Origin of the sequence: Micromonospora sp. NPDC047527 (assembly GCF_040643015.1) — a bacterium.
Classification (GTDB): domain Bacteria; phylum Actinomycetota; class Actinomycetes; order Mycobacteriales; family Micromonosporaceae; genus Micromonospora.
Genome location: NZ_JBEYTK010000004.1, coordinates 457,136 through 514,806, shown reverse-complemented (window position 1 = coordinate 514,806; position 57,671 = coordinate 457,136). Strand labels below are relative to the sequence as shown.

Annotated in this window: 41 protein-coding genes and 1 pseudogene (2 of these 42 running past the window's edge); 18 read left to right on the top strand and 24 right to left on the bottom strand. The window is 71.6% G+C overall.

Features of this window, described 5'->3' with window-relative positions; all coding sequences use genetic code 11:
• The 4 genes from ABZ808_RS19030 to ABZ808_RS19015 all read left to right on the top strand — a co-directional run.
• A protein-coding gene (locus ABZ808_RS19030; protein WP_357007906.1) for a sugar ABC transporter permease crosses the window boundary here: on the top strand, nucleotides 1-541 show its 3' portion. The gene continues 506 nt to the left of window position 1, outside the view; only the last 541 of its 1,047 coding nucleotides appear in the window; the start codon falls outside the window, past its left edge; the stop codon is at nucleotides 539-541.
• Between the two features lies 1 nt (nucleotide 542).
• Nucleotides 543-1,508, top strand: coding sequence for a carbohydrate ABC transporter permease (locus tag ABZ808_RS19025; protein WP_357007903.1), 966 nt, complete (start codon nucleotides 543-545; stop codon nucleotides 1,506-1,508).
• Nucleotides 1,509-1,574: 66 nt separating this feature from the next.
• The gene (locus tag ABZ808_RS19020) at nucleotides 1,575-2,621 is read left to right on the top strand and encodes a LacI family DNA-binding transcriptional regulator (protein ID WP_357007899.1); all 1,047 of its coding nucleotides are present in this window, start codon (nucleotides 1,575-1,577) and stop codon (nucleotides 2,619-2,621) included.
• A 97-nt stretch (nucleotides 2,622-2,718) separates the two neighbouring features.
• A complete protein-coding gene (locus tag ABZ808_RS19015) occupies nucleotides 2,719-4,392 on the top strand; it encodes a glycoside hydrolase family 13 protein (RefSeq protein WP_357008237.1) in 1,674 nt (557 codons plus the stop codon).
• 331 nt (nucleotides 4,393-4,723) lie between these two features.
• On the opposite strand, the gene ABZ808_RS19010 is transcribed toward ABZ808_RS19015, so the two are convergent.
• The 3 genes from ABZ808_RS19010 to xylA all read right to left on the bottom strand — a co-directional run bounded on the left by ABZ808_RS19010 (nucleotide 4,724) and on the right by xylA (nucleotide 8,877).
• Nucleotides 4,724-6,178, bottom strand: coding sequence for an MFS transporter (locus tag ABZ808_RS19010; RefSeq protein WP_357007896.1), 1,455 nt, complete (start codon nucleotides 6,176-6,178; stop codon nucleotides 4,724-4,726).
• A 74-nt stretch (nucleotides 6,179-6,252) separates the two neighbouring features.
• Nucleotides 6,253-7,680 carry a xylulokinase gene (xylB, locus tag ABZ808_RS19005; RefSeq protein ID WP_357007893.1) on the bottom strand — a complete coding sequence of 476 codons (1,428 nt, stop codon included), beginning with the start codon at nucleotides 7,678-7,680 and terminating at the stop codon, nucleotides 6,253-6,255.
• A 9-nt stretch (nucleotides 7,681-7,689) separates the two neighbouring features.
• Nucleotides 7,690-8,877: a xylose isomerase gene (gene xylA / locus ABZ808_RS19000; RefSeq protein WP_357007890.1), complete on the bottom strand. Its 1,188-nt coding sequence runs from the start codon at nucleotides 8,875-8,877 to the stop codon at nucleotides 7,690-7,692.
• An 87-nt stretch (nucleotides 8,878-8,964) separates the two neighbouring features.
• Here xylA and ABZ808_RS18995 point away from each other — a divergent pair, with 87 nt between their 5' ends.
• Nucleotides 8,965-10,203: an ROK family transcriptional regulator gene (locus ABZ808_RS18995; protein ID WP_357007887.1), complete on the top strand. Its 1,239-nt coding sequence runs from the start codon at nucleotides 8,965-8,967 to the stop codon at nucleotides 10,201-10,203.
• A 128-nt stretch (nucleotides 10,204-10,331) separates the two neighbouring features.
• Nucleotides 10,332-12,005: a PP2C family protein-serine/threonine phosphatase gene (locus ABZ808_RS18990; protein WP_357007884.1), complete on the top strand. Its 1,674-nt coding sequence runs from the start codon at nucleotides 10,332-10,334 to the stop codon at nucleotides 12,003-12,005.
• Nucleotides 12,006-12,060: 55 nt separating this feature from the next.
• On the opposite strand, the gene ABZ808_RS18985 is transcribed toward ABZ808_RS18990, so the two are convergent.
• Nucleotides 12,061-12,792 carry a MarR family winged helix-turn-helix transcriptional regulator gene (locus ABZ808_RS18985; protein ID WP_357007881.1) on the bottom strand — a complete coding sequence of 244 codons (732 nt, stop codon included), beginning with the start codon at nucleotides 12,790-12,792 and terminating at the stop codon, nucleotides 12,061-12,063.
• 56 nt (nucleotides 12,793-12,848) lie between these two features.
• On the opposite strand from ABZ808_RS18985, the gene ABZ808_RS18980 reads away from it, so the two are divergent.
• The gene (locus tag ABZ808_RS18980; protein WP_357007878.1) at nucleotides 12,849-13,979 is read left to right on the top strand and encodes a PP2C family protein-serine/threonine phosphatase; all 1,131 of its coding nucleotides are present in this window, start codon (nucleotides 12,849-12,851) and stop codon (nucleotides 13,977-13,979) included.
• A gap of 10 nt (nucleotides 13,980-13,989) precedes the next feature.
• Here the strand turns inward: ABZ808_RS18980 and ABZ808_RS18975 are convergent, their stop codons facing one another.
• From ABZ808_RS18975 to ABZ808_RS18940, 8 genes are all read right to left on the bottom strand, one after another.
• Nucleotides 13,990-15,456 (bottom strand): sugar transferase, encoded by a 1,467-nt coding sequence (locus tag ABZ808_RS18975; RefSeq protein WP_357008234.1) that lies wholly within the window; start codon nucleotides 15,454-15,456, stop codon nucleotides 13,990-13,992.
• A gap of 257 nt (nucleotides 15,457-15,713) precedes the next feature.
• A complete protein-coding gene (locus ABZ808_RS18970; RefSeq protein ID WP_357007875.1) occupies nucleotides 15,714-17,468 on the bottom strand; it encodes a substrate-binding domain-containing protein in 1,755 nt (584 codons plus the stop codon).
• A 165-nt stretch (nucleotides 17,469-17,633) separates the two neighbouring features.
• Nucleotides 17,634-18,671 carry a lactonase family protein gene (locus ABZ808_RS18965; protein WP_357007872.1) on the bottom strand — a complete coding sequence of 346 codons (1,038 nt, stop codon included), beginning with the start codon at nucleotides 18,669-18,671 and terminating at the stop codon, nucleotides 17,634-17,636.
• Nucleotides 18,672-18,813: 142 nt separating this feature from the next.
• Entirely contained in the window at nucleotides 18,814-19,416 is a 603-nt protein-coding gene (locus ABZ808_RS18960; protein ID WP_357007870.1) for an ATP/GTP-binding protein, read from the bottom strand.
• Nucleotides 19,397-19,783: a DUF742 domain-containing protein gene (locus ABZ808_RS18955; RefSeq protein WP_357007867.1), complete on the bottom strand. Its 387-nt coding sequence runs from the start codon at nucleotides 19,781-19,783 to the stop codon at nucleotides 19,397-19,399. The genes ABZ808_RS18960 and ABZ808_RS18955 overlap by 20 nt, the downstream gene beginning before the upstream one ends.
• On the bottom strand, nucleotides 19,773-20,195 hold the full coding sequence (locus ABZ808_RS18950) for a roadblock/LC7 domain-containing protein (RefSeq protein WP_357007864.1): 423 nt from the start codon (nucleotides 20,193-20,195) through the stop codon (nucleotides 19,773-19,775). The genes ABZ808_RS18955 and ABZ808_RS18950 overlap by 11 nt, the downstream gene beginning before the upstream one ends.
• Entirely contained in the window at nucleotides 20,195-22,723 is a 2,529-nt protein-coding gene (locus tag ABZ808_RS18945; protein WP_357007861.1) for a nitrate- and nitrite sensing domain-containing protein, read from the bottom strand. Before ABZ808_RS18945 ends, ABZ808_RS18950 begins: the two co-directional genes overlap by 1 nt.
• A 244-nt stretch (nucleotides 22,724-22,967) precedes the next feature.
• Nucleotides 22,968-24,449 carry a catalase gene (locus ABZ808_RS18940; RefSeq protein WP_357007858.1) on the bottom strand — a complete coding sequence of 494 codons (1,482 nt, stop codon included), beginning with the start codon at nucleotides 24,447-24,449 and terminating at the stop codon, nucleotides 22,968-22,970.
• A 237-nt stretch (nucleotides 24,450-24,686) separates the two neighbouring features.
• On the opposite strand from ABZ808_RS18940, the gene ABZ808_RS18935 reads away from it, so the two are divergent.
• From ABZ808_RS18935 to ABZ808_RS18925, 3 genes are all read left to right on the top strand, one after another.
• Nucleotides 24,687-25,283, top strand: a complete 597-nt coding sequence (locus ABZ808_RS18935) for a hypothetical protein (protein ID WP_357007855.1) — start codon at nucleotides 24,687-24,689, stop codon at nucleotides 25,281-25,283.
• Nucleotides 25,284-25,294: 11 nt separating this feature from the next.
• Nucleotides 25,295-26,353: a hypothetical protein gene (locus ABZ808_RS18930; protein ID WP_357007852.1), complete on the top strand. Its 1,059-nt coding sequence runs from the start codon at nucleotides 25,295-25,297 to the stop codon at nucleotides 26,351-26,353.
• Between the two features lie 241 nt (nucleotides 26,354-26,594).
• Nucleotides 26,595-26,981, top strand: a complete 387-nt coding sequence (locus ABZ808_RS18925; protein ID WP_357007849.1) for a hypothetical protein — start codon at nucleotides 26,595-26,597, stop codon at nucleotides 26,979-26,981.
• Nucleotides 26,982-27,106: 125 nt separating this feature from the next.
• Here the strand turns inward: ABZ808_RS18925 and ABZ808_RS18920 are convergent, their stop codons facing one another.
• Nucleotides 27,107-28,888, bottom strand: a complete 1,782-nt coding sequence (locus ABZ808_RS18920) for a glycoside hydrolase family 6 protein (protein WP_357007847.1) — start codon at nucleotides 28,886-28,888, stop codon at nucleotides 27,107-27,109.
• Between the two features lie 599 nt (nucleotides 28,889-29,487).
• Between ABZ808_RS18920 and ABZ808_RS18915 the strand changes: the two genes are divergently transcribed.
• Nucleotides 29,488-30,648: a hypothetical protein gene (locus ABZ808_RS18915; protein WP_357007844.1), complete on the top strand. Its 1,161-nt coding sequence runs from the start codon at nucleotides 29,488-29,490 to the stop codon at nucleotides 30,646-30,648.
• A gap of 1 nt (nucleotide 30,649) precedes the next feature.
• Complete coding sequence (locus ABZ808_RS18910; protein WP_357007841.1) at nucleotides 30,650-31,357, top strand: class F sortase; 708 nt, start codon at nucleotides 30,650-30,652, stop codon at nucleotides 31,355-31,357.
• 70 nt (nucleotides 31,358-31,427) lie between these two features.
• Here ABZ808_RS18910 and ABZ808_RS18905 read toward each other — a convergent pair whose 3' ends face one another.
• Complete coding sequence (locus ABZ808_RS18905) at nucleotides 31,428-36,506, bottom strand: NAD-glutamate dehydrogenase (protein WP_357007838.1); 5,079 nt, start codon at nucleotides 36,504-36,506, stop codon at nucleotides 31,428-31,430.
• Between the two features lie 287 nt (nucleotides 36,507-36,793).
• Here ABZ808_RS18905 and ABZ808_RS18900 point away from each other — a divergent pair, with 287 nt between their 5' ends.
• A complete protein-coding gene (locus ABZ808_RS18900; RefSeq protein ID WP_357007836.1) occupies nucleotides 36,794-38,761 on the top strand; it encodes a penicillin-binding transpeptidase domain-containing protein in 1,968 nt (655 codons plus the stop codon).
• Nucleotides 38,762-39,453: 692 nt separating this feature from the next.
• Here ABZ808_RS18900 and ABZ808_RS18895 read toward each other — a convergent pair.
• From ABZ808_RS18895 to ABZ808_RS18870, 6 genes and pseudogenes are all read right to left on the bottom strand, one after another.
• Nucleotides 39,454-40,422 (bottom strand): annotated as a pseudogene (locus ABZ808_RS18895) (arginase family protein); the annotation flags it as partial.
• A gap of 87 nt (nucleotides 40,423-40,509) precedes the next feature.
• Nucleotides 40,510-41,433: a tetratricopeptide repeat protein gene (locus tag ABZ808_RS18890; protein ID WP_357007833.1), complete on the bottom strand. Its 924-nt coding sequence runs from the start codon at nucleotides 41,431-41,433 to the stop codon at nucleotides 40,510-40,512.
• A 172-nt stretch (nucleotides 41,434-41,605) separates the two neighbouring features.
• Entirely contained in the window at nucleotides 41,606-43,294 is a 1,689-nt protein-coding gene (locus ABZ808_RS18885) for a methylmalonyl-CoA mutase family protein (protein WP_357007831.1), read from the bottom strand.
• 95 nt (nucleotides 43,295-43,389) lie between these two features.
• Nucleotides 43,390-43,803 (bottom strand): Asp23/Gls24 family envelope stress response protein, encoded by a 414-nt coding sequence (locus ABZ808_RS18880; protein ID WP_357007828.1) that lies wholly within the window; start codon nucleotides 43,801-43,803, stop codon nucleotides 43,390-43,392.
• 115 nt (nucleotides 43,804-43,918) lie between these two features.
• Complete coding sequence (gene meaB / locus ABZ808_RS18875) at nucleotides 43,919-44,923, bottom strand: methylmalonyl Co-A mutase-associated GTPase MeaB (protein WP_357007825.1); 1,005 nt, start codon at nucleotides 44,921-44,923, stop codon at nucleotides 43,919-43,921.
• Between the two features lie 55 nt (nucleotides 44,924-44,978).
• Nucleotides 44,979-46,178 carry an acetyl-CoA C-acetyltransferase gene (locus ABZ808_RS18870; protein ID WP_357007822.1) on the bottom strand — a complete coding sequence of 400 codons (1,200 nt, stop codon included), beginning with the start codon at nucleotides 46,176-46,178 and terminating at the stop codon, nucleotides 44,979-44,981.
• A 62-nt stretch (nucleotides 46,179-46,240) separates the two neighbouring features.
• Here ABZ808_RS18870 and mce point away from each other — a divergent pair, with 62 nt between their 5' ends.
• The 5 genes from mce (at nucleotide 46,241) to ABZ808_RS18845 (ending at nucleotide 53,949) form a co-directional block, all read left to right on the top strand.
• Complete coding sequence (gene mce, locus ABZ808_RS18865; protein ID WP_357007819.1) at nucleotides 46,241-46,714, top strand: methylmalonyl-CoA epimerase; 474 nt, start codon at nucleotides 46,241-46,243, stop codon at nucleotides 46,712-46,714.
• A gap of 403 nt (nucleotides 46,715-47,117) precedes the next feature.
• The gene (gene ccrA, locus ABZ808_RS18860) at nucleotides 47,118-48,473 is read left to right on the top strand and encodes a crotonyl-CoA carboxylase/reductase (protein ID WP_357007816.1); all 1,356 of its coding nucleotides are present in this window, start codon (nucleotides 47,118-47,120) and stop codon (nucleotides 48,471-48,473) included.
• A 299-nt stretch (nucleotides 48,474-48,772) separates the two neighbouring features.
• Nucleotides 48,773-50,035 (top strand): cell division protein DivIVA, encoded by a 1,263-nt coding sequence (locus tag ABZ808_RS18855; RefSeq protein ID WP_357007813.1) that lies wholly within the window; start codon nucleotides 48,773-48,775, stop codon nucleotides 50,033-50,035.
• A 177-nt stretch (nucleotides 50,036-50,212) separates the two neighbouring features.
• On the top strand, nucleotides 50,213-52,267 hold the full coding sequence (locus ABZ808_RS18850; RefSeq protein WP_357007811.1) for a hypothetical protein: 2,055 nt from the start codon (nucleotides 50,213-50,215) through the stop codon (nucleotides 52,265-52,267).
• Between the two features lie 587 nt (nucleotides 52,268-52,854).
• Complete coding sequence (locus tag ABZ808_RS18845) at nucleotides 52,855-53,949, top strand: AI-2E family transporter (protein WP_357007808.1); 1,095 nt, start codon at nucleotides 52,855-52,857, stop codon at nucleotides 53,947-53,949.
• 10 nt (nucleotides 53,950-53,959) lie between these two features.
• On the opposite strand, the gene ABZ808_RS18840 is transcribed toward ABZ808_RS18845, so the two are convergent.
• From ABZ808_RS18840 to ABZ808_RS18825, 4 genes are all read right to left on the bottom strand, one after another.
• The gene (locus ABZ808_RS18840; protein ID WP_355593790.1) at nucleotides 53,960-54,769 is read right to left on the bottom strand and encodes an alpha/beta hydrolase; all 810 of its coding nucleotides are present in this window, start codon (nucleotides 54,767-54,769) and stop codon (nucleotides 53,960-53,962) included.
• Nucleotides 54,770-54,848: 79 nt separating this feature from the next.
• Entirely contained in the window at nucleotides 54,849-55,172 is a 324-nt protein-coding gene (locus ABZ808_RS18835; RefSeq protein ID WP_357008231.1) for a hypothetical protein, read from the bottom strand.
• A 55-nt stretch (nucleotides 55,173-55,227) separates the two neighbouring features.
• The gene (locus ABZ808_RS18830; RefSeq protein ID WP_357007806.1) at nucleotides 55,228-57,018 is read right to left on the bottom strand and encodes a 3-hydroxybutyryl-CoA dehydrogenase; all 1,791 of its coding nucleotides are present in this window, start codon (nucleotides 57,016-57,018) and stop codon (nucleotides 55,228-55,230) included.
• Nucleotides 57,019-57,152: 134 nt separating this feature from the next.
• On the bottom strand, nucleotides 57,153-57,671 hold the end of the coding sequence (locus ABZ808_RS18825) for an alpha/beta hydrolase (protein ID WP_357007804.1). It continues 543 nt past the right edge of the window; the window shows 519 of its 1,062 coding nt (coding positions 544-1,062); its start codon lies beyond the right edge, outside the window — the gene reads right to left on this strand; it ends in the stop codon at nucleotides 57,153-57,155.

Genomic DNA, 57,671 nt, shown 5'->3' with positions numbered 1-57,671 from the left:
GTTCGTCGGCGCCAGCATCATCTGGAAGTTCGTCTACGCCTACCGCGGCGAGGGCGACCAGATCGGTCTGCTCAACCAGATCGTGGTCAGCCTCGGCGGCGAGCCGAGGCAGTGGCTGCTCGAATCACCACTGAACACGCTGCTGCTGATCGTCATCATGGTCTGGATCCAGGCCGGTTTCGCCATGGTGGTGCTCTCCGCCGCGATCAAGGCGATCCCCGGTGACATCGTGGAGGCCGCCCGACTCGACGGCGTCAGCCCATGGCAGATGTTCTGGCAGATCACCATGCCGGGCATCCGGCCGGCGCTGATCGTCGTGGCGGTGACCCTCACGATCGCCACGCTCAAGGTCTTCGACATCGTCCGGACCGCGACCAACGGCAACTACGACACCAGCGTGATCGCCAGCGAGATGTACAACCAGGCGTTCCGGTACGGCCAGAACGGGCAGGGCTCCGCGCTCGCGGTCTTCCTCTTCATCCTGGTCATCCCGGTCGTGATCTACCAGATCCGCAACCTCCGTCAGCAGCGGGAGGGCTGAGATGACCACCGCAACGCCGACCGTCGCCGCCGGCACACAGAAGACCGACACGCCGAAGACCGCCGCCGGGCGGGTCCGTCGACGACTCAACAGCCGTACGGCGACCCTGGTCTCCATTGTCATCGCGGTGGTCTGGACCATCCCGACCTTCGGCCTGTTCATCTCATCCCTCCGGCCGGAGGACGAGATCAAGACCACCGGTTGGTGGACGGCCTTCACCAACCCGCAGTTCACGCTGGAGAACTACCAGCAGGTCCTGTTCGGGCGGTCGTCGTCATCCGGGCAGCTCGCCAGCTACTTCATCAACTCGCTGGCGATCACCATCCCGTCGGTGCTCTTCCCGCTCGCCTTCGCGGCCCTGGCCGCGTACGCGCTAGCCTGGATGAACTTCAGGGGCCGGGACTGGCTCTACATCGCGATCTTCGCGTTGCAGATCGTCCCGCTGCAGATGGCCCTGGTGCCGCTGCTGAGGTTCTTCTCCACCGGCGTCTCCCTCGGCGGTGTCACCCTGATGCCGGCCTGGGACCTGGTCGACGAGCAGAAGTTCGCCCAGGTGTGGTTCGCGCACACCTGCTTCGCGCTTCCGTTCGCCGTCTTCCTGCTGCACAACTTCATCTCGCAACTGCCGGGCGACCTGATGGAGGCGGCCCGGGTCGACGGGGCCACCCACCCGAAGATCTTCCGCACCATCGTGCTGCCGCTGATCACCCCGGCGCTGGCCGCGTTCGGCATCTTCCAGTTCCTCTGGGTCTGGAACGACCTGCTGGTCGCGCTGATCTTCGCCGGTGGCGGCAACGAGACCGCCCCGCTCACGGTGAGGCTGGCCGAGATGGCTGGCACCCGCGGCAACGAGTGGCAACGGCTGACCGCCGGCGCGTTCGTATCGATCATCGTTCCGCTCGTCGTGTTCCTGTCCCTGCAGCGCTTCTTCGTGCGAGGTCTGCTCGCCGGCAGCGTCAAGGGCTGACCCGCTTGCCCGCCGCCGCCTGGCCCCTCGGGCGGCGGCGGGCGCCGGGTACGAAGCGAGGGAACCGTGACGAAGATTGATGATGTCGCCCGGTTGGCCGGGGTCTCCACGGCCACCGTCTCACGGGCCCTACGCGGGCTGCCGACAGTCTCCGCCGCCACCCGACGCCGCGTGCTCGCCGCCGCCGAGCAGCTCGACTACGCGGTCTCGCCGAGCGCGTCCCGGCTGGCCGGAGGCCGCACCGGCACCGTCGCGGTCGTCGTCCCCCGGATCACCCGCTGGTTCTTCAGCACCGTCGTCGAGGCGGTCGAGGAACACCTCCACCAGTCCGGCTACGACCTGCTGCTCTACAACCTCGGCGGCCGGAAGCAGATCCGCCAGCGGGTGCTGCGTACCGCGAACCTGCACAAGCGGGTCGACGCCATGATGCTTGTCGCCACCCCGCTGCGGCCGGCCGACCTGACCGCGCTGGCCGCCCTGGACCTGCCGGGGGTGACCATCAGCTCCGGCAGCAGGGTGCCCAACTGGCCGTGCGTACGCATCGATGATGTGGCCGCCGCGCGGACGGCGACCCGCCACCTGCTCGACCTGGGCCACCACCGGATCGCCCACATCTCCGGTGACCCCGAGGACGAGTTGGCGTTCACCACCCACCTCGACCGGCGCCGGGGCTACCAGGCCGAGTTGCGGGCCGCCGGCCTGCGACCCGACCCGAGCCTGGACGTCGAGTCGTCGTTCACCATCGACGGCGGCAACCGGGCCGCCGCCGAACTGCTGGCCCGCGGTGAACCTCCGACCGCTATCGTCGCGGCCTGCGACGAGATGGCGATGGGCGCGATGACCGCGCTGCGCGACGCCGGGCTGCGCGTACCCCAGGACGTCAGCGTGATCGGCATCGACGACCACGACCTCGCCGGTCTGCTGGGGCTCAGCACCATCGCCCAGCCCGCTGCGGAGCAGGGCCGGCTCGCCGCCCGCATGCTGCTGGACCCGCTCGGGGCTGGCAATCTTGACCCGATCGCCGGCCAACGGGGTACCGGCCCCGACACGTCGGTGATCCTGCCCACTCGGCTGGTGGTCCGGGAGTCAACCGCACCACCACGGGCACACTGAAACCTCAACCACCCGCCACCGGTCGGCGGCTGGCGGCGACGCGGCCGGCAACAGCACCGCCCGGCAGTCCACCCACAGCTCGACACGGGAGACCACCCTGAACACCGACCCGACGCAACAGACCTCCTCCGCCGGCCCGATCACCGGCTGGTGGACCGAGGCCGCCATCTACCAGATCTACCCCCGCTCGTTCGCCGACTCCGACGGCGACGGGATCGGCGACCTGCCGGGCATCACCGCCCGCCTCGACCACCTGGTCGAGCTGGGCGTGGACGCGGTGTGGCTCTCCCCGTTCTACCCGTCGCCACAGGCCGACGCGGGCTACGACGTGGCCGACTACCGGGACGTCGACCCGCTGTTCGGCACCCTCGCCGACGCGGACAAGCTGATCTCCGAGGCCCGCTCCCGCAGCCTGCGGGTGATCGTCGACCTGGTGCCGAACCACACCTCCTCGGCGCACCGCTGGTTCCAGGCCGCGCTGACCGCCGCGCCGGGCAGCCCGGAGCGGGCCCGATACATCTTCCGGGACGGTCTCGGCCCGGCCGGCGACCAGCCGCCGAACGACTGGCAGAGCGTCTTCGGCGGCCCCGCCTGGACGCGGACCACCGACCCGGACGGCCAGCCCGGCCAGTGGTACCTGCACCTGTTCGACACCGGCCAGCCGGACCTCAACTGGGACAACCCGGAGGTGCACGCGGAATTCCTGGACGTGCTGCGGTTCTGGCTGGACCGCGGGGTGGACGGCTTCCGCGTCGACGTGGCACACGGCCTGGTCAAGCAGGCAGACCTGGCCGACTGGCAGGACCCGCAGGAGATCCTCTCCGGCCAGGAGGTGGACAAGCCCCGTCCGCCGATGTGGGACCAGGAGGGCGTACACGAGATCTACCGGCAGTGGCGGCAGGTCCTGGACGGCTACCCCGGCGAGCGCGTGCTGGTCGCCGAGGCGTGGGTGGAGCCGGCCGAGCGGCTGGCCCGCTACGTCCGCCCGGACGAGATGCACCAGGCGTTCAACTTCGAGTACCTGCTCGCCGCCTGGTCCGCGCCGGCCCAGTACGCGGTGATCACCCGCTCTCTGGAGGCGACCGATTCGGTCGGCGCGCCGACCACCTGGGTGCTGTCCAACCACGACGTGGTGCGGCACGCGTCCCGGCTCGGTTTGCCAATCGGCGGCGGCCGGCCCAACGGCATCGGAGCCGACGACCCACAGCCGGACGCCGCGCTCGGCCTGCGCCGGGCCCGGGCGGCCACCCTGCTGATGCTCGCCCTGCCCGGCTCTGCGTACCTCTACCAGGGCGAGGAACTGGGCCTGCCCGAGCACACCACGATGCCCGACGAGGCCCGGCAGGACCCGACCTGGGCGCGCAGCGGGCACACCCAGCGGGGCCGGGACGGCTGCCGGGTGCCGATCCCGTGGGAGGCCGACGCACCGTCGTACGGCTTCGGGCCGACCGACGCCAGTTGGCTGCCGCAACCCGCGTCCTGGGCGGAGTACGCGCTGGACCGGCAGCGTGACGTGCCCGGTTCGACGTACGAGCTGTACCGCACGGCGCTGCGGCTGCGCCGCGACCACGGGCTCGGTCGCGGCACCCTGGAGTGGTTGTCCTCGAACGACGAGGTGCTGGCCTTCCGCAACGCTGGGCTGACCGTGCTGACCAACTTCGGTGACGCCCCGGTGCCGGTGCCGGCCGGTGCCAAGGTGATCGCGGCCAGCGCACCGCTGGACGACGACGGCACTGTCCCGACCGACGTGACGGTCTGGCTGCGCGCCTGACCTCACCCGATCGGCCCGTTCCCGCCGGCCCATCCCCGCCGACTCATGCTCCTGACCGGGGCGGCGGGGGTGGCCGGCTCGCTATGGAGCTGATGCCGCAAACGAATCAGCCCCGCCTCGCCGCGCCCCGGAAGCCCTCCCAGGGAGTTCCCCGCCATGCAGACCGACCAAGATCACGCCACATCAAGGATGTAGTGGCCTCACCTCGGTGAGAGGCCACTATTTCCTTGATGCAGTGGCCTCAACCCGGCGGGGACGGCGCGCGGCGGGGACGCGCGGCGGCGGGCGGGGCGGGGCGCGGGCGGCGGGGCGCGGGGCGGGGCGCGGTGGGTCAGAGGCGGTCGGCGCGGGCGTGCAGGAGGTCGTGCACGTTGTCGATGTCCGCCGGCGAGGTCCGTGAGGCGAGCCAGTACATGATGCCGGTGGGGATGAAGAAGAGCTGGAACGCGGCCAGCCCGACTGCGAAGTTCAACGGTGGCGGGAACGCGGCGCGCAGTCCCTGGAACGCCACGCCGACCAGCCCGTTGCCGGCCGCCCGACCGACACCGTTGACCAGGTTGCCGAGGCTGTAGACGGTGCCCCGGTGCTCCGGCGGGTTGACGTCGGCGATCAACGCGAACCAGTTCGGCGAGTTGGCCGAGGTCAACGCGAGCGCCACCACCGCGGTGAGCAGGCTCAGCCCGACCGACGGTTCGGTGAACACACTGGACAGCACCGCGCCGATCACCGCGCCGCCGCTGGCGCCGTCCGGCACGTCGATGGTCACCGGCACGAAGAACAGCACCAGGTAGAACGGCACCGCAGCGAGGATGCCGACCGCCGCGACCAGGGCCCGACCCCTCGGGGTACGCCGTTGCAGCGCGTCGCCGATCAGCCCGCCGACGATGGAGAGCACCCCGCCGAGCTGGAACAGCGTGGCGAAGACGCTGCCCACCACCACCGCCGTCGACGCCGAGTAGCCCTGGGCTTCGGCCCGTTCGGCGAAGAGCACCGGCAGCCAGACCAGTGAGCCGAAGGCGGCCTGCGCGGTGAGCCCCTGCAGGATCAGCCACCGGTTGGTCCGTCGGGCCAGGATCCGTGGCAGGTCCGCCCGGCTGATCCGATAGTCGTAGTCGGCGCCAGCGTCCAGCCTGTCGGCCAGCTCCGGCTCGCTCTGGCCGCGCCGGATGTCGTAGGTGAACAGGTAGGCCATCGTGGCGACCAGGCCCACACCGGTCAGCACCCAGAACGGCCGCCGCCAGTCGGTCGCCCCGAGCAGCCCGCCGACCAGCGTCCCGGCCAGCGTGCCGATCCCCTGGGACAGCCCCCAGAAGCTCATCACCAGCCCGCGTCGCGTCGGCGAGATCAGGTCGGTGACGACGGAGAAGCCCACCGAACCGACCGCGCCGAGACCGATCGCCGCGACCAGTTGGGCGGCCAGGAACGTCAGGTAACCGCCGGCGAGGGCAGTGCCGCCGGTGCCCGCCGCCCAGAGCAGCGTGCCCACCATCAGCAGCGGCTTGCGGTTGGTCCGGTCGCCGACGTACGCCCAACCGACCGCCGCCACCGCGCTGACCAGGAAGCTGGCCGCCGTGACCAGGCCCAGTAGTCGCCCCGACACGTCGAACGTGTCGGCGATCGGGCCGTACAGCGGCGGGACCAGCCCGATCGCCACGTTGTCCAGCGAGGCGAGCAGCACGAACACCACGACGCTGTACAACCGGTGCGCCCGGCCACCGCCCCGGCCGTGCGGGCGCTGGCCGAGCTGCCCCCGGCCCGGGTCCGGCCCGCCACTGGTCACGGTCATGACCGGCAGCCAACCAGACTCCGCTGAGGGCGTCGTCACGTGGGTGGCAGTCGTCGGTCACCCACACCGGTTGGTCAGCGGCGGTCCAGGACCAGCCCTCGGGCGGCGGCGTACTGGTCACGGACTGCCGGGACGGGCTCGGCGGCGTACTCCTCGGTGCCCTCGACCGCCCAGGTGGGCGGCGTCGGACCGCCCAGGGCGACCCAGGCGGCCTGGCGGGCGGCGCCGTCGGCGACGTACTCGCCGGGTGGCGGGACGACGACCGGGCAGCCGAAGACCTGCGGCGCGATTCGACGGACCGCCGCCGACCGCGCTCCGCCGCCGACCAGGATGACGCGGCGGGCCGTGGCGCCCTGCGCGGTCAGCGCGTCGAGGCCGTCGGCGAGCGCGCAGAGCATGCCCTCCACGGCGGCGCGGGCCAGGTGCGCCGGGGTCGAGGTGCGCAGGGTCAACCCGTGCACCGCACCGGTGGCCAGCGGCCGGTTCGGCGTGCGCTCACCCTCCAGGTAGGGCACCATGACCAGCCCGTCCGCGCCGGCCGGCGCGGAGAGCGCCAACTCGGCCAACTGGTCCAGGTTGACGCCGAGCAGCGCGGCGGCGGCGTCCAGCACCCGGGCGGCGTTGAGCGTGGCGACCAGCGGCAGGAAACGACCGGACGCGTCGGCGAAGCCCGCCACCGCACCGCTCTCGTCGGCGGCCGGCACGTCGGCGACACTGAACACGGTGCCGGAGGTGCCGATCGAGACGACCACGTCACCCGGGCCGGCACCGACGCCGAGAGCGGCGGCGGCGTTGTCCCCGGTGCCCGCGCCGAGCAGCGCGCCGCCCGGCCCACCCAGTTCGTCTGCCAGCTTTCCCGCCGACTCCGCCGGACCGATCACCTCGGGCAGCACCAACTGCCGGCCGAAGCCCCTCTCCAGCAGGTCCAGCCGGTATTCGCCGGTGGCCGGCGACCAGTAGCTGGTGCCGCTGGCATCGCCCCGGTCGGTACGCAGTGCGCCCAGCCCCGGTGCCCCGGCCAACCGCCAGGTCAGCCAGTCGTGCGGCAGGCAGACGGCCGCCACCTGGGCCGCCCGCTCCGGCTCGTGTGTGGCCAGCCACCGCAGCTTGGTGAGGGTGAAGCTGGCCACCGGCACGCTTCCGGTGGCCTCGGCCCAGAACCGACGCCCGACCGCGCCGCCGCCGGCCTCCTCAATCAGGTCGGCGGCGGCGTCGGCGGAGCGGGTGTCGTTCCACAGCAGGGCCGGGCGGACCACCCGGCCGGCCTCGTCGAGGCAGACCATGCCGTGCTGCTGGCCGGCGACGGAGACCGCCGCCACGTCGGCCAGCCCACCGGCCTGCTCGGCGGCGCTGCGCAGCGCCTGCCACCAGGCTTCCGGATCGACCTCGGTGCCGTCCGGGTGCGGTGCCCGGCCCTGCCGGACCAGGGCACCGGTCTCCGCGTCGCGGATGACCACCTTGCAGGACTGCGTGGACGAGTCAACGCCTGCGACCAGCGGCATGGCGGGGCCTCAGCGGGCGCCGAGCAGGTGCTCGACGGCGAGCTGGTTGAGCCGGACGAAGCCGAAGCCCCGGGCGGCCACCGCGTCGACGTCGAACTCCTCGAACGCGGACCGGTCGGCGCGCAGGTCCTCGTACCCCTCACCCGCGTTGAGCGTCGGCGTGCTCAGCTCGCCGACCTTGCTGGCGGCGAGCGCCTCGACCACCTCGGGGTCGGCGCGGAACGCGGCGGCCCGCTCCTTGAGCAGCAGGTAGGTGGCCATGTTGGCGGCCGCCGACGCCCACACCCCGTCCATGTCCTCGGTGCGGGAGGGCTTGTAGTCGAAGTGCCGAGGGCCGTCGTAGGTCGGGCCGCCGTTGGGGCCGCCGTTCTCCAGCAGGTCCACCAGCGCGAACGCGTTCATCAGGTCGCCGTGGCCGAAGACCAGGTCCTGGTCGTACTTGATGCCGCGCTGACCGTTGAGGTCGAGGTGGAACAGCTTGCCCTGCCAGAGCGCCTGGGCGATGCCGTGTGCGTAGTTGAGCCCGGCCATCTGCTCGTGGCCGACCTCCGGGTTGAGGCCGACCATCTCCGGGTGTTCGAGCTGGGAGATGAAGGCGAGCGCGTGCCCGACCGTCGGCAGCAGGATGTCGCCGCGCGGCTCGTTGGGCTTGGGCTCCAGCGCGAAGCGCAGGTTGTAGCCGCGGTCGATGACGTACTGGGTGAGCAGGTCGACGGCCTCGCGGTAGCGGTCCAGGGCGGCGCGGACGTCCTTGGCGACGTCGTACTCGGAGCCCTCACGACCGCCCCACATCACGAAGGTGCTCGCGCCCAGCTCGGCGGCCAGGTCGACGTTGCGCAGCACCTTGCGCAGCGCGTAGCGGCGGACGTCGCGGTCGTTGCTGGTGAAGCCGCCGTCCTTGAAGACCGGGTGGGTGAAGAGGTTGGTGGTGACCATCGGGACGACCAGGCCGGTCTCGTCGAGGGCCTTGCGGAACCGGGCGATGTGCTGGTCCCGGGTGGCGGCGTCGACGCCGAACGGGATCAGGTCGTCGTCGTGGAAGGTGACGCCGTACGCGCCCAGCTCGGCGAGCCGGTGCACGGCCTCGACCGGGTCGAGCTCGGGGCGCGTCGCGTCACCGAACGGGTCACGGGCCTGCCAGCCCACCGTCCAGAGCCCGAAGGAGAACTTGTCGGCGGGGGTGGGGCGTGGTGCCATGAGGACCTCCGGGGTGGTGGTGGGTGCGCGGTGTCGCTATTTGTTCAGCGATTGAATTATTTGCCCACCATATGGCACTGTCAAGGGGTGAGCCCCACCCACTCCCCGGCCGGCGCCGCACGTCAGGGCAGCCTGCGCGAACTCAATCTCGCCCTCGTGCTCGGTCGGATCGCCGCCGCCGACCGACCCCCGTCCCGCGCCGACCTCGCCACGGCCACCGGCCTGACCCGGGCCACCGTCTCCGCCGTGGTCGAGGACCTGCTCGCCGGCCAACTGGTCAGCGAGGCCGACCCGGCGCCCCGGGCCGGCGCCGGCCGCCCGGCCCGAGGGCTGGTCCTGGCCGACGAGGGGCCGGCGGGGCTCGGCCTGGAGGTCAACGTCGACTACCTGGCGGTGTGCGTGGTCGACCTCGCCGGCCAGGTGCGACACCGCACCGTGCACCGCGCCGACCTGCGCCCGGTGGCACCCGCCGACGCCCTGGCCCAGCTGGTCGAGTTGGCCGGGCAGGCCCGCGCCGACGCCGCCCGGCAGGGGCTCACCCTGGCCGGTGCCGCGCTCGCCGTGCCCGGCCTCGTGGACGACGCCGGGGTGGTCCGACTCGCGCCGAACCTCGGCTGGCAGGACGTACCGGTGCCGGCGCTGCTGGGCGCGCACCCGCCGCTGACCGATCAGGTGCCCGGCGTACCGGCCCTGGTGGTGGACAACGAGGCCAACCTGGCCGCGCTCGGCGAACTGCACTCGCGGCCCCCCGGCCCGGCCAGCTTCCTGCACATCTCCGGCGAGGTCGGCATCGGCGCGGGGATCGTGCTGGACGGGGCGCTGTTCCGGGGCGTCCGCGGTTGGAGCGGTGAGATCGGGCACCTCCCGGTCCACCCGCAGGGACGCCCGTGCCGCTGCGGCGGGCGTGGCTGCCTGGAGCAGTACGCCGGCCAGGAGGCGATCGTGACCGCCGCCGGGCTGGCCCGGGCGGAGCTACCGGCGGACACCGCCACCGCGCGGCTGGCGGAGCTGGCCGAGGCCGGCGACCCGGACGCCCTGCGGGCGCTGCGGGATGCCGGCACGGCGCTCGGTGTCGCGGTGGCGGGCGTGGTCAACCTGCTGGACCTGGACACCGTGGTGCTCGGCGGCGGGTACGCCCCGCTGGCGCCCTGGCTGTGCCCTCCGGTGCTCGCCGAGATCGCCGGCCGGGTGCTCACCGCCGCCTGGTCACCGGTCACGGTCCGACCGTCGACCCTCGGCCCGGAGGCCGCCGCGGTAGGCGCCGCCGGGTCGGTGGTCCGCCACATCGTCGGCCGACCCGCCGGCTGGCTGACCCGCTCCGCCTGACCACCGACACCGCGCTCTGGGTGCCCGTCGGTGAGGCTCGGTACGCTTGCCCTCAGGCAACGATCCGCGGGCAAGGAGTGCAGGAGCAGCATGCGCACAGGGCGTCAGACGCGGGCCGGCGTCGGGCGATGAGCACGACCCGAAGGGGCGGCAACGCCGGCCCGGTCAGCGACGAGGGGCAGGCGTCCCGCGGACCTGCTGACCCGCCCACCGGCGATCCACTTCCGGCCGATTCGCCGTTGGCTCGCGAGCTGCTCGACGGGCTCGCCGAGGCCGTCGTGACGACCGACGAGGCCAGCCGGGTCACCCTGGTCAACGCCATGGTGGCGGAGTTGCTCCCGGAGATCGTCGCGGGCACCGAGTTGTCCGGGTGCCCGGTCGCGGCACTGGCCCGGGCGGTCACCGACGGCGCCGAGCGCTTCGACGCCGAGCACCGTGGCCGACAGCTGCGCGGCTTCCGGCGGCAGCTCTCCGGCAGCCGGTACGCCTGGTACGTCCGGGACGTCACCGAGGAGCACGCCCGCACCGACGCCCTGCTGGCCGAGCGCTCCCGCACCGCGTTCCTCGCCCAGGCCGGCAGCCGGCTCGGGCTTTCCCTGCACCGGGACCAGACCCTGCGGACCACCACGACCCTCGCCGTGCCGTACCTGGCCGACGCCGCCGTCGCGCTGCACCGCCCGCTCGCGCCGGCCGAGCCGCACCCCCGCTGGACCCGGTACGTCGAGGGCGGCCCTGCCCCCGTCACGGGGCGTGCCGCTCCGGAGCTGACCGCCGTCGTCCCCGGCCTCGCCGAGGCGATCGACGGCGAACTCACCGAGCCGAGCCTGTGGCGGGACGTCGAGCCCGACGATCTGGCCGCCGTGCTGCCGCCCGAGTTCGGCCGGCCGGACACCGTGCTGGTCTGCCCGATGCGCGGCGCCGGCGGCCCGGCCGGCGCCCTGCTGCTGATCCGCCGGGACGGGCGGGCCGGATTCGACCCGCGCGACGTCGAGCTGGCCCGCGAGTTCGCCGCGCGGGCCGGGGCGGCACTGGCCACCGCCGAGCTGTACGGCGAGCAGGCCCACCTCGCCCGGGTGTTGCAGACCAGCCTGCTCCCACCGGAGCTGCCGACGGTGCCCGGCGTGAGCATCGCCGGGGGCTATCGTGCCGCCGGGGACACGCTGCGCATCGGCGGTGACTTCTACGAGGTGTTTCCGCACTCGCGCGGCGCGCTGTTCGCGCTCGGCGACGTGTGCGGCAAGGGTGTCGGCGCCGCCGTGCTGACCGGCCGGGTCCGCCAGTCGTTGCAGACGTTGCGGCTGGTCGAGCGGCGACCGCTGGAGCTGATCCACCTCCTCAACCAGGCCCTGTTCGACACACCCGACGCGGCGCGGCGCGGTCAGTTCACCACCCTGCTGCTGGGCTCGCTGGAGCGCGGACCGGCCGGGGTGGACATCCGGATCAGCGGCGGGGGCCACCCGGCGCCGCTGCTGGTCACCGCCACCGGCTCGGTCACCCCGGTCCCGGTCGGCGGGATGCCGGTCGGTGCGCTGGCCGACGCCCGGTTCGCCGAGACCCGGGCGCACCTCGACCCGGGTGACCTGCTGCTCGCGTACACCGACGGGGTGACCGAGGCGCGGGGCGGTCCGTTCGACGGCGAACTGTTCGGCGAGCACCGGCTGCGCGCCGCGCTCGCCTCGGCAGCGGGGCTGCCGCCTGCCGTGCTGGTCGACAGGCTGCTCCAGTTGGTGGACGAATGGCTGGGCGGGCAGGCCGAGGACGACATCGCCATGCTGGCGGTGTGCGCGTCGACACCGGGGTGATCGACGGGGTACGGCGGGCGGCGTACCGCCGGCGTGGGGCCGACCATGGGTCGAATCAGGCGGTCCGCGCCACCGGAGGCTCGCCCGTAGGCCACTCGCGCGGGCTGCCCATCGGCCGCTCGGGGACGGCCGGCCCGCTCTGCCGCATCGTGCGGGAGGGCCGCTCGGGGTCCGCCGGCCAGTCCCTCGGCCGCCCGGTGGGACGATCCGGGTCCCCTGGCCACTCCCCCGGGCCGCGCGGCTCGTCGGCGCCGTCCGGCCAGTAGCCCTCGCCCGGCCAGTCTCCGCGCCCGCGCGGCTGGCCCCCGTCGTCCGGCGTCGACGTGCTCTGCGTCCGCTGTCGGCGGGCGGCCTCGTCGAAATCCCGAATTCCGCGCAGCAGCGCCGTGCGACCTGCCGGGCTCATCTCGGCCAGGACGGCGGCAAGTCGCGCCTGGCGGTCCGCCCGCAGCTCCGCGAGGAGCCGACGGGCCTCCGGGGTGAGGTGCAGGGAGATCTCCCGCCGGTCGAAGCGGCCCGGCTCGCGCTCCAGCATGCCGGCGGCGACCAGCCGGTCGCAGAGCCGGCTGGCGGAGCTGAGCAGCATGTCCAACCGGGTGGAGAGCCGGCGCAGGTTGATCCCGTCGTGGTGCTCGACCACCATCACAGCCCGTAGCTGGACTCCGGACAACCGGTTGGCGGTCGCCTCCCGGGCGGAATCCCACACGCTCAGCAGTGCACCCGCCGCCGCGTCCAACGCGGCAGCCATACTCGTCTCGGGGTCCGGTGGACCGGGCAGTTCGGCCATGGTGGCCCGAGACTACTCCGAACCCGCTGGTGGTCGAGCTTGATCAAGGAGCCCTGATGAACGAACCGGTCAATCAGGCACGACGTACCCTGAACGAGACACCTGCCGACCGACTCGTGAGCGGGGTCGCGCAGGTGCTCGCCGAGGCGTACGGGATCAGCGAGGCTGAGCTGTACCAGGTCGACTATCGGCTCTCGGAGCTGCTTCCCCTCACCGAGGGTGAGCCCTTGCGGGGTCCCGGGCACCCCGCCTGGCGCGCCTTCGACCACCAGTCGCCCGTGCGGGTCGACGACACCGCGTGGTTGCCGGTCAGCATGCGCGGCGAGCGCCGGGGCGTGCTGCGCCTGACGCCGGTGCCGGACGATCCGACAGTCCTCGGCGACCTCGCCGAGATCGCCACCGCGCTCGCCCACGAGCTGGACGCCGTGTCCCCCGGCACCGACGTCTACCGTGCCGCACGGCGCAGCCAGCGGCTCACCCTGGCCGCCGAGATGCAGTGGGACCTGCTGCCCGGCCGCAGCCGGATCCGGCCGTCGTTCAGCCTGGCCGGGCAGTTGGAGCCGGCGTACGCGGTGCGGGGCGACAGCTTCGACTGGTCCGACGACGGGCAGCGGCTCTGGCTGTCCACCGTCAACGGGACCGGGGAGGGTGTCGCGGCGTCCCTGCTCACCTCACTGGCCACCCACGCGCTGCGCAACGCCCGCCGGGCCGGGCTGGGCCTGGCCGACCAGGCAGCCCTCGCCGACCAGGCCCTCTACGACGAGTACCGGGGCAAGCGGCACCTGTCCGCGCTACTGCTGGAGCTGGACCTCCGTACCGGGACGATGACCGTGGTGGACGCGGGCTCACCGCGGCTGGTCCTGCTGCGCGACGGTGAGGTCACCGAGCAGCCGTTGGAGGCGCAGTTCCCGCTCGGCATGTTCGAGGCGACCGACTACCACGAGCAGACGTTCACGCTGGAGCGCGGCGACCGGCTGTTCGTGGTCAGCGACGGGGTGGTGGACGCCACCGGGCAGGATGTGCGCTACGGCGAGACGGCACTCGACCGGTTCCTGCGCCGGACCGGCCCGATGGAGCCGCTGGACGCCGTCCGCTCGCTGCTCGGTGACCTGCGCGCCTTCGTGGCCGGCGATCTGATCGACGACGCCGTGGTGGTCTGCCTCGACTGGTACGGCCCGCAGGCGTGACCGCCGGAGGTCAGTACGCGCCGCGGCTGTTCAGCACCGCGCCGAAGGTCTTCCAGAGGATGGTGAGGTCGGCGGCGAGGGACCAGTTCTCCACGTAGTAGAGATCGAGCCGAATGCCGTCCTCCCAGCTCAGGTCGGAGCGCCCGCTGACCTGCCACAGCCCGGTCATGCCGGGCTTGACCAGCAGCCGGCGGGCGACGTCGCCGTCGTAGCGGGCCACCTCCGAGGGCAGCGGCGGGCGCGGCCCGACCAGGCTCATCTGGCCCAGCAGCACGTTGACGAGCTGCGGCAGCTCGTCCAGCGACCACTTGCGCAGCAACCGGCCGACCCGGGTGACCCGCGGGTCGTCGCGCATCTTGAACATGAGGCCGTCGGTCTCGTTGCGGGCGGCCAGCTCGGCGAGCAGCGCGTCGGCGTTCACCACCATGGTCCGGAACTTGAAGACGCCGAACTCCTTCCCGCCCCGGCCGACCCGGACCTGCCGGAACAGCACCGGGCCCCGGCTGTCCAGTTTGATGGCCAACGCGATGAGCCCGATCAGCGGCAGCAGCAGCGCCAGAGCCAGCGACGACACCGATCGGTCGACGAACCCCTTGACCAGCTTGCGCGCACCGCGGAACTCGGGCGCCTCGACGTGGATCAGGGGCAGCCCGGCGACCGGGCGGGTGTGGATCCGAGGGCCGGCCACGTCGGTCAGCGCGGGCGCCACGACGAGGTCAACGCCAGTGCCCTCCAACTGCCAACCGAGCCGGCGCAGCCGGGCAGCGGTCAGCTCACCGGAGGCGGTCACGGCGACCGTGTCCGCGCCGATCGCGGTGGCGGCCTCCGGGATGCCCCGGAACGACCCCACCACCGGCACGTCACCGAGCCGCTGCGCCACCGGCGCCAGCAGCGCGTCGGGGATGCACGCACCAACCACCTGATAGCCGGCGTACGGCTCCCGGCGCAGGGTGTGCACCAACTCCAGAACGTGGGCGGTGTCGCCGACCACCAGCACCTTGCGGGACCAGCCGAACCCTCGGGAGCGGGCCCGGTGCAGGCGTTTGCGGGCAGCGAACCGGGCCACCTCCAGCCCGACGGTGCCCACCGCGAAGGTGATGCCGAGGAAACCCCGGGAGACGCCGACGTCGGCGATGTATCCGGCGATGGCGATCGCACCGGCCAGTCGCAGACTCGCCGAGTTGACCCGCCGGTACTCGTCCGCCCCGTAGCCGATCACCCGGTCGTCGTAGCAACCGAGCGCCTTGAGCGAGAGCAGCCAGGCCAGGACCAACCCCGGCGCCACCAGCACGTACGGGATCTTCGAGCCGCTCGGCTCATCGTCACCGAACCGGGCGATGTACCCGACGAGCAGTGCGATGGTGAGGATGACGGTGTCCAGCACCACCAGGACCCGGACGTAGGACCGTTGGTCGGCGCGGGCCACCAGCCCGGCCGGACCGCCGTCCGGCTTGGTCGACGTGCTGGCGGGGGTCATCAGTGTCGTCGCGGGCACTGGCCCTCCCCACTCTGTTCAGGTCGACCCTGGCCGACTGGTCGCGTCGAGGCGGACCGACGGCCGGGGCAACCGGGGCGGACCGACAATGCCGGGACACGTCGACATCCTGCCCTGATAACTATGACTACCGATTGCTTCCGACGTATTGCCGTCACTTTTCCTCAACCCCGTGGCTACACAAGGAGTCCGCCGTACCGGATTGGCGGTCCGGCGGGCACCTCGTGCTGTGCCTCGGCTCAGCGCGGCGCCGGCGGGCGGCGGGCGATGGCGCTGAGGAAGATGCTGCCGATCTCACTCGGGTCCTTGGTGACGAAGACATCGCCACCGGTGACCTTCGTGATCGACTCCAGCTCGGCCTTGCTGACGCTCTCACCGATACCGATCATGATGACCTGCACCGGTCGCTCCGGGTCGGCGATCTGCTTCAGCTTGGCCAGCAGCTGCTGCTGGTTGAGGCCGTTGTCGTCCTCGTTCTTGCCGTCGGTGAACAGCACGATCGAGTTGACCCGGCCGGGCTGCCAGTCCTCCTGGACCGCCTGGTACGCGGCCAGCGTGGTGTCGTAGAGGCCGGTGTCACCGTTGGAGGGCTTGATGGTGCCGAGCGCCGCCTCGAGCTGACCCCGCTGGCTGGAGAGCGGGCCGATGGGGACCAACTCCCGGTAGTCCCGGTTTCCCACGAGCCTGGTGGAGAAGGTCCAGAGGCCGATCGACCAGGAGTCGTCGAAGAGGCCGAGGCCGCGACGCGCCGCGTCCACGGTGACCTCCTCCCGGCTGCGCTTGTTGGCGCTGGGCACCTCTTCCTTCATCGAGCCGGAGACGTCGATGACGCAGAGCATCCGGCCGGACTGGGTAGCGATCGACCAGCTGGAGACGACGCGCTGGATCGCGGCCGGGTCCAGGCCACCCGCCGCCGTGCCGCCGGCCGCTGGCGCGGACGACGCGCCGCCGGACGGGCTCGGGGCGCCCTGTGGCGCGTTGAAGCCGGCGCCCCAGTTGCCGTCCGGCCCGCGCAGCGCCTGCGTCGCCAGCCGGTCCCGGAACTTCGGGGCGGTGAGCAGCTCGAACAGCACCTTGGCCGCCGACGCCTTGGCCGGCTCGATGCCGGGCAGCACCGCGTACGGGTAGTCCAGCGGCATCGGCGCCGGCTCCATGTAGAGCGCGGCGAGCGGCACCGGCGGCTTCTTGCTGTTGTAGGCGATCACGTCTTCCTCGGACAGCGCCGCCGCACCGAGACCGCTCGCGATGGAGGTCGGGTCCGTGGCGGTCGGGAAGCGTGCCACCAGGTCGCTGCGCAGTGACGACCGGCCCGTGGCCAGCGCCCGCAGCGCACCGACGGTGTTGCGCTGGGTGTCGCCACCGGCCGCGCTGGCGGCCGCGGTCAGCGAGAGCAGACCCGACAGGCCGGCCGCGTCCCGGGTCGGCTCGACGATGCCGGTACGAAGCGGCTTGCTGCTGTTGACCTGCTTGAGGAGGTCGGCCCAGGTGAACTTCGCGTTGGGCCAACCCAACCGGGTGGCCACCGGCTCCGGCATCGCGACGACGACAGGGCTGCGCGCGATGGAGGCGCCGTTGGTCGGGGCGAACGCGGTCGCGTCCTTCTTGAGCCTCAGCAGCCAGGTCGAGGAGTCCGGCACCCAGACGTCCGGGGTGACGGCTGTGCCGCTGGCCTGCCCGACACCCGCCAGGACGGCGCCGTGCTTCGCGGCCACCACGGCTGCCACGTCGACCGGGTCGGACGCCGAGACATCGACGCGGATGCAGGTGGGGCCTACCGCAGCGCCGTCCTTGACCCATTGGGACGCGGCGGCGTCCACCGCGGGCGCGAGCTCGGAGGCGACCGCCACGGCGAGTCGGATCTCACCGGAACAGCTCGGCTGAATCAGCTCCTTGTAGCCGAACCAGACGCCGGTGGTCACGACGAGAACCGTCGCCGTTACTCCGGCGGCGGCGAGGTGGAGTTTCGAACGCATGCGATGGCGGCCTGCTGACACGCTGACCATCTTGCGTATTAGATGCCGTCTCTGCCACAACCGTTCGGACTAAAGTTACGCAGGAGAAACAGTTGATCACCATTTAGCGACACAGAGTGATGAAGCCGCCCCGAGCGGTTGTCAAACCGGCATCATCCTCACGTCTCGCTCGGGCGACGCATCGACTCACGGCAGTACGCAGGTCGGGCTCGGCACCGCCACGGGCTCGCCGACCGGCACCGGAATGCCGGTGCTCGCGTCCAGCCGGAAGACCCGCACCATGTCCGCCCGCTCGTCGGCGACGTAGAGATGCTCCCCGACCAGCGCGAAGTGTCGAGGCCACTCGCCATCGGTGTCCACTTCGGCCACCAGCTCGGGCGGCTCCCCGGCGAGATTGAAGACCGCGATCGTGCCCACCCCACGATTGGCGACATAGAGGAAACGGCCATCCGGGCCGACCGCGACCTCCGACGGCTGGACGTGGCCGGTCCGCTCGCTCGCCTCGACCCGACCGCGCTGGTGCAGCGTCCCGTCGTCGGTCAGCTCGTACGCGGCGACCGAGGCGTCCAGCTCGCCGACCAGATAGCAGCGCCGCCCGTCGGGGTGACGGGCCAGGTGCCGCGGCCCGGTGCCCGGCGCTGTCCGCATCCGTGGCCCGCGCGGCGTCAACCGCCCGCTGGAGCCGTCCAGGTCGTACCGGTAGACCGAGTCGGTGCCGAGGTCCACCGCGAGCAGCGGCGCTCGGCCCGGCCCCGGCGAGACCATGTGGGTGTGCGCCCGGTCCTGGCGTTCCGGGTCGGGACCGTGCCCTTCGTGCACCACGAGGTCCGTGCGCTCGCCGGGCACGCCCTGTGCGTCGAGCGGGAAGACCGCGACGCTGCCGCCGCCGTAGTTCGCCGCGACCAGGTGCCCGCCGTCGGGCAGCACCGCCAGGTGACAGGGCTCGGCGCCGCCGGTCGAACGGCTGCCGAGCGGGTCGAGTGCACCGTCGGGACCGACGCGCCAGGCGCTGATCGCCCCGTCGGTCACCTCGTTGACCGCGTAGAGCACCGGCTGGCTGGGGTGCCGCACCAGGAACGAGGGGGACTCGGTGACCGCCGCCGTGCCCAGCGGGGTCAGCGCCCCGGTGGCCGCGTCCCGGTGGGCGGCGACGATGCCGCTGCCCCGCCCGCCGCTGTGCGCGGTGTAACCCCCGATGTGGACGATCTCACCCTGACCACTCACGCCCCACCCCTTCGCCGGCATCCTCGGTTGATCCAACCAGAGCTGCCCACGATGCCGGCCCGCTAACCAGCTTTCCGGCACCGGATCGGCGTCGGCGGCCCCCGTGCCGGCAGACGACCAGGTCGCCGCCCGCGGCAGCGGGTCAGGCGGCCGGCACCGGCTCACCGCGCTGGCGCGCCACGTGCTCGACCAGGGAGATCAACACCAGCTTGCCGGACTGCCGGTCCCGGGCGTCGCAGAGCACCATCGGCACGTCCGGATCCAGGTCGAGCGCCCGGCGTAGCGTCTCCAACTCAAACCGACGGGTGTCGTCGAAGCAGTTCACGCCTACCACGAACGGGATGCCGCGCTGCTCGAAGTAGTCGATGGACGGGAAGCAGTCGGCCAGCCGCCGGGTGTCGGCGAGCACCACCGCGCCGAGCGCGCCGAAGGCCAGCTCGTCCCAGAGGAACCAGAACCGGTCCTGGCCCGGGGTGCCGAACAGGTAGACCTGAAGGTCGTCGTTGATGGTGATCCGGCCGAAGTCCATCGCCACCGTGGTGGTCGACTTGCCCTCCACGCCGGAGAGGTCGTCGGTGCCGATCCCGGCCCCGGTCAGCACCTCCTCGGTCTGCAACGGGCGGACCTCGCTCAACGCGCTCACCAGCGTCGTCTTGCCGGCCCCGAAGCCTCCGGCGATGAGGATCTTCAGTGCCAGCGGGATGGTGGTGCGAGTGCCCGCATGGTCATAACGCACGGAGTCCACTGACCACCGCCTTGAGGATGTCGTAGTCGGGAAGATTGCCGTCGGCCGGCGGCTCGTGCACCGCGACCAGGCCCTGAGCGAGAAGGTCACCGAGCAGCACCCGGATCACCCCGACCGCGAGGTCCAGCTCGGAGGCCAACTCGGCCACCGAGATGGGCCGACTGGCGAGCGCGACCAGCCGCCGGTGCTCCGGGAGCAACTGCGGGTGGTCCGTCGGGTCGAGGTCCGCGCTGGCCAGCACGAACGCGACCAGGTCGAACCCGACGGCGGCGCGTACCCGGCCGCCGGTGAGCGTGTACGGGCGCACGACCGGGCCCGCGTCGCCGTCCAGCCACTCGTGCTGGGGCCCGGGCGGTTCAGCCCGCATCACCGGCACCCGCCGACGGTCGGGCCGGCGCGCTGAGGTTCTCCCCCACGCGGATGACCAGCATCGCCATCTCGTATGCGACCAGGCCGATGTCCGCGTCCGAGTCGCTGACGACCGCCAGGCAGGCACCCTGCCCGGCGGCGGTGACGAAGAGGTACGCCGACTCCATCTCGACCACGGTCTGCCGAACCGGACCACCGTCCACGTGTCGGCTCGCGCCCCGGGCCAGGCTGGAGAAGCCGGCGGCGAGCGCGCAGAGGTGCTCGGCGTCGGAGCGCTCCAGCTCGGTCGAGGAGCCGAGCAGCAGCCCGTCGGCGGAGAGCACCACCGCCTCCCGGGCGGCTGGCACCCGTTGCACCAGCTCGTCGAGCAGCCAGTCGAGGCTGGCGCCCTGCTTCGTCGTTTGCCGCACTAGGCGTCCCTCTCAATCTCGGTCGGGCGTTCGGTGGTGTCCCGGTCCGCTCTGGCGCGGTCGACCGGAGCCGCCCGAGCCACCGGGTTCGCCGAGACGGTCGCGGCAGTCGAGGTCGCGGACGGAACCGAACCAGCCGCCCCTCGCGGGGCGGCCGAGGTCGGAGGTGAGCCGGTGGCCCGGCCACGGGCGGTGCCGGCCTGCAGTGCCGCCATGATTCGGCGAACCTCCTCCGGCGACCGGGGTGTGGGCGCGTCGGTGGCCGTCGACCGGGGCACGGCGGTGGGGGTACGCCGTCGCACCCGGCGGGGCAGGCCGTCCAGGTCGTCCCCCGCCTCGTCCGAGGACGCCGTCACCTCGGAGCCCGGCCCGTCGCCGCCCTGTCGATCGGCGTCGGACCCGTTGGTGCCGGAGCCGTTGGTGCCAGGCGCGTCAGCGCCAGACCCGTCAGCGCCGGAGCCGTTGGTGCCAGGCGCGTCGGCGCCGGGCACGTTCTCGGGCGGTGGCGCCGCAGCCGGGGTGGCGGGCGGTGCCGCCGGAGGGCGGGTGCGGCCGGGCCGGGGCACGGTGACCCGGCGGACGGGCCGGGCCAGTCGCCGCTCACCCGAGGCGGCGGCCGGCGCGGCGGGGTCGTGCCCGGCCGGCGGCTCGGCGGTCACCAGGTCGCTGGGGACCAGCACCACGGCGGTCACCCCGCTCTCCCTGCCGGGGCGCAGCTGGACGCGTACCGCGTGCCGGGCCGCCAGCCGGGCCACCACGAACAGGCCGAGTCGGGCGCTCTGGGTCGGGTCGAACTCGGGCGACGTGGCCAGCCGGGTGTTGGCGCTCTCCAGTGCCGCCTCGGACATCCCCAGCCCCTGGTCGGTGATCTCCAGGACGTACCCGTTGGCCACCTGCTCGCCCGTCACGGTGACCCGGGTGTCCGGCGGCGAGAAGGCGGTGGCGTTCTCGATCAGCTCGGCGAGCAGGTGGATGACGTCACCGACAGCCCGGCCCAGCACACCGGCCGGCTGCACGGCCGTGATGTCCACCCGGTCGTACGCCTCGACCTCGGAGATCGCGCCGCGAACCAGGTCGACCATCGCGACCGGGTTGCGCCACCCCCGGCCCGGCGCGGAGCCGGCGAGGATGACCAGGTCCTCGGCGTGTCGGCGGAGCCGGGTGGCCAGATGGTCCACCTGGAACAGTTCGGCCAGCTCGTCCGGGTCCTCGGCGCGTCGCTCCATCCGGTCCAGCAGGTGCAGCTGCCGGTGCACCAGCCCCTGGCTGCGCCGGGCGATGTTGAGGAACACCTCGTTGAGGCCCCGGCGCAGGGTTACCTCGTCCACTGCGGCCTGGACGGCGGTGCGCTGCACCTTGGTGAAGGCCCGCCCGACCTCGCCGATCTCGTCGTCGCCGTACTCCAGGGGCGGCGCCTCCCGCGCGACGTCGACCAGCTCGCCGCGGCGCAGCCGGGTCACCACGTCCGGCAGGCGGTGCTCGGCCAGCTCAAGCGCGGCGGTACGGACCCCGCTGAGGCGCTGGACCAGCGTGCGGCCGACCCGCACCGCCACCAGCACCGAGACCACCACGGCGACGAGCCCGAGCACACCGGCGGCGGCCAGCCGGATCAGGATCCGGACGGCCATCGGCACCGAGCGGTCGGTGAGCCCGTCGGCCTCGGCCAGCTCGAAGTCGCGGAGCTGCTGCTGCACAGTGTCGTGGCTCGCCTGCCAACTGGCCGCGTCCACGGGTGGCCTGCCGGTGCGGTCGGCCACGACCAGCGCGTCCTGCATGGTGCGCAGCCGGGTGAACGCCTCGGTCTCGGTCAACCGCTGGTACGCGAGTCGGCCGGCCTCGGGCAGGTCGGCGACCGCGCTCTCGGAGAGCCACCGCTGGTTGCCGATGGCCTGCACAAGTTGGGTGTGCTCCCCCTCGGCGAACCGGCCGGCGGTCAGTGCGCCGGCCAGCAGGGCGTCGGCCTGGCCGAGCAGCTCCCGGGAGCGGCCCAGCGCGGTGAGCGCCAGCGCCTGCCGGTTGATGCCGGGATCGCTCAGGTTCGCCATCGCCGCGAACGCCTGGAAGGACGACGAGACCATGCCGCTGTAGAGGCCGATGGCACCGGCCCGGTCCAGCTTGCGGTCGTCGATGAAGTCCCGCCCGCTGGGCAGCGCCGCCAGGGCGTTGAGCAACTGGTCGACGCGGGCGTCGAGCAGGTCGTCGCCGGCGTCGCGCAGCTCCTCCCCGCTCGCCCGGCGGCGCAGTTCGGCCACCGCGCGGTCGGTGCGCTGCCGTTGCTCGGCGAGGGCGGGCAGCTCGGTGGTGCCGGCGAGTTGCACCACCGACAGCCTGCGTTCCCGTTGCAGCTCGGTGACCACGGTCTCGCCGGGGCGGCCCAGGTCGTAGAGCAGGGTGCGCGCGGAGAGCAGGTCCAGGGCGGGGCCGAAGGTCAGCGTCGTCGCGAATATCCACAGCGCCAGCAGCGCGGTCACCGGCGCGACGACCAACGCGGTCAGCTTCGAGCGGATCGGCCAGTCGCGGGTTCTCATCAGACCTCGCCCGTCAAGGGGTGGCAGGAGGGGCGCCGGCACCGCCGGGCAACGCGCTCGCCGGGTGCGCGCCCGACCGTCCAGGTCGGGCACCGGCGCGGGCGCCTTGGGCAGGATACGTAATCGCGCGCCGTTGCACTACCGCCCGTCGCACGGACATCGACGCTGCGGAATGCAGCCCTGGCCGGGACGACGAACGCCCCGCCGGCGGACCGGCGGGGCGCTCGTGGTGACGCGGTACGGATCAGGCGATGCCGAGGCCCTCGGCGACCCGCCGGCCGTAGTTCTCGTCGCACTGGCTGAAGTGCCAGACCATCTTCTCCTGGATGTGCTTGTCGCACTGGGCCAGCAGCGTGGTCAGGTTGAGGATGAGGTCGTCGCGCTCCCAGTCCGCCATCTCGCGGAAACGGCGGCCGGCCTGCGAATAGTTGTTCTGCCGCTCGATCGGGGCCTTCATGATCTGACCCGAGACGAACGGCCGGTACTCCCGATAGGACTCGTCGGCCTCGGCGAGACCGGCGACCGAGGACGGCTCGAAGTTGATGTGCGGGTTGTCGCCCCGGTTGTCCACGTCGTACGACATCTGGCCGCCGCCCTGGTTGGTGCTGACCCGCACGTCCTCCCGCGGCCGGTTGATCGGCAGTTGGAGGTAGTTCGGGCCGACCCGGTAGCGCTGGGTGTCCGAGTAGGAGAAGGTTCGGCCCACCAGCATCTTGTCGTCGGAGAAGTCGATCCCGTCGACCAGCACGCCGGTGCCGAAGGCGATCTGCTCGTTCTCGTTGTGGTGGTCGGTGATGTTGCGGTTGAGCGTCATCATGCCGACCGGCAGGTACGGGAACTGCTCCTCCGGCCAGATCTTGGTGTCGTCGAGCGGGTCGAAGTCCAGCTCCGGGTGCTCGTCGTCGCTCATGATCTGCACGTTGAGCTCCCACTGCGGGTACTCGCCGCGCTCGATCGCCTCGTAGAGGTCCTTGGAGGCGTGGCCCAGCTCGGTGGCCTGGATCGCGTCCGCCTGGGCCTGGGTCAGGTTCTGCTCGCCCTGCTGGGTGAGCCAGTGGAACTTGACCAGCACGCCCTCGCCCTGGGCGTTGACGAGGCGGTAGGTGTTGACGCCGGAGCCGCGCATGGTGCGGTAGTTCTTCGGGATGCCGTACGGGGAGAAGAGCCAGGTCAGCATGTGCATCGACTCCGGCGTGTTCGACATGAAGTCGAAGATCCGGTTCGGCTCCTGGCGGAAGGTCACCGGGTCCGGCTTCAGCGAGTGGATCACGTCGGGGAACTTGATCGCGTCGCGGATGAAGAAGACCTGGAGGTTGTTGCCCACCATGTCCCAGTTGCCGTCCTCGGTGCGGAACTTGACCGCGAAGCCGCGCGGGTCGCGGGCGGCCTCGGAGGAGTCCCGGCCACCGATGACGGTGGAGAACCGGATGGTGACGGGGGTCTTCGTGCCCTTGGTCTGGAACAGCTTGGCGCGGGTGTACGTGGCGGCGGGCTCGTCACCGATCGTCCCGTACGCCTCGAACTCACCGTGCGCGACGAAGCCGCGCGCGTGCACGACCCGCTCCGGGATGCGCTCCCGGTCGAAGTGGCTGATCTTCTCCAGGAAGTGGTAGTTCTCCAGCGTCGCGGGGCCGCGCGAGCCGACCGTCCGCTGCTGCTGGTTGTTGTGCACGGGGTGACCCTGGCGGGTCGTGAGGATCGGCTTGCTGGCCTGTGGGTCGCTCATCGCTCTCCTCCGGATGCGTGGTGTGCGGTGTGCCGGACCGACGACATCAACCAACTCAAGCGCGCAATCTGGAATGAGTCAAGTTTTGGCCGGCGGCCGCCCTGTGTCCCTCGTCATCACCACGCCCGAAAACACCCCCGGTCGGCGAAACCAGACACGGATCGGCGCGGAAAGTGCCTCGGATCGGGATTGGCGATCAGTACGCGGAGGGAATACCAGGTAGCGAAGGAGGAGCCCATGTCGTCCACGCAGATAATCGTCATCGTCATCGTCGTGCTGGTGATCGTCGCAGCACTGGCCGTGGCCGCCCGGTCGGTGAGCCGCCGCCGCCAACTGCAGAGCCGGTTCGGGCCGGAGTACGACCGCATGGTCCAGGAGCAGGACAGCCGGTCCGCCGCCGAGCGCGAACTGCGCGATCGGGAACGCCGGCACGCCGAACTCACGCTCACCCCACTCAGCCCGGAGTCGCGGTCCCACTACGCCGCCGCCTGGGAGGAGCTTCAGATCCGCTTCATCGACTCGCCCGGCGAGACCGTGGGCGACGCGGATGAACTCGTCACCCGACTCATCGAGGAGCGGGGCTACCCGACCGGGGACTTCTCCGACCAGATCGCCCATCTCTCCGTCGAACACGCCCGCACGCTGACCAACTACCGGGACGCGCACGAGATCCACCTGCGCAACTCCCGGGGCGAGGCCGGCACCGAGGAGCTGCGCCAGGCGGTCGTGCACTACCGGGCCCTCTTCGCCGATCTGCTCGGCGAAGAGCCGGTCGGCCAGCACGCACCCGAACAGCGCCACCCGGACACTCCGCACGACGCCACGAGCCGCTGAGGAGGCCATCCATGCGCCAGGACGAGCAGGTGAGCAACGACCACCCCGAGGCCATCCGGTCCGCGCCGGTACCGGTGCCGCCGAACGGCGACCGGGACGACCGCACCGACCGCGCCCACCGGGACGACCGCTCGGACGTACCCGAGGACGCTCTGGACGACCGGGGCACCTTCGACGACCCGACCGCCGACCACGACCGGACCGACGACTTCGACCAGGACCTCGACGACGAGACGGCCGCCGACCGGCGCCACCGGGCGGACGACCGCGGCACCGACCCGACTGACGCCCGCGACGACGAGGGCGGCTTCCACGAGCCCGGGCCCCTGCCGACCGCGTTCGGCGCGACCACGGTGGGGGACGCGGTGGCCGCGTCCGCGCTGGCCAGCCCCCGTCCGCAGGACCAGCCCGACCCCCGGGCCGAGCGGACCGCCGAGCCCGGCGACGGCGCCGAGGACGGCGAGCGGGTGGGTCTGACCGCCGACCCCACCGCCGAACTGCACCGCCGGGACACCGACCCGGAAGCCGACTGGGACGCCGACGACCGGGACGCCGACGGGTCGACCCGGACCGTCGTACCGGCGGGGAGCACCGACGGTGCGGCCGAGCGGCGCGGTGACCTGACCGAATGGGCCGGGGATCCGGACGCGACGGCGGCCGGCGCGGCCGGCTACGGCAGCGCGACGCCGGAGATGGTCGACCCGGACGCGGACGCCGAAGCGGTGCCCGTCGTCGGTGGCGCCACCGGTTCGTTGGAGTCGGCCGGAACGTCGCGGCCCACCGGTTCGACCGTGGCCGACGAGCCTGCGACCCTGCTCGAAGCGGACGCGGCCCAGGGATTCCGGGACCGTTGGCGGGACGTACAGCTGCGGTTCGTGGACGACCCGCACTCGGCGGCCGGCGAGGCGCAGTCGCTGGTGGAGGAGGCCATCCAGGCGCTCTCCTCGGCGCTGGCCGCGCAGAAGACCAAGCTGGGTGGATGGCAGGACGCCGGCTCGACGGACACCGAGCAGCTGCGCATGGCGGTCCGCAACTACCGGGACTTCCTGGACCGCGTGCTGGGTCGTTGAGGACGCGTGCCTGATCGCTGAGCGAGCCACCGGGCGCCCCGGCCGACACCGGCCGGGGCGCTCCCGCACGTCCTGCCCCACGTCGCCCGTTCGGGCCGACACCACCCGGGCGGACCCGGAGGTGCCGGACACGCCGTCGAGGACCAGCCCGGCAGCTGACCGCGGGTGGGGCCGGGCATGGGCGCCCCGGCATGGGGTACGCGAGGGATCAGGCAACGTGTCGGACCCAGGAGGCAGCACCATGACCGATCGCGACCGCCGACCGCCGCTGGAAGAGAGCCCGCAAACGGCCGCTGCGGTGGACGACGACAGCACCGTCCCGCAACTGCGGACCGGGGGCGGCCCGGACCGCGACACACCGGGCTTCGCCGAGCCCCGGGGCCGACCGGATGATCTCGCGCCGGACACCGACGAGCTGATCGGCGATCCCTACGCTGCCGGCACCGGCGCGACCGGGACGGGCACCGGCGCGGGCGGGGACAACATCCGCACCGGGGCGGAGCAGCCCTGGGAGCCGGAGGACCTGGTGATGGCCCGCGGGCAGGACCTCACACCGGAGAACCTCGACAAGGCCCGGCGTGACCTCGCCGAGCAGGGCCGGGCGGCGATCGAGCGCACTGTGCCCTGACCGAGGGGTGACAAGGGGTGGGTCCCCGGCCCGACCGTGATGGTCGGACCGGGGACCCGGGGGGAACCTACCGCCAGCAGTGCCTCACCTACTGCCGGCGGCGGTTCGGTGCGTGCGCTACCCGGTCAGAGCGCCGGGTACGCGTTGCGCATGAGCTCCTGGAACTGGGCGGAGAACCACGCACCGGAGATCGGCGCGTCCGGCAGGGCACCGGAGAGGCTGTTGCCGTTGCGGGCGTTGCCGCCGTACGTCGGGTCGCACATCCGGTCGAAGCCCTTGCCCTCGTTGTTCGGGATCTCCCGGCTGGAGCCGTCCGACTCACCCGGCGGCTTCACCCAGACATACGCGTCGATGCCCGGCTCCGGGTTGGCCCGAGGACGCTCACCGAGACCGGCGCCGGCCTGGTTGCACCAGTTGCCGAGGTGGTGCCGGCGGTCGACGCGACCCCCGTTGACGTACGTGTCGACGCTGGTCGTCGCGCCCGGTCCGGTGGGCCGCGCGGAGCCGCCCCAGCCGTTGCGGGACGTGTCGATCAGCATGCCGATGCCGGAGTTGAAGCCGATCGAGACCAGCTTGTCACGGAACGCCTGGGCGAAGGACAGCTCGTCGACGTAGTAGTTCCAGTCCACCCACTTCGACTGCCGCACCGTCTGGCCGTTCACGTTGTCGGTGACCTTGAAGTACGGCTCACGCAGCGCCGAGTAGTTCGCCGTGTTGACGATGAACCCGTGCACGTTGTTGACCGTGCTGCCGGAGGCGACCGCGGCGGTCTTCAGGATGTCGGCGGTCGGGCCGAAGTTGGTGTCCCAGCCGAGCCAGCCGTGGTGGCCGGCGTCGACGTAGTTGTAGACGTTGCCGAGCGAGCCCAGCTTCGCCAGGGCGTAGCCGACGCCGTTGACGTAGGCGCCGTTGGCCTTGACCGTGTCACACATCACGGTACCGCCGGCGTTGCCCGAGGTGTTGGTGACCAGGTTCGGCAGTGAGTCGATCTCGATGACGTTGATGATCCGCAGGTTCCGGTACTTCGAGTCGGACTGGATCGCGAAGATCGGGTCGATGTACTCGGCCTTGTACCTGGGCAGCTCGTTCGGGCCGAGCTCACCGTTGGAGGCGAGCGCGGAGCAGTCCCGGCCGGGCAGGTTGTAGATCACGAACTGGATGTAACCGGCGCCCTGGCGCAGCGCCTCGTCCAGGTGGTCACGCACCCCGAAGGCGCCGTTGGAGCTGCTGTCCGGCGTGCCGTTGATGGCGGCGATCCGGTCCAGCCACACCGCGGTGGGGTTGTTGGAAACCCGGCTTCCGCCCGCCTCGGCGTCCGCCTTGGCCTTCCACTCCGGGTTCACGTACCCGGGAACACCGGCGTACGGGTTGTCCACCTTGGTTCCGGGCGGCGGCGTGGTCGGCGGCGGGGTGGTGGGCGGAGCCGTGGTGGGCGGAGCCGTGGTCGGCGGAGCCGTGGTCGGCGGGGTGGTCGGGCCACCGCCGTTGCAGACCACGCCGTTGAGGGTGAACGACGTCGGCTTCGGGTTACTGCCGCTCCACGCGCCGTTGAACCCGATGTTCGTCGACGCGCCGGTGGCGAGGCTGCCGTTGTAGGACAGGTTGCGGGCGGTGACCTGGCTGCCGGACTGGGTGAACTCGGCCGACCAACCCTGCTGCACCCGCTGGCTGGAGTTGGGGAAGGTCCAGCCCAGCGTCCAGCCGTTGACCGGGTCGCCGAGGTTCTTGATGGTGATGTTGCCGGTGAAGCCACCGGGCCAGTCGTTCGTCGTGTAGACGATCTCGCACTGCGTCGCGGCCTGCGCCGCGGTCACGGGGATCGTCACCAACCCTCCGGCGACCAGCACACCCGCGCCTGCGAGCGCGAAGGTCCGGCGTGGGCCGGACAGCCTTCTCCACACATTCATGCCACTGATCTCCTTGGGCGAGACCGGGCTCGCGTACGGCCCGGCGTGGGACGGCCCGGTGAGACGTCCTGGAGCGGACGGCCGCCGGCGCCAACGGGATTTTTGGGGGTGCCCGACCCGGACGGGCTGCGGTGGTGGTGAACGACCGGCGCGGGGCCGATCCCAGTGCGGCTGGATGTCGTCCGGCGAAGCCGGATGCCCTCGACGCCCTGCCTGCGCGGTGTGGCTCCCCGAACTGCGTGCGCCGATTCTTGCATGGGAGCGCTTCCATGGCAATGGCTCGATGCGTGAGCGGCCCTGCGACTCGGACGATACCCCCGAGCGGGACCGACCGGCACGAGCACAACAGGCTCGGTCCTTACCGGATGAGCACTGGCGGGCAGGCACTGCGGGCGCGGAACACCATGATCGCCCCGGAATGCGGTTGTGCGCCCAAGACGCCCTGCACGCCAATAAAGCCGCGTAGCACTCCTTTGCCGCCTACCAGCAGTAAAGGTCAAAACGCGAATGTTTCCGTTCAAACTTCATGAAACCGTCTAACGTCGGTCTTAGCTCGGCTGTCGCCGGGCTCAGGACAATAGGGATGGAGTACGCAGGTCATGGCTAAGAAGATGCTCGGGAAGGTCGTTGCGGGCGCCGCGCTCGGCGGGGCATCGCTCCTGGTGTTCGCGCCCGGGATCGCGTTCGCCGACGGGCACCACGACGGCGGCAAGCACCGTGATGGCAAGGTCTTTGCCAAGCCGCACGTCGTGAAGGCTGGCGAAGAGGTCAAGCTCCTGGAGATCTGCCCGGATCGGCAGGAGCACGCGTTCGTCTGGTCCAAGGTCACCGGCAAGGTCAAGCTCAAGCCGGTGCGGGACGACCGGGGCGAGGACCGCGGCGAGTGGAACAAGGAGGACGGCTCCTACGACCACGAGGACCGGAACAAGGACGAGCACGGCAAGGACGACAAGGGCAAGAAGGACGAGCACGGCAAGAACGACAAGGACGACAAGGGCAAGGGCCACGAGGGCAAGGACGAGAACGGCAAGGACAAGCCGCAGCCGCCCGTCGACGGTGCCCAGCCCGGTGGCCAGGGCGGCGGCGCTGCTGCCGACGCCCACGGCGACGAGGGCGGCAAGGACAGCAAGGACTGGAAGGGCGAGGAGCACGGCCAGGACGCGGAGAACAGCCGCGACAAGGACTGGGGCTCCAAGGACGAAGGCAAGAAGGACTGGGAGTCCAAGGACGAAGGCAAGAAGGACTGGGAGTCCAAGGACGAAGGCAAGAAGGACTGGGAGTCCAAGGACGAAGGCAAGAAGGACTGGGACTCCAAGGACCACGACGAGTACGGCTCGGACGAGTACGGCTCGGACAAGGGCTGGGAGAACAAGGGCTCCGACGAGTACGGCTCCGACGAGTACGGCTCGGACAAGGGCTGGGAGAACAAGGGCTCCGACGAGTACGGCTCCGACAAGGGCTGGGACTCGAACGGCGACGACCGCGGCAAGGACGGCTGGGAGCGCGAGCGCGAGTTCGTGTACTACGGCGAGGCCAAGGTCGACAAGGACGCCAAGCCGGGTCGCTACGAGCTCAAGGGTTCGTGCGGCGAAGGCGAGCTCGTCGTGCTGCCCCACGGCGGGGTCGACGGTGGTGACGGTGGCGCCAGCACCGGCACCGACCGGGGCCTGGCCACCGGCGGCGCGAGCCTGCTCGGCGCTGCCGCGCTGGGCGGGATCGTTCTGATGCGTCGTCGGCGGACCGATGGTTCCCTCGTCTGACGTGACGATGGCACGGGCCGGCGGCCGTCACGGGAGACCGTGGCGTGCCGCCGGCGCGGCCGTCGTCGTCACCCTGGCCATGATCGGCGCCGGCATGATCGGCGCGGCGCTGAAGACCACGCCCCCTCCCCGCCCCCCGCAGCCGCTGGCCCAGGCCGGCCCAGAGGTCAGCCAATCGGCGGTCACCGGCACCGACGCCGGCCGGCTCGACGACGGAGAGGGCGCCGCGCGGGGGGACGCTCCGGTCGGGCTGGGCCGCTCCGCCCCGACGAGCATCGAGATCCCCCGGATCGGCGTCAACGCGACGATCATGTCGCTCGGCACCAACCCGGACGGCACCGTCCAGGTCCCCCCGTTGGAGCAGGCCGAAAAGGCCGGCTGGTACGAACCGGGCGCGAGCCCCGGCGAGACCGGCAACGCGGTTATCGTCGGCCACGTGGACTCGGCGGTGCTCGGCCCGGCCGTCTTCTTCGACCTCGGCTCCCTCGTCCCGGGAGACACGATCACCGTCCAGCGTGCGGACGGAAAGCCCGCCACCTTCCAGGTCGACTCGGTGAAGTCGTACCCGAAGACGTCCTTCCCCACCGATCTCGTGTACGGGCCGAACGACCGGCCCGGCCTGCGGGTGGTCACCTGCGGCGGTCAGTTCGACGAGACCGTCAAGAGCTACCCGGACAACGTGGTCGCGTTCGCCACCCTGGTGGAGTGACCCGGCGTACGAAAACGGTCCGGCCGGTCGGGGTGACCCGACCGGCCGGACCGCGTCCGGCGTACCCGACTCAGGCGGCGGCGGAGGTCCGCACCAGGGTGCGGATCTGGCGCAGCAGCACGGACAGGGCGGCGAGATCCGCCCGCGACTCGTCGAACTCCCCCATTGCCCTGCGGGCCCGATGGATCGGGGTGGCGTTCGACTGCTCCCACTGCTGCACCCGCTCGTGCGGCGGCAGCTCGTCCGGGGTGGAGTCGAGCACCTCCGCGGTGAGCGCGGCCAGCGCGGCGTACAGGTCGTAGCGCAGCGCCATCCGGGCCAGCGTCTGCCAGCGGTCCTCGCGCGGCAGCAGGGAGATCTTCGACAGCAGCGAGTCCACCCGGAACAGGTCGGAGAGCACGTAGTAGACCGATGCCACCTCGCTCACGTCCCGCCCGCTGCGGGTCGCGGTCTCCACCACGTCCAGCAGGCCGAAGCTGTACATCAGCCGGGTCGCCTGCTCCGCCAGCTCGCGGGGCAGCCCACGCTCGGTCGTCGAGTCGATGTGCGACGCGATGGCCTGCCGCTCGCTGCCGTAGAACAGATCCTCCAGCCCGGGCAGCAGCCGGGCCACCCCGTCGCGCAGCCGGGCGATCTCGGTCGGCACGTCGATCGGCGAGCGACGGTTGGTGACCAACCATCGGACCGCGCGGTCGAGCAGCCGGCGAGTGTCCAGGTAGACGCTGGTCTGCAACTCCGGGGAGATCTTGTTGTCCAGAGCCTCCACCGCGTCCCACAGCTCACGCAGCCCGAACACCTCACGGACAACCACGTACGCCCGGATCACGTCGGCGGCGCTGGCCGCGGTCTCCTCGACAACCCGGAAGACGAACGAGATCCCGCCCCGGTTGATCGACTCGTTGACCAGCACCGTCGTGACGATCTCCCGGCGCAGCCGGTGCCGGCCCATCCGGTCGGCGAACCGCTCGCGCATCGGCGTCGGGAAGTAGTTGACCAGTACGTCGGTCGTCCACTCCTCGTCGGCCAACCCGTCGGCGAGGATCTCCCGTTCCAGGGCGATCTTCACGTACGCCAGCAGCACCGCGAACTCGGGCGCGGTCAGCCCGGACTCGCTGCGCACCGCCAGCTCCTCGTCCGCCGGCAGCGCCTCCAACGCCCGGTCCAGCGCGCCGGAGCGCTCCAGCTCGTTGAGCATCCGGCGGTGCACCGGGAGCAGCGAGGCCGCCTGGGCCTGGGCGTTGTTGATCGCCCGAGCCTGGTCGTAGTTGTCCCGCAGCACCAGCTTGGCGACCTCGTCGGTCATCCCCGCCAGCAGTTCGTCCCGCTCGGCCGTGGTCAGCTCGCCGTCGGCGACCGCCGTGTTCAGCAGGATCTTGATGTTCACCTCGTGGTCGGAGGTGTCCACCCCGGCCGCGTTGTCGATGAAGTCGGTGTAGATCCGGCCACCGGTCAACGCGTACTCGATCCGGCCGAGCTGGGTCCAGCCCAGGTTGCCGCCCTCGCCCGCCACCCGGCAGCGCAGGCTGCGCCCGTCCACCCGGATCGCGTCGTTGGACTTGTCGCCCACCTCGGCGTTGGTCTGAGTGGACGCCTTGACGTACGTGCCGATGCCACCGTTCCAGAACAGGTCCACCGGGGCGGTGACGATCGCCTTCATCAACTCCTGCGGCGACAGGTGCGACACGTCGTCGTCCAGGCCGATCGCCGCGCGGACCTGCGGGGTGATCGGGATGGACTTCGCGGTACGCGGGAAGATGCCACCGCCGGCCGAGATCAGCTCCGGGTTGTACTCCTCCCACGAGGACCGGGGCAGGTCGAAGAGCCGCCGTCGCTCCGCGTACGAGGTGGCCGCGTCCGGTTCGGGGTCGAGGAAGATGTGCCGGTGGTCGAACGCGGCCACCAGCCGGATGTGCTCGGAGAGCAGCATGCCGTTGCCGAACACGTCGCCGGACATGTCACCGACGCCGACCACCGTGAAGTCCTGGGTCTGGGTGTCCAGGCCCAGCTCCCGGAAGTGCCGCTTGACCGACTCCCAGGCGCCCCGGGCGGTGATGCCCATCTTCTTGTGGTCGTAGCCGGCCGAACCGCCGGAGGCGAACGCGTCGCCCATCCAGAAGTTGTGGGTCTTGGAGATCTCGTTGGCGATGTCGGAGAACGTCGCCGTGCCCTTGTCCGCCGCCACCACCAGGTACGGGTCGTCGCCGTCGTGCCGGACCACGTCCTCGGGCGGCACGATCTGCCCGCTGACGATGTTGTCGGTGACGTCCAGCATCGCGCCGACGAACTCCTGGTAGCAGGCGACCGCCTCGTCCCGGTCGCCCGGCTTCTGCTTCAACACGAAGCCGCCCTTGGCGCCCACCGGCACGATCACGGTGTTCTTCACCATCTGCGCCTTGACCAGGCCGAGCACCTCGGTACGGAAGTCCTCCCGACGGTCGGACCAGCGCAACCCGCCCCGGGCCACCGGCCCGAACCGCAGGTGCACACCCTCGAAGCGGGGCGAGTAGACGAAGATCTCGAACTTCGGCCGCGGCGCCGGCAGGTCCGGAATGGCCTGCGGGTCGAGCTTGAACGCCACGTACGCCTTCGGCCGCCCGTCGGCGCGCTTCTGGTAGAAGCTCGTCCGCAGGGTCGCCTCGATCACCGTCAGGTACGAGCGCAGGATCCGATCCTGGTCGAGGCTCGCCACGTCGTCCAGGGCGGCCCGGATCGTCTCCACCAGCTCACCACTGCGCTGCTGACGCTGCTCGGTGCTCTGCGCACCCGGCTCGAACCGGGTCTCGAACAGCTCCACCAACAGCGCGGCGATCTTCGGGTACGCGATGAAGGTCTGCTCCATGTAGTCCTGCGAGAAGACCGTGCCGGCCTGCCGCAGATACTTCGCGTACGCCCGCAGCACCACCACCTGCCGCCACGTCAGCCCGCCGCGCAACACCAGCTCGTTGAACCGGTCCACCTCGGCCTCGCCACGCCAGGCCGCCGCGAACGCGTTCTCCACGTGCGGGCGCACCTCGGACAGCTCGTGGTGGCCCTCGGGCAATCGCAGGCCGAAGTCGTACAGGTAGACCCGACCGTCGATCCGGTCCACCTCGTACGGGTGCTCGTCGACCACCCGCACGCCGAGCGAGTGCAGCACCGGCAGCACGGCGGAGAGCATCATCGGCTCGCCGTACCGGTAGACCTTGAACCGGACGTCCATCGTCTCGGCCAGGTCCGCGCCGGGCACTCGGGTGCCCGGCCGGGGCGCCAACTGCTTACGGAACAGGTGCATCTCCAGCTGGCCGGGCTCCTCCAGCAGCTCCAGCTTGGCCAGGTCCTTCATCGCCTCGTACGGCGTGTGCCCGTCCTTGTAGCCCTCCGGGAACGCGTCGGCGTACCGGGTGAACAGGTGCTTGGCCTGCTCGTCGCCGAGCTTGCGCTCCAGCACCAGCCGGTAGTCGTCGTCCCAGAGCCGGGTGGCATCCGCCAACTCCTCGGCCAGCAGGTCGGCGTCGATGTCACCGGGAGGCCGGGTCGGGTCGGTACGGACGATGAAGTGCACCCGGGCCAGCATCGACTCGGTGACCCGGGTCGTGTAATCCACCCCGACACCGTTCAGCTCGCGCAGCAGGATGTCCTGCATGCGCAGCCGGTTCTGCGTGGTGAACCTGTCCCGGGGAAGGTAGATCAGGCAGGAGATGAACCGCCCGTACGCGTCGCGGCGCAGGAACACCCGCAGCTGCCGGCGACCCGCCATCCGCAGCACGCCGACCACCGCGTGGTACAGGTCGTCGGTCTTGATCTGGAACAGCTCGTCGCGCGGGTACGTCTCCAGGATCTGGAGCAGGTCCTTGCCGGAGTGGCTGCGTTGGCTCAGGCCGGAGCGGTCCAGCACCTCGGCGACCTTGCGGCGCACCACAGGCAGCTCCTGGACGCTGGTCCGGTACGCGGCGGTGGAGAACAGCCCCAGGAAGCGCCGCTCACCGATGACCTCGCCCGCCTCGTTGAAGATCTTGAAGCCGATGTAGTCCAGGTACGCCGAGCGGTGCACGGTGGCCCGCGAGTTGGCCTTGGTGATGATGAGCAGGCGCTTCTCCAGCACCTTCTCGTGCGCCTCGTGCGTCATCGACGCCAGCGACCGGGCCTCCGGCGAGTCCGAGCGCAGGATGCCCAGACCGGTGCCGAGCACCGCCTCCAGCGCCTTGCCGTCGACCGGATCCGAACCATTCGCGCCGGGCGCGTCCACCAGCCGGTACTCGCGGTAGCCCAGGAAGGTGAAGTGGTCGTGGGCAAGCCAGCGCAGCAGCTCCACCGAGTCGGTGATGTCCTTCTCCGGCACCGGCGGGCGGTTGTCGGAGGTACGGGCCGAGGCCAGTTCGTCGGCGAACGCGAGGGCACGCTGACGCATCTTCGGCCAGTCCTCCACGGCCTCCCGCACGTCGGTGAGCACCCGTTGCAGCTCACGACGCAGCCGGTCCCTCTCGGCCGTGTCCCGGACCGGGTCGATCTCGATCCGCATCCAGCTCTCGACGATGTCGCCGGCGATCGCGTCGTCCGGCTCCACGTCCGCGGAGACCTCGGTGAGGCGACCCAGCGGCTCGCGCCGGACCACCACCAGCGGGTGCACCAGCAGGTGCACGTCCAGGTGGTGAGAGTTGAGCAGCGCGGTGACCGAGTCGACCAGGAACGGCATGTCGTCGGTGACGATCTCGACAACGGTGTGGTGCTGGTCAGCGTGCGGCTCGTGGATCCGTAGCTTCAGCTCACCGGGGACCCGCTGCTGGGCCAGGTCCCGGTGTGCCCGGGCCGCGTCCAGCATCTCCTCCGCCGTGAAGCCGACCAGCTCCTCGTCCGGGGCGAACCGCCAGAAACGGCCGACCAAGGTCGCCGCGTCGTGGTCGTCCCCGGCGAGCGCGACAGCCTGGGCCACCAGACGCTCCGCGTTGGGGACCGGCTCGTCGAGCTCGGCGTCCTCCACATCGTCGGCCAACGCCTCGGGCGGCAGGCCCAGATCGTAGATGGTGTCGATACTCGACCCGGTCAGCCCGGTGACTCCCGTTTCGAGCCGGCCGTAGCCGTCCCCGTCGGTAGCCGAATCGAAGCTGTCGTCCCGGCTGGTGTCATCCTGCCGGAGGTCGGGTTCCGGTTTGATCGCCGGACGCCGGTCCATCGGTGCCACTCCCCTCGACCCACCGCGTTGTGGGTCACTCTGCCGCCCAGCCTAGGCCTGTCACTCCGCTCGATCATCGGCGGACCACTGGCCGGACGTCGGATACGGGACTCTGTCCTTTCACCCGTTGCGGGTCCGAGGTTGGCCGGTTGCGGGATACCCCGCCGCGCGATGTTCATCACATGGGCGCGCTCCGTCTTTCGGCACATCGGATGTCACACGGGACGTCTCGGACACCGTTCGCGTACTACCGTGCAGGGCAGCCCGAGACCGGAAGGACCCGCTCCATGACCTTGTCCTACCCCCGGCGCGACCGGCCGAATCGTGCCCGCCGGGTTACCGCCGCACTCACCGCGTCCCTGCTCACCGCCGGTGTCCTGGCGGCCTGCTCGGCCGACGACGGGCCGCAGAGCAGCGTCGACGCCTTCTTCGCCGGCTGGCGCAGCGGCGACCTGCGAGCAGTCGGGGTGGTCGACACGGTCGGTGCCAAGCTGCCCGCCGCCGAGGTGACCCGCGAGATCAAGGAGCTCTCCGGCGAGTTGGCGGCGACCCCGCCCACGCTGACCCGCCGCGGTGACCCGAAGATCACCGCCGACATCGCGACCGTGCCCATCCGGGTGGAGTGGGACCTGCCCGGCGGCACCCGCTGGGCGTACGACCGGGAGCTGCGGCTCGCCCAGGGCGACGACGACCAGTGGCAGGTGATGTGGGAGCCCCGGGTGCTGCACGAGCAGCTCACCAAGGGTGACCGGTTGGGGTTGCGCCGCGACACCGGCCCCCGCGCCGGGCTGCTGGATGCGGCCGGGCAGCCGATCGTGTCGCCCCGTCCGGTGGTCCGGGTGGGTGTGCAGCCGAGCGAGGTCACCGACATCAAGAAGCTGGCCAAGGATCTCGACGCGGGCTTCAGGGCGATCCGTCCGGCCCTGGTCCCCGCCGTCGACCTGACCGATCTGCCCGCCCGGGTGGCCAAGGCCGACCCGGGCGCCTTCGTCGAGGTGGTGACCCTGCGCGAGGAGGCGTACCGGCAGATCAAGTCCCGGATCTACGACCTGCCCGCCACCAAGTTCCAGTCCGACAAGGTCGACCTGGCGCCGACCCGGGAGTTCGCCCGCGCGCTGCTCGGTTCGGTCGACCCCGCGCAGGCCGACGACCTCGCCGCGCACCCCGACCGGTACGCCGTCGGTGACCTGGTCGGGCACGGTGGTCTCCAGGGCCGCTACGACGAGCGGCTGCGTGGCGTCCCCGGCCTGACCGTCGTGGTCGAGCGGCCCGCCGAGGACGGCAAGCTGGCGCCCACCGGCACCGAACTGTTCCGCCGGGAGCCGCAGCCCGGTCAGGCGCTGAAGACCACCCTGGACGTGGCCGCCCAGAACGCGGCCGACGGGGCGCTGCGCGCCGAGTCACGGCGGGCCGCGTTGGTAGCGGTACGGATCAGTGACGGCGCGGTGCTCGCCGCCGCGAACGGCCCCGGGCCGGCCGGGGAGAACCTGGCCTTCACCGCCCAGGTGCCGCCGGGCTCCACGTTCAAGATGGTCAGCGCGCTGGGCCTGCTGGACCGGGGCGCGGTCACCCTGGACGGGCCGGTGGAGTGCAAGAAGACCTTCACCGTCGACGGCCGGTCCTTCAAGAATTCAGACAACTTCGAGCTGGGCTCAGTGCCGTTCCGTACCGATTTCGCCAAGTCCTGCAACACGGCGTTCGCCTCGCTGGCCCCGAAGCTCGGCGGCGACGGCCTGGCCGCCGCCGGCCGCTCGCTGGGCCTGGAGGCACCGTGGGACCTCGGCGCGGACGCCTTCACCGGCAAGGTGTCGACCGGTGGCAGCCTCGCCGAGCAGGCAGCCGCCTCGTTCGGTCAGGGCACCACGCTGGTCAGCCCGCTGGCCATGGCCGGCGCCACCGCGGCCGTCGCCCGGGGCCGGTTCGAGCAGCCGAAGCTTCTGCTCGACCCCGCGCCGGCCAAACCTGCCCCGGCCGGCGAGCAGCTCAAGCCCGAGTCGGTCGAGGCGCTGCGCACGATGATGCGCGAGGTGGTCACCGCCGGCACCGGCAGCGCGCTCAAGGACGTGCCGGGTGGCGAGGTGTACGGCAAGACCGGCACCGCCGAGTACGACGACAACCCGGCCCACACGCACGCCTGGTTCGTCGGCTGGCGGGGAGATGTCGCGTTCGCCGTCTTCGTGGAGAAGGGCGGCGCCAGCACCTCCTCAGCCGTCCCGATCGCCGAGCGCTTCCTCCGCGCACTGCCCGCCACCTGAGCACGGCGCGGGCTGATCGACTCCAGGTCGGCGATGTGGGGGTGTCCAGTCAGCTGGACACCCCCACATCGGCGATACGGAGTGGATCACCGCCTGGGCGGCCCGCCGGAGGGTCAGGCGGTGTCGGTGTCGGGACGGTTTCGGTCTGCTGGGGACGGCCGCCGCAGCAGACCTGGGCCGGCCGACGCGGGTGGACCGACCGGTTCCGGCTCGACCGGAGAGCCGGAGTCGGCCCGCGCGACGCCGGAGGACCCGGAATCGGCCTGCGTAACGTTGGCCGGGCCGGAGCCGGCCAGCTCAGCGCCAGCAAGGCCCGGCCGGGCCGGGCCGGAGCCGGCCAGCTCAGCGCCAGCGCGGCCGTTCTGCTCGACCTGCTCACTGGCGGCTGCGGCTTGACCGGGGCTGAACGACTCGACGTCGGAGCGCGGGCCGGCGGTGGCGAGTTCACCGCCGGAGAACACGGCCTCGGCAGGGCCACCACCGGAGGAGAGGCCACCTCCCGAGGGCTCGGCGGCGGGCGTACCGGCACCGGTTGACGAGTCGCGCGAGGCGGCGTCGGCGAGCAACGCCAGGCCGCCGACCACGCCGCGTGGTCCGTCGCGGCGGCCGGTCTGCTCGACCCGCGCGGAACGGTCAGAGCGTGCAGACCGCTCGGCGGAGCCCTCGGAGCGGCCGTCCCCGGAACGGCTGTTGGCGCGCCGGGGAGTGGGGGTCGGCCGGGACGACAGCAGCCGGGGTGGCAGCGCCTCCGGGGCGGTGACCGGGGTGAGCCCGGCGACCACCGTGTTGACGATCTCGGCGGCGTACGACCCGTCCGGGTCGTAGTCAGGGTCGAAGACGGTCAGCTCGACGCCGAGGCAGTGTGGGGTGTCGACCAGGCCGGCGAGGAGGATCTCCAGCTCGGCGAAGGCGATCCCGCCCGGGTCCGGTGCATCCACGGCGGGCATCACCGCAGGGTCGAGCACGTCGACGTCGATGTGCACCCAGTAGCCCGCGCAGTCGGCGAGTTGCTCGTGCGCCCACTGTGCCGTCCGGGCGGCACCCTCGGCGCGCAGCGCCGGCACCGGCCGGGTGATGATGCCCGCGGCCTGGAGGTCGAGCCGGTATTCGTCCTGCGCCCGGATGCCGAGCACCACCACGTCGATGTCGCGGAAGTAGGGTCGGCGGCCCTCCAGCGCGGCCAGGTCGGCCTGCCCGCGCCCGGTGACCAGGGCCAGGTCTTCGCCGGCCGCCGCGCCCACGTAGGAGGCGTTGCCGGGGTGCCGGAAGTCGGAGTGCCCGTCCACGAAGACCAGCCCGATGCGGCCGCCGACGGCCTCACCGAGGCGGTGCATGGCGAGCGCGGAGCCGAGCAGCACCGAGCAGTCGCCGCCCAGCACGACGGGGAACTCGCCCCGGTCGATGATCGAGCCGATCCGCTCGGCGAGGGCCAGCGAGTAGTTGGCGATCTCCCGGGCGTGGCACACACCGTCGCCGGGCCGCCAGTCACCCGGGTCGTACCGAGGTGGGGTGATGCAGCCGGCGTCGCGGGCGCGCAGCCGGGCCAGCAGGTCGTGGTCGCGCAGCGCGCCGGGCGCCTTGGCGCAGCCCGGGACGGAGGTGGGCGTCGGCGGACGCAGGCCGAGGTTTGTCGGCGCGTCGAGGACGGCGATCCGGCGCATCGTGAGCTCCCGTCCCCGGTGGTCGGGCGGGCCGGCGGATCGCCGGCCCGCACTGGCGTACTACGAACTCATAACCGTGCGTGGAACTCAGAACAGGGCGCTGGCCAGGGCTCGGCGGGCCGAGGCGACCGCCGGGTCGTCCGGGCCGGCGATGGAGAACAGGGACACGAGGTGCTGGCGCACCGTCTCGCGATCCTCACCAGCGGTGCGTCGGACGAGACCGACGAGTCGGGCGTACGCCTGCTCGGCCAGGCCGCTGAGCACCTCGATGTCGGCAGCGAGCAGTTGCGCCGCGACGTCGTCGGGGGCGCTCTCGGCGGCGGCCAGCGCGGCGGCGGGGTCCGCGCCGGCCACCCGGCGGGCCACCCCGACCTGGGCCAGCCCCGCCGTGGCGGCGGCGTCCGCCGGTGCGTCAGCAAGGATCTTCCGGTACGCCTGCTCGGCAGCGTCCAGGTCACCACTCATCAGGGCGTCGTCCGCCTCGTCGAGACGCGGGTCCTCCGGCTCGGCGACGGCCACGCCACCGGCCTTGAGCACGGCCTGGAGCCACTGGCGGAGCTGAGGCTCGGGCACCACGCCGGAGAACGCGTCGATCGGCTGGCCGCCGACCACCGCGTAGACCATGGGGATGCCCTGGACCCGGAACATCTGGGCGATCCGTGGGTTTTCCTGCACGTCGACCCGGGCGAGCACCCAGGCGCCGCCGCTCTCGGCGGCCAGCCGTTCCAGCACGGGGGCGAACTCGTCGCTCTCCGGGTAACCTGCCGCGCCGAAGAAGACGATGACGGGCATGGCCATCGACCGTTCGAGCACCTCGGACTGGATGGTCGCCTCGGTGACGTCGACGATGAGGGCGTTGCCGCCGGCTGCCTGTGCGCCGGGGGTGCTGGCGGAGGGGCCGCCCTGCGGGGGTGTGCCGGGGCGAGTACTGGCTGGTGCGGGGCCGCGCAGCGTGCTGAGGTCGACCGCGCCGCGGGTGAAGATCGACGAGGTGATCCGTGGGTCGCTCATGGTTACCTAGTCTCGCACGTGCGCCGACGATCTCAGCTCACCCGCAACCCCGACGTTGCAACTCTCACGCCCCCACCCCCACCCCCGCGATCTTGCACTTTCGGTCCTCGATACGCGCCATATGCGGCATATGCCGAGGCAGCAAGTGCAAGATCGACGGGGGTCTGTGGGGTCAGAAGCGGGCGGGCTCGCGGTAGGTGCCCCACTCGGCGCGCAGGGCGTCGCAGATCTCGCCGAGGGTCGCTTCGGCGCGGACCGCGTCGAGCATGGCGGGGATCATGTTCTCGTCGGTGCGGCTGGCCTCGACCATGCGGGTGACCGCCGCACTGACAGCGGCCTCGTCCCTCGCGTTCTTGCGCTCGGCGAGCACCCGACGCTGCTCCAGCTCCACCTCGTGCGAGATGCGCAGGATCTCCAGCTCCTTGGCGACCGTGCCGGTGTGGCAGTTGACGCCGACGATCTTCTTGTCGCCCTTTTCGAGGGCCTGCTGGTAGACGAAGGCCGACTCGGCGATGTGCCCGGTGAACCAGCCGTCCTCGATGCCGCGCAGGATGCCGGAGGTCATCGGGCCGATCTGGTGCGGCCCCTCGCCGCCGAGCTGCCGAATCCGAGCGAAGATCTCCTCCGCCTCGGCTTCGATCTTGTCGGTGAGCGCCTCGACGTACCAGGAGCCGCCGAGCGGGTCGGCCACGTTGACCACGCCGGTCTCCTCCATCAGCACCTGCTGCGTACGCAGGGCGATCTCGGCGGACTCGTCGGTGGGCAGCGCCAGGGTCTCGTCGAGCGCGTTGGTGTGCAGCGAGTTGGTCCCGCCGAGCACCGCCGCGAGCGCCTCGACGGCCGTCCGCACCACGTTGTTGACCGGCTGCTGGGCGGTCAACGACACCCCGGCGGTCTGCGTGTGGAACCGCAGCCACAGGGCCTTCTCGCTGGTCGCGCCGTAGACGTCGCGCAGCCAGCGGGCCCAGATCCGGCGGGCGGCGCGGAACTTGGCGATCTCCTCGAAGAAGTCGAGGTGCGAGTCGAAGAAGAAGCTCAGCCCCGGCGCGAAGACGTTCACGTCCAGGCCACGCGACAGGCCCAACTCGACGTAGCCGAACCCGTCGGCGAGGGTGTACGCCAACTCCTGCGCGGCGGTCGAGCCGGCCTCTCGGATGTGGTAGCCGGAGACCGACAGCGGCTTGTAGCGCGGAATCTCGGCGGCGCAGTATTCCATCAGGTCGCCGATCAGGCGCAGATGCGGCTCCGGGTCGAAGAGCCACTCCTTCTGCGCGATGTACTCCTTGAAGATGTCGGTCTGCAGCGTTCCGTCCAGCTTGGACAGGTCGGCGCCCTGCCGCTCGGCGGCGACCAGGTACATGCAGAACACCGGGACGGCCGGGCCGGAGATGGTCATCGAGGTCGTGACGCCGGCCAGGTCGATGCCGTCGAAGAGCGCCTGCATGTCGGTGGCGGTGTCGATGGCGACGCCGCAGTGGCCGACCTCGCCGAGCGCCTGCGGGTCGTCGGAGTCGCGGCCCATCAGGGTCGGCATGTCGAACGCGACCGAGAGGCCACCGCCGCCGGCACCGAGGATCATCTTGTAGCGCTCGTTGGTCTGCTGCGCGTTGCCGAAGCCGGCGAACTGCCGGATCGTCCAGGTCCGCCCGCGGTAGCCGGTCGGATACAGACCCCGGGTGTACGGGTACTCGCCCGGCCAGCCGATCCGCTCGAAGCCCGGATAGGAGGCACCCTCCGGCGGGCCGTAGACCGGGTCGACGGTCATCCCGGAGAGGGTGGTGAAGTCGGCGTCCCGCTTGCGCGCGGAGTCGTACCGGGCCTGCCAGCGGGCCCGTCCGGCGGCGATCTCGTCGGCGTCCATGCGCGGGGCTCCTCCTCGGTTCGTCGATGCACGTCGAGTGTAGAGCCCTGACCTGAACGATCGCTAAGTCAGTCCGTACCGGCAGGTAACCACCCTCAGGCGGTCGAAGCGGCCGGCCCGCCGCCCATCGCCACGTCGTCGACCCGGATGTTGACCTCGTCGACCCTCAGCCCGTACGCCTCGACCGCCTCGGTCACCCGGGCCCGCACCTGGCCGGTGATCTCCGGAACCGGCTGACCGGCCTGAATCACCAGCACCAGGTTGACCACGGCAGCGTCCCCGGTCACGTGGGCCGAGCAGCCCCGCCGGGCGTCGCCCACCTGGTCCAGCCCGACCCGGTCGAGCACCGCGTTGAAGAACCGGGCGACATCCCCGCCCAACTCGGCCACGCCGGGCACCGCACGGGCCGCCGCGACAGCGATCTTCTCGACCACCTCATCGGAAACCTGCGTCGTCCCGCCGGCCACCGCCGGCACCGTGGTCAGCTCCCGCGTCGCCTCGTGGTCCACGTGCCACTCTCCTGCTTCTCGCGCCGCCCAGCCGGCTCACCGACCCGACCCCACGGCCGTGGGGCGGTGCGAGCCTACAAGGACATGACGGCCACGAGGTGTCCGCCGTGGACGGTCAGCGGGCGAGCTGGGCGAGCAGGGTGTCCGCCGCCGTGTACGGGTCGATCCCGCCCTCGGCAACCTTGGCGGCGAGCGTGGTCAACTCCGTACCGTCGCGAAGTGAGCCGATCCGCGCGCGGAGCACGCCGAGCGCGATGGCCTCGATCTCGGCGGCGGCCCGCGCCTCCTGGCGGCGACGCAGCTCGCCGTGCTCGACCAGCCAGCCGCGGTGCTTGTCGATGGCGGCGGCGATGTCGTCGATGCCCTCGGCCCGCGCGGCGATCGCACGGACCACCTGCGGTCGCCACTGCCCCGGCCCGCGCTCACCGAGGGCGATCATGCCCTGGATGTCGCGGACCGTGGCGTCGACGCCGTCCCGGTCGGCCTTGTTGACCACGAAGACGTCGGCGATCTCCAGGATGCCGGCCTTGACCGCCTGGATCGCGTCACCCATGCCCGGGGCGAGCAGCACGAGCGTGGTGTCGGCCAGCGAGGCGACCTCCACCTCGGCCTGCCCGACGCCGACGGTCTCCACCAGCACCACGTCGCAGCCGGCGCCCTCCAGCACGCGGACCGCCTGCGGCGTAGCCGCCGACAGCCCGCCGAGGTGCCCCCGGCTGGACATCGACCGGATGTAGACGCCCGGGTCGGTCGCGTGGTCCTGCATCCGGACCCGGTCGCCGAGGATCGCACCACCGGTGAACGGGCTGGACGGGTCGACCGCCAGCACACCGACCCGGTGGCCGCGCGCCCGCAGCGCGCGGACCAGCTCGTTGGTGGTGGTCGACTTGCCCACCCCCGGTGAGCCGGTCAGCCCGACCACCTGGGCCTGCCCGGCGTACGGCGCCAGCGCGGCGGCGATCTCCGGCAGCAGCGCGTCGCCGTTCTCCACCAGGGTGATCAGCCGAGCCACCGCGCGAGGGTCGCCGGTGCGGGCCCGCTCGACCAGCAGCGGCACGTCCCGGCTGCGGCGCACCGAGGTGGTGACCGCCGCCGGCACGTTCTCGACCGCTTCGCTCACTGTGTCATCTTCGTTCACGACCGCGGGGCTCGCAGAACCGACTCACCCGTCGCGCTCACCGGTCGGCCGCTGCACTTCCCGGCACGTGGATGATCAGCGCGTCGCCCTGGCCACCGCCGCCGCAGAGCGCCGCCGCGCCGGTGCCGCCGCCGCGCCGCTTCAGCTCCAGCGCGAGGGTGAGGACGAGACGTGCGCCGGACATGCCGATCGGGTGGCCGAGCGCGATCGCGCCGCCGTTGACGTTGACCCGGTCCGCGCTGATACCGAGGTCACGGGTGGACTGGATGCCGACCTGCGCGAACGCCTCGTTGATCTCGATGAGGTCCAGGTCCTCCACGCTCAGGCCGCCCTTCTTGAGGGCGTGGTTGATCGCGTTGGACGGCTGCGAGTGCAGGGAGTTATCCGGACCGGCCACGTTGCCGTGGGCGCCGATCTCGGCCAGCCAGGTCAGCCCCAGCTCGTTGGCCTTGGCCTTGCTCATGACGACCACGGCGGCGGCACCGTCGGAGATCGGCGAGGAACTGCCGGCGGTGATGGTGCCGTCCTTGGCGAACGCGGGACGCAGCTTGGCCAGCGACTCGACGGTGGTGTCCGGACGGATGCCCTCGTCGTCGCTGATCACCAGCGGGTCACCCTTGCGCTGCGGGATCAGCACCGGGGTGATCTCCTCGGCGAAGTGGCCGTTCTTCTGCGCGGCGGCGGCCCGCTGGTGGCTGGCGGCGGCGAATGCGTCCTGCTCCTCGCGGGAGATGCCGTGCTTCGTGCCGAGCCGCTCGGTCGACTCGCCCATCGAGCAGCAGTCCCAGGCGTCGCTGAGCCCGTCGTGGGCCATGTGGTCCTTGATCACCACGTCGCCGTACTTGTAGCCGGAGCGCTGGCCCAGCAGCAGGTGCGGGGCGTTGGTCATCGACTCCATGCCGCCGGCCACCACGATGTCGAACTCGCCGGCCCGGATGAGCTGGTCGGCCAGGGCGATCGCGTCCAGGCCAGAGAGGCAGACCTTGTTGATGGTCAGCGCCGGCACGGACATCGGTACGCCGGCCTCGACCGCCGCCTGCCGCGCCGGGATCTGGCCGGCGCCGGCCTGGAGCACCTGCCCCATGATCACGTACTGGACCTGGTCCGGACTGACACCGGCCCGCTCCAGCGCCGCCTTGATGGCGATCCCGCCGAGCTTGGTGGCCGGGAGGTCCTTGAGGTTGCCCAGCAGCCGCCCCATGGGGGTACGCGCGCCGCTGACGATCACCGAAGCCATGCCTGCCTCCGAGGGGGGTGCCGAGCTGTACGCCTGAACGATGGTTCGGTCAGACTAGCGCCATGGCAGAAAACCTCCCCGTCGAGCCCCGTGCGGACTACGTCACAGATATCGGACTTCGCAAGATCGATCACGTCGGCATCGCCGTGAGCGATCTGGACGCCGCGATCGACTTCTACGAGCGCACGTTCGGGATGCGCTGCGTGCACACCGAGACCAACACCGAGCAGGGCGTCCGGGAGGCGATGCTGGCCGTCGGATCGACGACCGAGGGCGGCTGCGTGCAACTGCTCGCCCCACTCACCCCCGAGTCGACGATCGCCAAGTTCCTCGACCGCAACGGGCCCGGCGTGCAGCAGGTCGCGTACACGGTGGTCGACATCGACGCGGCCTGCGCGGCACTGCGCGCCCGCGGGATGCGGCTGCTCTACGACGCCCCACGGCGCGGCACCGCGGACTCCCGGATCAACTTCGTGCACCCCAAGGACGCGGGCGGCGTCCTCGTCGAACTCGTCGAGCCGGCCGCCAGCCACTGACCGCCCCACCCACGCCAGCACGCCGCGCCGCCCGCTGACGGCCGGACTTTGATCAACTCCAGGTCGCCGATGTGGCGGTGTCCAAGCCATCCGATACCGCCACATCGGCGAGATGGAGTCGATCAAGCGCCCCGGCGACACGAGCGAGGGCCGGGGCAGCCCGGGGCCGGGGTGCGCGAGCGCGGCGGTGCGCGGTTCACGGGGTCGTCGGACACCTTCACGCATCGGCCGATGCAGTTTTTCACAGAGACTTCCCGCCCTAGCTACCGTTCAGTAACGTCCGGCCCACAGGAGCGCGAAGGGTGCCGGATGTGTCGAATGACGACATGGCGGTCGTGCCCACCGGCGCCGACGATGGCAGCACCCAAGCCCGTGCGGGTGCGGGGACGAACCGGAGGTCACCGTGCAGGACATCCTCGAAGCGATCATGGCCGCGGAGGAATCGAACGACCCGGACCGTGAACTTGCCGGCGTCGCCGGACTGCCCGTCCCGGAGAGCTACCGGGGCGTGGTCGTCCGCGCCGAGGAAGCCCGGATGTTCGACGGCATGGCCACCCGGGACAAGGACCCTCGCAAGGCGCTGCACGTGCAGGAGGTGCCGACGCCGGAACTCGGGCCGGGCGAGGCGCTGGTCGCGGTGATGGCCAGCGCGATCAACTACAACACGGTGTGGACCAGCATCTTCGAGCCGCTGCCCACCTTCAAGTTCCTCCAGCGCTACGGCCGGATCTCCGAGCTGACCCGCCGGCACGACCTGCCGTACCACGTGGTCGGTTCGGACGCCGCCGGCGTGGTGCTGCGCACCGGCCCCGGGGTGACCCGGTGGGCACCCGGCGACGAGGTCGTCGCGCACTGCCTCTCCGTCGAACTGGAGGACGCGGCGGGGCACGACGACACCATGCTCGACCCGCAGCAGCGGATCTGGGGCTTCGAGACCAACTTCGGCGGGCTGGCCGAGCTGGCCATCGTCAAGGCCAACCAGCTGATGCCGAAGCCGCGGCACCTGAGCTGGGAAGAGGCGGCCAGCCCTGGGCTGGTCAACTCCACCGCGTACCGGCAGCTCGTCTCGCACCACGGTGCCAACATGAAGCAGGGCGACGTGGTGCTGATCTGGGGCGCCTCCGGCGGCCTCGGCGGGTACGCCACCCAGATGGCGCTCAACGGCGGCGCGATTCCCGTCTGTGTCGTCTCCTCGCCGGAGAAGGCCGAGCTGTGCCGCAAGATGGGCGCGGAGCTGGTCATCGACCGGGCGGCGGAGGGCTTCCGGTTCTGGAAGGACGAGGAGACCCAGGACCAGGACGAGTGGCGTCGCTTCGGCGAGCGGATCCGCGAGCTGACCAGCGGCGAGGACCCGGACATCGTCTTCGAGCACCCGGGCCGGGAGACGTTCGGCGCGAGCGTCTACGTGGCCCGGCGCGGCGGGACCATCGTCACCTGCGCGTCCACCAGCGGCTTCCAGCACCAGTACGACAACCGCTACCTGTGGATGCACCTCAAGCGGATCGTCGGCAGCCACTTCGCCAACTACCACGAGGCGTGGCAGGCCAACCGCCTCGTCGCGCTCGGCAAGGTTCACCCGACGGTGTCCCGCACCTACCCGCTGGAGCAGACCGGCCAGGCCGCGTACGAGGTGCACCGCAACGCCCACCAGGGCAAGGTCGGCGTGCGCTGCCTCGCACCCGCCGACGGGCTGGGTGTGCGCGACGGGGAGCTGCGGGCCCGACACGAGGACGCGATCAACCGGTTCCGGGGGCAGTGAGCGGCAACCCGTTACCTGGCACCGGCCGGATGGACGAGGACCGGATGGCCAATGCGGTGATCGACCATTGTTCTTCCGCCCTCATTAGCGGAGAGCCGGTCCGGAGCGAAGAAAGGGCCACGGGGCGTACCCGTGGCCCTTTTTATCCTCACTCTGCGTGGCGTCCGTCCCGCCCGGGACCTGCCAAGATCGCCCATTGGTCCGGCCTTGCTGAGCGAGGGAGTTGACCATGTAAAGAGGACACGAAAGCTTCGTACCGCTCTTGCGAAGCACCCTGGGGCGTCTGCCAGTATGTCCCAATGCCCCAGCAGCAGTCCTCCCCTCTCGCGTTCTTCGATAACGCGAACTCGCAGCCAGATTTCACCGTTGGCCTGCGCGGATACAACACTCACCAGGTCGATGACTTCATCGGCCGGATGACGGCCGCGCTGACCCAGTCCGAGCAGGCCCGTGCCGAGGCCGAGCAGCGGATGAACGACGCCCAGCGTCGACTCCGCCAGGCCGAGCAGCGCATGAGTGCGCTGGAGCAGAAGCTCACCGACACCAACAAGCAGCTCGAAGAGAACAGCCGGCCCACCCTCTCCGGGCTCGGCACCCGGGTCGAGCAGATCCTGCGGCTCGCCGAGGAGCAGGCCAACGACCACCGCAACGAGGCCAAGCGCGAGTCGGAGGGCATTCTCTCCGCCGCCCGCCTGGAGGCTCGCGAGATCACGGACAAGGCCCGCGCCGAGGCCGCCGCGATGAAGGCCAGCGCCGAGCGCGAGGCCGGAAACCTGCGCACCGCCGCCGAGCGCGAGGCCGCCGAGGTCCGGGTGCAGGCTCGCCGTGAGGCCGACACGCTGCGCGCCGACGCGGACCGTGAGACCAAGCAGCTGCGTACCGTCACCGCGCACGAGGTGGCCGAGCTGAAGTCGACCGTCGAGCGGGAGGTGGCCACCCTCCGGGCCACCGCCGAGCGGGAGATCACCCAGCAGCGGGCCAAGGCCGCCCGCGAGGCCGAGGAGAAGCGCGCCGAGGCGACCAAGCTGCTCACCGACGCCCGGGACAAGCGCGACAAGGACCTGCAGGCCCTTGAGCTGCAGCTGGCCGAGCGTCGCGAGAAGGCCGAGCGTGAGGAGTCCGAGCGGCACGCCTCCCAGGTCGCGCAGACCCAGAAGATGGTCAGCGAGGCCGAGCAGCGCGCCCGGGCCGCGCAGGAGCGCGCCAAGGAGATCGAGCAGCGCGCCGAGGCACGCCGGGTCGAGTCGGAGCGCAACGCCGCCGAGACGGTCGACAAGGCCAAGGCGCACTCCGAGAAGACGCTCAACGAGGCCAAGGCCGAGTCGCAGCGCCTGCTCACCGAGGCCCGCACCGAGGCCGAGCTGACCACGCAGGCCGCGCGCCGCGAGGTCGAGGACCTCACCCGGCAAAAGGACGCGGTCACCTCGCAGCTCGGGCAGATGCTCTCCGGGCTCGCCGGCATCGTTCCCGGCGTGCCGGCGGCGGCAGCTCCGGCGGCCAAGCCGGAGGCGAAGAAGGCCGATGGCGGTCAGGAGCGGGTGACCGCGGAGACCGCTGGCTGACGCGAGGCGTCAGCGCGGGGCATCGACGGCGCGAGGTGACACCGGGTGACCGGTGTGACCTCGCGCCGTGTGCGTTTCCCACCCACTGACATCGCCTACTCCTCACGGAGTGAAGTAGGTCCCACAAGGGCCGTCCGTATCGCCCCAGCAGGGTCCGATGCGTGTGAGGATGGGGGCATGTCGCACGGCGAGGAACTGTTCGCTCTCGGCGGGGACGTGACCACGGAGCCCAGCTTCGAGTCCGCTCTGCGGGGGTATGAGAAGAAACAGGTCGACCGGTACGTCGCGCGTGCCGAGCACGAGATCGCGACCCTCGCCGCCGAACGGGAACAGGCCTATACACAGATCCACAAGCTCGCCGGCCAGGTCGAGGTGCTGCAACGGGACCTGACACAGGTCCGCAAGCAGATGAACGTGGTGGACCGGGCCTCGTTCCGGCACCTGGGCCCCCGCGTCGAGTCGATCCTCACCCTGGCCGAGGAGCAGGCCGAGCAGATCCTGTCAGCGGCGAACGAGGAGATCGAGGCCCGTCGCGCCGCCGCCGAGCACATCATCGAGGAGGCCCGCGAGCAGGCCGCGCGGGCGCTGAAGGACTTCGAGATCGCGCTCGCCGCCCGCCGCCAGGAGGAGGAGCGGCACAGCGCCGCTCGACGCGCCGAGGCGGAAGCGACCGTGCGGTCCGCGAAGGACGAGTCGGCGAAGCTGCGCAAGGCGGCGCAGGACGCGCTCACCAAGGCCCAGCAGGAGGCCACCCAACTCCGCGACACCGCCAAGGAGATCCACACTCGCGCCCAGCAGGAGGCCACCAAGCTGCGCGAGGCGGCCCGCGAGGCGTTGGCCACCGCCCAGCAGGAGGCCGGTGACCTGCGTGAGGCGGCCAAGGAGGTGCACGCCAAGGCCCAACTGGAGGCCAAGCGGCTCACCGACAACGCGACCGAGGCCGGCCGGGCGACGCACGCCAAGGCACAGCAGGAGGCCAAGCAGATCATCGACGATGCGTCGATGGCGGGCCGGGCTGCCCGGGCCAAGGCGCAGCAGGAGGCGGAACGCCTGACCACGCAGGCGTCCGAGTCGGCAAAGCGCAGCCGGGCCGAGACCGAGGCGTACGTGCAGCGGATGCGCAGCGAGACCGAGGCGTACGTGCAGCAGTCGCGGGCGCAGACCCAGCAGGAGTTGGGCGCGTGGCGGGCCGGCGTGGAGCAGGAGGTCAACTCCCGGCGGGAGGCGGCCGACCGGGAGCTGGCCCAGCGACGGTCCACGGCCGAGCAGGAGTTCGCCAAGCGCCGCGACGAGTTGGACAAGCAGCACACGGCACGCCAGCAGGAGTTGGAGACCGGGTTCGCCAGCCGTCAGCAGGAGCTGGAGACGACCTGGGCCACGCGCAGCGACGAGCTGGAGACCGAGTACACGGCCCGTAAGAACGAGCTGGAGACCGAGTACACCAGCCGCAAGAACGAGATCGAGCAGGGCGCTGCCGCGATCCGTCAGGCGGCCGAGCAGGACGCCTCGGCGATGCGCGAGCGGGCCGAGTCGGAGGCCGCCGAGCTGCTGAGCCGCGCCGAAACCGAGGCGGGCGACAAGCGCCGCAAGGCCGACGAGCATGTCGCGGCTTCCCGCCGGCAGTTCGAGGAGTACGCGGCCACCACCCAGCAGCACCTGGCCACCACGCAGCAGCACCTGGCGGCGACGCAGCAGGAGGCGGCGGCCGGCCGGCAGCAGCTCGCCCAGGTCATGTTGGAGATCGCCCAGGCCCAGCAGCAGCTTGCCGACCTGCGGCAGGAGACGTGGAAGGCTCGTCAGGAGTCCGACGAACTCGAGCGGCAGATGGCCGAGCTGCGGTTGCAGAGCACCACCGGCCCGGTCGACGGTCCGACTACGCCGGCTGCCGATGACGGCGTGATGGTGACCGCCGACGCCGGTTCGGCCGGCGGTGCCGCCACCGGCCTCAAGGCCGAGCCCGCCGACGCCACGCAGCCGGTGGCCGCCACGGCGGACGGCGCCGGGCAGTCGACGACCCGACCGGTCGCCGAGCCGGTGACCACGGTCGACGGCGGCGCGGCCAGCGCGGGCGTCGACGGCGAGCCGACGGTGGCGGCAGTGCCGGGCGAGGGTGGCAGGGGCGCCAAGCCCACCAAGATCACCAGCACCGGCGAGAACGGCAAGCGGCCCACCAAGCCGACCACCGACGAGCGCAGCGCCAAGCCGAGCAAGGTCACGATCGAGAAGGACTGACCGGTTACTGCCCCAGCGCGGCCCGCACCCCACACAGCGCGCGGGTGCCCCCGTAGAGCTCACGCAGCCACTCCGGGGACGGCCGCACCGCATGATCGACACGACATCGCCGATGTCGGGCTGTCCTGCCGCCCCCCGACACCCCCATGTCGGCGATGTCGAGTGGATCACTTCCCGGATGGCCGCGGAGGGTAGGCCCTGCCCTGACGAGCGTGATGTCTGTGGGACATCAAAATGTCTCACAGACATCAGGCATTTCCGGGGAACGCCCCGGCGCCGCCGACACCCACAGCCGACCGCGACACGCGCCGACGGTGATTAAGGCACACGGAGGACCAGATTGACGGTCTCGTGGTCGATGGCGACCATGAGGTGTCCACCCTGCTGACGCGCTGCCCCACCGGCAGGCGACCGTCGCCCGTCGTCCCCACCGCCTGACCCGGAGGTCCCTGGTGCCACAGCACGGCCAGCCCGCCGACGACCCGGACGCCACTTTCGGCCCTCCACCCGCCAAGACGCCACGGAGCGAGACGCCGCACGACCAACCGCCGCACGACCAACCGCCGCACACTGAGGTGCCGCGTGCGGTGCCGGTTCCTGACCTTGACCCGGAGGATCTGCCGGCGGTCCCGTCCGGGAAGTTCGGCACGCCGGGGCGTCCGCTGCGGCGCAACAGCTTCCTGCTCGGCTTCACCGGCGCGTTGGGCGTGCTGCTGGCGTACACCCTTTATCTGGGGATTCGAAATGCCGGCGGCATCCTGGTCCTGGTGGTGATCGCGCTGTTCCTCGCGGTCGGCCTGAACCCGGCGGTGGTGCGGCTGCGCCGCTGGGGTGTGCCGAACGGCCTCGCGGTCGCGGTCGTGGCGCTGACCGTGGTGCTGCTGCTCTGCGGCGGGGTGGTGGCGCTCGTTCCGCCGGTCGTGACGCAGTCGGGGCAGTTCATCGAACAGTTGCCCAGCTACGTCGAGGATCTGCGCCGCAACCCGACGGTCAACGACCTGGTGGAACGGTACGACGTGATGGAGCGGGTGCAGAGCGCGGCCAACGCGGACACGATCGGCCGGGCGCTCGGCGGGGTCCTCGGCGGCGCACAGTTGATCTTCGGCACCGTGTTCCGGACGCTTACCGTGCTGGTGCTGACCATCTATTTCCTGGCGTACTTCAACCGGCTGCGCTCGCTGAGCTACTCACTGGTGCCCCGGTCGCGGCGGGAGCGGGTGCAGCTGATCGGCGACGAGATCCTGGCCAAGGTGGGCGCCTACATGGTGGGCGCGCTGAGCATCGCGGTGCTGGCCGGCACGACCACCTTCGTCTTCGCCTTGATCGTCGGGTTGCCGTACCCGTTCGCGCTGGCCGTGGTGGTCGCGGTGACCGACCTGATCCCGCAGATCGGCGCGACCCTGGGCGCGGTGATCGTGAGCCTCGTCGGGTTCGCCACCAGCCTGCCGGTGGGCATCGCCTGCGCGGTCTTCTTCCTCATCTACCAACAGGTGGAGAACTATCTGATCTACCCGAAGGTGATGCGCCGCTCGGTGGAGGTCAACGAGGTGGCCGCCCTGCTGGCCGCGTTGCTCGGGGTGGCGCTGCTGGGCGTGGTGGGCGCGCTGATCGCCATCCCCACCGTGGCCGCGCTGCAACTGATCCTGCGCGAGGTGGTGCTCCCCCGCCAGGAGACCCGCTAACGCGTGCGGGTCAGTCGGCCTTGCCGGCAGCCGGCCCAGGTACGGGCGTGTCGGCGAAAGCCGCCACCGTCCGGTCGGCGTACGCGCTGACGTCACCGGACTCCATCGGCCCGTCCCAGGTGGTCGGCAACGGCACCTCGACCGCCGGGTTGACGCGACGGACGATCTCGTCGAGCACCGTCTCCGCGTCGCCCACCCACAGGTGCTTCGCGCCCGGCACCCCTACGACCTCGGCCTGCGGCACCGCCGCGAACCGCTCCCGCGCTTCGGCCGGGCGCAGGTAGTCGTCGAACTCGGGCACCAACGCCACGAGCGGCCGACCGGAGCCGGCCCAGGTGGCCAGGTCCTCAGGGGCCGAGAAGCGCAGCGGTGGGGAGAGCAGGATCGCGCCGACGATCGCCGGGTCGCAGCCGTACTTGAGGGCCAGGTCGGTGCCGAACGACCAGCCGACCAACCAGATGTTGGGCAGTTCGGCGAACTCCGCGTACTCGATGGCGGCGGCCACGTCGAAACGCTCACCGACGGCACCGTCGAACGCACCCTCACTGGTGCCACGCACGCTGCTGGTGCCCCGGGTGTTGAACCGGAGCACGGCCACGTCGGCCAGCGCGGGCAGCCGCCAGGCCGCCTTGCGGAACACGTGGCTGTCCATCATTCCGCCGTGGGTGGGCAGCGGGTGCAGGCAGACCAGGGTGGCCACCGGCGGCCGTTCGGCCGGTAGGGCCAGCTCACCGACCAGCCGCAGACCATCGGCGGTGTGCAGCTCGATGTCCTCCCGGCGGCCGGGCAGGATCGACGACGCGCGGATCGTTGTGCTCACCGCTCAAGTCTGTCGCGAAGTCACCGCCACCGCCCGCCCAGGCGGGAACAGGGTGATCCAGATCGCTCAGGCGCGACGCTCAGTAGCGCGGCGTGCCCCGCCCGCGTTGCACCGCCGGGCCGCGTCGCTCCCGGGCACGCCAGCAGCCGCTGTGCCAGTGCCGCCGGTCGGTCAGGTCACCCAGGCCGTCCGCCGGCCAGGCCACCAGGTGCGCCACCCCGGGCCGGATCTCCTGGTTACAACCCGGGCAACGGTACGTCTTGACCGACGCGCCCGCGCCGATCCCACGGACCTGCCAGGCACCGTCAGTCCACTGCTGCACGGAGGCGACGCCCTGCCGGACGCGGTCGTCGTCCAGGTTGGCGTTCTCGTCCCGGCGAGGGCGGTTGCGACGGGGGCTCACAGTCACCAAGCGTACGGTCCGTCGGGCGGGACGGCCCGTCCGGCGTTGACCCCGGTCAGCGGTGCGAGTGGTCGCGGAAGCCGCGGCGGGTCTTGCGGCCCAGGTAGCCGGCGGTGACCAGGTGCTCCAGCAGCGGCGCGGGCGCGAAGCCCGGCTCGCGCAACTCCAGGTAGAGCTCCCGCTGGATGGCCAGCGCGACGTCCAGCCCCACCACGTCGAGCAGTTCGAACGGGCCCATCGGGTAGCCGCAGCCCAGCTTCATCGCGTGGTCGATGTCGTCGGCCGTGGAGTAGCTGGCCTCCAGCATCTTGACCGCGTCGTTGAGGTACGGGAAGAGCAGCGCGTTGACGATGAACCCGGACCGGTCGCCGCAGACCACACCGGTCTTGCCCAGCGCGGCGCAGACCGCGCGGGCCGTGGCGGCGGCCTCCGGCGAGGTGCGGATGGTGCGAATGACCTCGACCAGCGGCATGATCGGCGCCGGGTTGAAGAAGTGCAGCCCCACCACGTCGGCCGGCCGCTGGGTGGCCATCGCCACGTCGATCACCGGCAGCGAGGAGGTGGTGGTGGCCAGCACGACGCCCGGCTTGCAGATCTCGTCGAGGCTCGCGAAGAGCGCCTTCTTGACGCTCAACTCCTCGACCACCGCCTCGACCACCAGGTCGACGTCGGCGAGGTGGTCGAGCGTGGCCGACCAGCTGATCCGGCTGAGCGCGGCGTCCCGGTCGGTCTCGGAGAGCTTGCCGCGCACCACGCCCTTGTTCAGCGACGTCTTCACCGACTCGCAGACCTTCGCGGACTTCTCCGCGCCACGGGTCACCGAGACGACCTCGTAGCCGGCCTTCGCGAAGACCTCGATGATGCCGGTGGCCATCGTCCCGGAACCCACCACGCCGACCTTCGCGATGGCGCGGGCCCCGTCGGCGAGCGCGGCCTCCGTGGCCACCGGCGTCGCCTCATCGGGTACGACCTTCGGCGAGCCCGGTCGCTCGTAGGTGTAGAAACCCCGGCCGGACTTCCGGCCGAGCAGCCCCGCCGTCACCATCTGCTTGAGCAGCGGCACCGGGGCGTGGCGGCGGTCCCGCCCGCCGCGCCGGTACATGGTGTCGAGGATCTCGTACGCCGTGTCCAGACCGATCAGGTCCATCAGCGCCAGCGGGCCCATCGGCAGGCCACAGCCGAGCTTCATGGCGGCGTCGATATCCTCCCGGGTCGCGTAGTGCGACTCGAACATGCCGACCGCGTGGTTGAGGTAGCCGAACAGCAGCGCGTTGGCGATGAAGCCGGCCCGGTCGTTGATTGTCACGTCGACCTTGCCGAGCCGGGCGCAGAGTGCCTCCACGTCGGCGACCACCTCGGGTGAGGTGACGACCGTGCGGACCACCTCGACCAGCTTCATCACCGGCGCCGGGTTGAAGAAGTGGATGCCGATCACCTGGTTGGGCCGGGTGGTGGCGACCGAGATCTCGGTGACGCTCAGCGACGAGGTGTTGGTGGCGAGGATGGCGTCCGGCCGGCAGACCCGGTCCAGCTCCGCGAAGATCCGCTGCTTGAGGTCCAGGTGCTCGGGCACCGCCTCGATGACCAGGTCGACGGAGTGCAGCGCGTCCAGGCCGACCGCGAAGTGCACCCGGTCGTGCAGCGCGTCCCGGTCCGCCTCGGCGAGCTTGCCCTTGGCCACCGCGCGATCGGTGGAGCCGGCGAGGGTGGCACGGCCACGCTCCAACGCTGGCGCGGAGATCTCGACGGCCACCACGTCGATGCCGTTGCGGGCGAAAACCTCGACGATGCCGGCACCCATGGTGCCCAGCCCGACCACACCCACGGTGGTGAACTCGCGTGCCACGACCGGCCTCCCCAGACACTCCGCACGACCGCTGAACGGTCGCTAAGTTATGCGCGCGAGTCTGCCACGTGACGCTCGGTTGTCGAGACGCCGTGGCATATTTCACCCATCGCGCCGCGTGCCCGGACCGCCGTTCAGGCGGCCGGCACGGTGGTCAGGGCCAGCAACTCCGCGACGAACTCCGCCGGCCGCTCCAGGTGCGGGCTGTGCCCGCAGCCGGGCAGCACCACCTCGCGGTACGCGCCGCCGGCCGCCGCGTACCGCTCCAGCACCGCCCGGGTCTGGCCGACCATCGGCTGCGGCGGACAAGCCTCCTCGCCCGGCCAGCCGGGTACGACACCCAGCGAGCCCAGGTACGCCAGGTCGAACAGCGAGGTGTCCGAGACGATCACGTCGGCGTCACCGCGTACCCAGGTGACCGGAGGTTTCTCGGCGACGGCCACCATCTCGTCGGCGAGCCGGAACCAGGTCGGCGCGAGAGCGTTGAGCACCCCGCGCTCCCCCGGCGCGGTGCCCGGCCAGTTCTCCGACGGCACCGCCGTTCCGGGGTAGTTGTCGTCGCCGGTCGCCGTGGAGAGCACGCTGTCCAGCAGCAACTCCTCGTCCGCGTCGAGCGAGGCCGGGTCGGCCACGTAGGCGGCCCGGAGCACGGC

Coding starts and splice junctions, on each gene's coding strand:
- ABZ808_RS19025 (WP_357007903.1), top strand. CDS start 543: ATGACCACCGCAACGCCGACCGTCGCCGCCGGCACACAGAAGACCGAC.
- ABZ808_RS19010 (WP_357007896.1), bottom strand. CDS start 6,178: ATGACCGTGACCAGTGGCGGGCCGGACCCGGGCCGGGGGCAGCTCGGC.
- xylB (WP_357007893.1), bottom strand. CDS start 7,680: ATGCCGCTGGTCGCAGGCGTTGACTCGTCCACGCAGTCCTGCAAGGTG.
- xylA (WP_357007890.1), bottom strand. CDS start 8,877: ATGGCACCACGCCCCACCCCCGCCGACAAGTTCTCCTTCGGGCTCTGG.
- ABZ808_RS18990 (WP_357007884.1), top strand. CDS start 10,332: ATGAGCACGACCCGAAGGGGCGGCAACGCCGGCCCGGTCAGCGACGAG.
- ABZ808_RS18985 (WP_357007881.1), bottom strand. CDS start 12,792: ATGGCCGAACTGCCCGGTCCACCGGACCCCGAGACGAGTATGGCTGCC.
- ABZ808_RS18980 (WP_357007878.1), top strand. CDS start 12,849: ATGAACGAACCGGTCAATCAGGCACGACGTACCCTGAACGAGACACCT.
- ABZ808_RS18975 (WP_357008234.1), bottom strand. CDS start 15,456: ATGACCCCCGCCAGCACGTCGACCAAGCCGGACGGCGGTCCGGCCGGG.
- ABZ808_RS18955 (WP_357007867.1), bottom strand. CDS start 19,783: ATGCGGGCTGAACCGCCCGGGCCCCAGCACGAGTGGCTGGACGGCGAC.
- ABZ808_RS18945 (WP_357007861.1), bottom strand. CDS start 22,723: ATGAGAACCCGCGACTGGCCGATCCGCTCGAAGCTGACCGCGTTGGTC.
- ABZ808_RS18940 (WP_357007858.1), bottom strand. CDS start 24,449: ATGAGCGACCCACAGGCCAGCAAGCCGATCCTCACGACCCGCCAGGGT.
- ABZ808_RS18935 (WP_357007855.1), top strand. CDS start 24,687: ATGTCGTCCACGCAGATAATCGTCATCGTCATCGTCGTGCTGGTGATC.
- ABZ808_RS18930 (WP_357007852.1), top strand. CDS start 25,295: ATGCGCCAGGACGAGCAGGTGAGCAACGACCACCCCGAGGCCATCCGG.
- ABZ808_RS18925 (WP_357007849.1), top strand. CDS start 26,595: ATGACCGATCGCGACCGCCGACCGCCGCTGGAAGAGAGCCCGCAAACG.
- ABZ808_RS18920 (WP_357007847.1), bottom strand. CDS start 28,888: ATGAATGTGTGGAGAAGGCTGTCCGGCCCACGCCGGACCTTCGCGCTC.
- ABZ808_RS18915 (WP_357007844.1), top strand. CDS start 29,488: ATGGCTAAGAAGATGCTCGGGAAGGTCGTTGCGGGCGCCGCGCTCGGC.
- ABZ808_RS18905 (WP_357007838.1), bottom strand. CDS start 36,506: ATGGACCGGCGTCCGGCGATCAAACCGGAACCCGACCTCCGGCAGGAT.
- ABZ808_RS18900 (WP_357007836.1), top strand. CDS start 36,794: ATGACCTTGTCCTACCCCCGGCGCGACCGGCCGAATCGTGCCCGCCGG.
- ABZ808_RS18890 (WP_357007833.1), bottom strand. CDS start 41,433: ATGAGCGACCCACGGATCACCTCGTCGATCTTCACCCGCGGCGCGGTC.
- ABZ808_RS18885 (WP_357007831.1), bottom strand. CDS start 43,294: ATGGACGCCGACGAGATCGCCGCCGGACGGGCCCGCTGGCAGGCCCGG.
- ABZ808_RS18870 (WP_357007822.1), bottom strand. CDS start 46,178: ATGGCTTCGGTGATCGTCAGCGGCGCGCGTACCCCCATGGGGCGGCTG.
- mce (WP_357007819.1), top strand. CDS start 46,241: ATGGCAGAAAACCTCCCCGTCGAGCCCCGTGCGGACTACGTCACAGAT.
- ABZ808_RS18855 (WP_357007813.1), top strand. CDS start 48,773: ATGCCCCAGCAGCAGTCCTCCCCTCTCGCGTTCTTCGATAACGCGAAC.
- ABZ808_RS18850 (WP_357007811.1), top strand. CDS start 50,213: ATGTCGCACGGCGAGGAACTGTTCGCTCTCGGCGGGGACGTGACCACG.